The organism is Yoonia sediminilitoris (assembly GCF_003058085.1).
GTDB lineage: Bacteria > Pseudomonadota > Alphaproteobacteria > Rhodobacterales > Rhodobacteraceae > Yoonia > Yoonia sediminilitoris.
Genome location: NZ_QBUD01000010.1, coordinates 1 through 57671, shown reverse-complemented (window position 1 = coordinate 57671; position 57671 = coordinate 1). Strand labels below are relative to the sequence as shown.

The 57671-nt window shown below is 58.1% G+C and carries 48 protein-coding genes and 6 pseudogenes (1 of these 54 running past the window's edge); 26 read left to right on the top strand and 28 right to left on the bottom strand.

The features are described from left to right. From C8N45_RS16390 to C8N45_RS16350, 9 genes are all read right to left on the bottom strand, one after another. Nucleotides 1-1135, bottom strand: the beginning of a protein-coding gene (locus tag C8N45_RS16390; RefSeq protein ID WP_108387342.1) for a peptidoglycan-binding protein. The gene continues 2951 nt to the left of window position 1, outside the view; the window shows 1135 of its 4086 coding nt (coding positions 1-1135); the start codon lies at nt 1133-1135; its stop codon lies off the left edge, out of view. 18 nt (nt 1136-1153) lie between these two features. Then, complete coding sequence (locus tag C8N45_RS16385) at nt 1154-1570, bottom strand: hypothetical protein (protein ID WP_108387341.1); 417 nt, start codon at nt 1568-1570, stop codon at nt 1154-1156. A 26-nt stretch (nt 1571-1596) separates the two neighbouring features. After that, nucleotides 1597-2142 (bottom strand): DNA circularization N-terminal domain-containing protein, encoded by a 546-nt coding sequence (locus tag C8N45_RS16380; protein WP_108387340.1) that lies wholly within the window; start codon nt 2140-2142, stop codon nt 1597-1599. Between the two features lie 9 nt (nt 2143-2151). After that, nucleotides 2152-3441: a hypothetical protein gene (locus C8N45_RS16375; protein ID WP_108387339.1), complete on the bottom strand. Its 1290-nt coding sequence runs from the start codon at nt 3439-3441 to the stop codon at nt 2152-2154. Then, entirely contained in the window at nt 3438-3902 is a 465-nt protein-coding gene (locus C8N45_RS16370) for a hypothetical protein (protein WP_108387338.1), read from the bottom strand. Before C8N45_RS16370 ends, C8N45_RS16375 begins: the two co-directional genes overlap by 4 nt. An 8-nt stretch (nt 3903-3910) precedes the next feature. Beyond that, a complete protein-coding gene (locus C8N45_RS16365; RefSeq protein WP_108387337.1) occupies nt 3911-4453 on the bottom strand; it encodes a hypothetical protein in 543 nt (180 codons plus the stop codon). A gap of 12 nt (nt 4454-4465) precedes the next feature. Next, nucleotides 4466-6139, bottom strand: coding sequence for a phage tail sheath subtilisin-like domain-containing protein (locus tag C8N45_RS16360; RefSeq protein ID WP_108387336.1), 1674 nt, complete (start codon nt 6137-6139; stop codon nt 4466-4468). Between the two features lie 29 nt (nt 6140-6168). Then, entirely contained in the window at nt 6169-7185 is a 1017-nt protein-coding gene (locus C8N45_RS16355) for a hypothetical protein (RefSeq protein WP_108387335.1), read from the bottom strand. 256 nt (nt 7186-7441) lie between these two features. Continuing rightward, on the bottom strand, nt 7442-8671 hold the full coding sequence (locus C8N45_RS16350; RefSeq protein WP_133175996.1) for an RNA polymerase factor sigma-54: 1230 nt from the start codon (nt 8669-8671) through the stop codon (nt 7442-7444). 546 nt (nt 8672-9217) lie between these two features. Here C8N45_RS16350 and C8N45_RS16345 point away from each other — a divergent pair. From C8N45_RS16345 to arsB, 4 genes are read left to right on the top strand one after another with little or no spacing between them, the layout of a single operon-like run. Further along, on the top strand, nt 9218-10066 hold the full coding sequence (locus C8N45_RS16345) for an arsenate reductase/protein-tyrosine-phosphatase family protein (RefSeq protein WP_108387333.1): 849 nt from the start codon (nt 9218-9220) through the stop codon (nt 10064-10066). Continuing rightward, entirely contained in the window at nt 10063-11061 is a 999-nt protein-coding gene (locus C8N45_RS16340; RefSeq protein ID WP_108387332.1) for an ArsJ-associated glyceraldehyde-3-phosphate dehydrogenase, read from the top strand. The genes C8N45_RS16345 and C8N45_RS16340 overlap by 4 nt, the downstream gene beginning before the upstream one ends. After that, on the top strand, nt 11058-12335 hold the full coding sequence (arsJ, locus tag C8N45_RS16335) for an organoarsenical effux MFS transporter ArsJ (RefSeq protein ID WP_108387331.1): 1278 nt from the start codon (nt 11058-11060) through the stop codon (nt 12333-12335). The genes C8N45_RS16340 and arsJ overlap by 4 nt, the downstream gene beginning before the upstream one ends. Continuing rightward, a complete protein-coding gene (gene arsB / locus C8N45_RS16330) occupies nt 12332-13369 on the top strand; it encodes an ACR3 family arsenite efflux transporter (protein WP_108387330.1) in 1038 nt (345 codons plus the stop codon). Before arsJ ends, arsB begins: the two co-directional genes overlap by 4 nt. Before the next feature lie 68 nt (nt 13370-13437). Here the strand turns inward: arsB and C8N45_RS16325 are convergent, their stop codons facing one another. Next, on the bottom strand, nt 13438-13893 hold the full coding sequence (locus C8N45_RS16325) for a MarR family winged helix-turn-helix transcriptional regulator (protein WP_108387329.1): 456 nt from the start codon (nt 13891-13893) through the stop codon (nt 13438-13440). 107 nt (nt 13894-14000) lie between these two features. Between C8N45_RS16325 and hmgA the strand changes: the two genes are divergently transcribed. The 5 genes from hmgA to C8N45_RS16300 are packed head-to-tail and all read left to right on the top strand — an operon-like array spanning nt 14001 to nt 19347. Then, on the top strand, nt 14001-15335 hold the full coding sequence (hmgA, locus tag C8N45_RS16320) for a homogentisate 1,2-dioxygenase (RefSeq protein ID WP_245882713.1): 1335 nt from the start codon (nt 14001-14003) through the stop codon (nt 15333-15335). Between the two features lie 8 nt (nt 15336-15343). Beyond that, nucleotides 15344-16576, top strand: coding sequence for a fumarylacetoacetase (gene fahA, locus C8N45_RS16315; RefSeq protein ID WP_108387399.1), 1233 nt, complete (start codon nt 15344-15346; stop codon nt 16574-16576). Then, nucleotides 16573-17523, top strand: a complete 951-nt coding sequence (locus C8N45_RS16310) for an MBL fold metallo-hydrolase (RefSeq protein ID WP_108387327.1) — start codon at nt 16573-16575, stop codon at nt 17521-17523. The genes fahA and C8N45_RS16310 overlap by 4 nt, the downstream gene beginning before the upstream one ends. 31 nt (nt 17524-17554) lie before the next feature. Continuing rightward, nucleotides 17555-19162 (top strand): FAD-dependent oxidoreductase, encoded by a 1608-nt coding sequence (locus tag C8N45_RS16305; protein ID WP_108387326.1) that lies wholly within the window; start codon nt 17555-17557, stop codon nt 19160-19162. Next, nucleotides 19159-19347, top strand: a complete 189-nt coding sequence (locus tag C8N45_RS16300) for a DUF2783 domain-containing protein (RefSeq protein WP_108387325.1) — start codon at nt 19159-19161, stop codon at nt 19345-19347. Before C8N45_RS16305 ends, C8N45_RS16300 begins: the two co-directional genes overlap by 4 nt. A 17-nt stretch (nt 19348-19364) precedes the next feature. On the opposite strand, the gene C8N45_RS16295 is transcribed toward C8N45_RS16300, so the two are convergent. Next, nucleotides 19365-20597 carry a Tm-1-like ATP-binding domain-containing protein gene (locus tag C8N45_RS16295; protein ID WP_108387398.1) on the bottom strand — a complete coding sequence of 411 codons (1233 nt, stop codon included), beginning with the start codon at nt 20595-20597 and terminating at the stop codon, nt 19365-19367. A 258-nt stretch (nt 20598-20855) separates the two neighbouring features. Here C8N45_RS16295 and C8N45_RS16290 point away from each other — a divergent pair, with 258 nt between their 5' ends. After that, entirely contained in the window at nt 20856-21632 is a 777-nt protein-coding gene (locus C8N45_RS16290) for an IclR family transcriptional regulator (protein WP_108387324.1), read from the top strand. A 165-nt stretch (nt 21633-21797) separates the two neighbouring features. Continuing rightward, a complete protein-coding gene (locus tag C8N45_RS16285; RefSeq protein ID WP_108387323.1) occupies nt 21798-23153 on the top strand; it encodes an aminotransferase class III-fold pyridoxal phosphate-dependent enzyme in 1356 nt (451 codons plus the stop codon). Between the two features lie 683 nt (nt 23154-23836). On the opposite strand, the gene C8N45_RS16280 is transcribed toward C8N45_RS16285, so the two are convergent. Further along, on the bottom strand, nt 23837-24745 hold the full coding sequence (locus C8N45_RS16280) for an NAD-dependent epimerase/dehydratase family protein (protein WP_108387322.1): 909 nt from the start codon (nt 24743-24745) through the stop codon (nt 23837-23839). 1049 nt (nt 24746-25794) lie between these two features. Continuing rightward, nucleotides 25795-27786, bottom strand: coding sequence for a PA domain-containing protein (locus tag C8N45_RS16275; RefSeq protein ID WP_211095479.1), 1992 nt, complete (start codon nt 27784-27786; stop codon nt 25795-25797). 323 nt (nt 27787-28109) lie between these two features. Between C8N45_RS16275 and C8N45_RS16270 the strand changes: the two are divergent. Continuing rightward, a pseudogene (locus C8N45_RS16270) lies at nt 28110-28539 on the top strand (transposase); the annotation flags it as partial. 380 nt (nt 28540-28919) lie between these two features. On the opposite strand, the gene C8N45_RS16265 reads toward C8N45_RS16270, so the two are convergent. Together C8N45_RS16265 and C8N45_RS16255 are read right to left on the bottom strand one after the other, a co-directional pair. Continuing rightward, entirely contained in the window at nt 28920-29225 is a 306-nt protein-coding gene (locus tag C8N45_RS16265) for a DUF1330 domain-containing protein (RefSeq protein ID WP_108387321.1), read from the bottom strand. A 575-nt stretch (nt 29226-29800) separates the two neighbouring features. Beyond that, nucleotides 29801-32374 (bottom strand): ATP-binding protein, encoded by a 2574-nt coding sequence (locus C8N45_RS16255; RefSeq protein WP_108387319.1) that lies wholly within the window; start codon nt 32372-32374, stop codon nt 29801-29803. A gap of 168 nt (nt 32375-32542) precedes the next feature. On the opposite strand from C8N45_RS16255, the gene C8N45_RS16250 reads away from it, so the two are divergent. Continuing rightward, nucleotides 32543-32767, top strand: a complete 225-nt coding sequence (locus C8N45_RS16250) for a hypothetical protein (RefSeq protein WP_108387318.1) — start codon at nt 32543-32545, stop codon at nt 32765-32767. Nucleotides 32768-33084: 317 nt separating this feature from the next. On the opposite strand, the gene C8N45_RS16245 is transcribed toward C8N45_RS16250, so the two are convergent. Further along, a complete protein-coding gene (locus tag C8N45_RS16245; protein ID WP_108387317.1) occupies nt 33085-33969 on the bottom strand; it encodes an HAD-IIA family hydrolase in 885 nt (294 codons plus the stop codon). A 236-nt stretch (nt 33970-34205) separates the two neighbouring features. On the opposite strand from C8N45_RS16245, the gene C8N45_RS16240 reads away from it, so the two are divergent. The 7 genes from C8N45_RS16240 to C8N45_RS16210 all read left to right on the top strand — a co-directional run bounded on the left by C8N45_RS16240 (nt 34206) and on the right by C8N45_RS16210 (nt 41551). Continuing rightward, nucleotides 34206-34985 (top strand): DeoR/GlpR family DNA-binding transcription regulator, encoded by a 780-nt coding sequence (locus tag C8N45_RS16240; protein WP_108387316.1) that lies wholly within the window; start codon nt 34206-34208, stop codon nt 34983-34985. After that, nucleotides 34982-36001, top strand: coding sequence for an ABC transporter ATP-binding protein (locus tag C8N45_RS16235; protein WP_108387315.1), 1020 nt, complete (start codon nt 34982-34984; stop codon nt 35999-36001). Before C8N45_RS16240 ends, C8N45_RS16235 begins: the two co-directional genes overlap by 4 nt. 46 nt (nt 36002-36047) lie before the next feature. Then, entirely contained in the window at nt 36048-37316 is a 1269-nt protein-coding gene (locus C8N45_RS16230) for an ABC transporter substrate-binding protein (protein ID WP_108387314.1), read from the top strand. A gap of 63 nt (nt 37317-37379) precedes the next feature. Next, a complete protein-coding gene (locus C8N45_RS16225; protein ID WP_108387313.1) occupies nt 37380-38273 on the top strand; it encodes a carbohydrate ABC transporter permease in 894 nt (297 codons plus the stop codon). After that, entirely contained in the window at nt 38270-39079 is an 810-nt protein-coding gene (locus C8N45_RS16220; protein ID WP_108387312.1) for a carbohydrate ABC transporter permease, read from the top strand. The genes C8N45_RS16225 and C8N45_RS16220 overlap by 4 nt, the downstream gene beginning before the upstream one ends. Further along, nucleotides 39076-39867, top strand: coding sequence for a phosphodiesterase (locus tag C8N45_RS16215; RefSeq protein WP_108387311.1), 792 nt, complete (start codon nt 39076-39078; stop codon nt 39865-39867). Before C8N45_RS16220 ends, C8N45_RS16215 begins: the two co-directional genes overlap by 4 nt. A 28-nt stretch (nt 39868-39895) precedes the next feature. Next, nucleotides 39896-41551: a Na/Pi cotransporter family protein gene (locus tag C8N45_RS16210; RefSeq protein WP_108387310.1), complete on the top strand. Its 1656-nt coding sequence runs from the start codon at nt 39896-39898 to the stop codon at nt 41549-41551. Nucleotides 41552-41866: 315 nt separating this feature from the next. Here the strand turns inward: C8N45_RS16210 and C8N45_RS16205 are convergent, their stop codons facing one another. Then, entirely contained in the window at nt 41867-42604 is a 738-nt protein-coding gene (locus tag C8N45_RS16205; protein WP_108387309.1) for a dienelactone hydrolase family protein, read from the bottom strand. Nucleotides 42605-42889: 285 nt separating this feature from the next. Between C8N45_RS16205 and C8N45_RS16200 the strand changes: the two are divergent. Further along, nucleotides 42890-44272 (top strand): annotated as a pseudogene (locus C8N45_RS16200) (IS1182 family transposase). Nucleotides 44273-44284: 12 nt separating this feature from the next. Here C8N45_RS16200 and C8N45_RS23290 read toward each other — a convergent pair. From C8N45_RS23290 to C8N45_RS16165, 7 genes are read right to left on the bottom strand one after another with little or no spacing between them, the layout of a single operon-like run. Next, nucleotides 44285-44554 (bottom strand): hypothetical protein, encoded by a 270-nt coding sequence (locus tag C8N45_RS23290; RefSeq protein WP_168769503.1) that lies wholly within the window; start codon nt 44552-44554, stop codon nt 44285-44287. 38 nt (nt 44555-44592) lie between these two features. Next, nucleotides 44593-45315, bottom strand: coding sequence for a GntR family transcriptional regulator (locus C8N45_RS16190; protein ID WP_108387307.1), 723 nt, complete (start codon nt 45313-45315; stop codon nt 44593-44595). Continuing rightward, the gene (locus tag C8N45_RS16185; RefSeq protein ID WP_108387306.1) at nt 45312-46601 is read right to left on the bottom strand and encodes a TRAP transporter large permease; all 1290 of its coding nucleotides are present in this window, start codon (nt 46599-46601) and stop codon (nt 45312-45314) included. Before C8N45_RS16185 ends, C8N45_RS16190 begins: the two co-directional genes overlap by 4 nt. Then, nucleotides 46594-47115: a TRAP transporter small permease subunit gene (locus C8N45_RS16180; protein ID WP_108387305.1), complete on the bottom strand. Its 522-nt coding sequence runs from the start codon at nt 47113-47115 to the stop codon at nt 46594-46596. The genes C8N45_RS16185 and C8N45_RS16180 overlap by 8 nt, the downstream gene beginning before the upstream one ends. Nucleotides 47116-47170: 55 nt before the next feature. After that, nucleotides 47171-48151: a TRAP transporter substrate-binding protein gene (locus tag C8N45_RS16175; RefSeq protein ID WP_168769502.1), complete on the bottom strand. Its 981-nt coding sequence runs from the start codon at nt 48149-48151 to the stop codon at nt 47171-47173. 32 nt (nt 48152-48183) lie between these two features. After that, nucleotides 48184-49821: a hydantoinase B/oxoprolinase family protein gene (locus C8N45_RS16170; RefSeq protein WP_108387303.1), complete on the bottom strand. Its 1638-nt coding sequence runs from the start codon at nt 49819-49821 to the stop codon at nt 48184-48186. Continuing rightward, nucleotides 49818-51884, bottom strand: coding sequence for a hydantoinase/oxoprolinase family protein (locus C8N45_RS16165; RefSeq protein ID WP_108387302.1), 2067 nt, complete (start codon nt 51882-51884; stop codon nt 49818-49820). The genes C8N45_RS16170 and C8N45_RS16165 overlap by 4 nt, the downstream gene beginning before the upstream one ends. A gap of 120 nt (nt 51885-52004) precedes the next feature. Here C8N45_RS16165 and C8N45_RS24145 point away from each other — a divergent pair. After that, nucleotides 52005-52155: pseudogene (locus C8N45_RS24145) on the top strand (IS5/IS1182 family transposase); the annotation flags it as partial. Between the two features lie 428 nt (nt 52156-52583). Here the strand turns inward: C8N45_RS24145 and C8N45_RS24235 are convergent. Continuing rightward, a pseudogene (locus C8N45_RS24235) lies at nt 52584-52764 on the bottom strand (transposase); the annotation flags it as partial. Then, nucleotides 52764-52931: pseudogene (locus C8N45_RS16155) on the bottom strand (transposase); the annotation flags it as partial. The pseudogenes C8N45_RS24235 and C8N45_RS16155, both read right to left, overlap by 1 nt. A gap of 86 nt (nt 52932-53017) precedes the next feature. Between C8N45_RS16155 and C8N45_RS16150 the strand changes: the two are divergent. Continuing rightward, a pseudogene (locus tag C8N45_RS16150) lies at nt 53018-53395 on the top strand (integrase core domain-containing protein); the annotation flags it as partial. Between the two features lie 3 nt (nt 53396-53398). Here C8N45_RS16150 and C8N45_RS16145 read toward each other — a convergent pair. Further along, on the bottom strand, nt 53399-53758 hold the full coding sequence (locus C8N45_RS16145) for a hypothetical protein (RefSeq protein ID WP_181868952.1): 360 nt from the start codon (nt 53756-53758) through the stop codon (nt 53399-53401). 162 nt (nt 53759-53920) lie between these two features. On the opposite strand from C8N45_RS16145, the gene C8N45_RS16140 reads away from it, so the two are divergent. Beyond that, nucleotides 53921-55771: a Na/Pi cotransporter family protein gene (locus C8N45_RS16140; protein WP_108387301.1), complete on the top strand. Its 1851-nt coding sequence runs from the start codon at nt 53921-53923 to the stop codon at nt 55769-55771. Nucleotides 55772-55817: 46 nt separating this feature from the next. Continuing rightward, a complete protein-coding gene (locus tag C8N45_RS16135; protein WP_108387300.1) occupies nt 55818-56066 on the top strand; it encodes a hypothetical protein in 249 nt (82 codons plus the stop codon). A gap of 423 nt (nt 56067-56489) precedes the next feature. Here C8N45_RS16135 and C8N45_RS16130 read toward each other — a convergent pair whose 3' ends face one another. Further along, the gene (locus tag C8N45_RS16130) at nt 56490-56843 is read right to left on the bottom strand and encodes a Crp/Fnr family transcriptional regulator (RefSeq protein WP_108387299.1); all 354 of its coding nucleotides are present in this window, start codon (nt 56841-56843) and stop codon (nt 56490-56492) included. A gap of 76 nt (nt 56844-56919) precedes the next feature. Here C8N45_RS16130 and C8N45_RS16125 point away from each other — a divergent pair, with 76 nt between their 5' ends. Next, entirely contained in the window at nt 56920-57507 is a 588-nt protein-coding gene (locus tag C8N45_RS16125; RefSeq protein ID WP_108387298.1) for a hypothetical protein, read from the top strand. Nucleotides 57508-57671: the final 164 nt, after the last annotated feature.

Below are 57671 nucleotides of genomic sequence, written 5' to 3'. Positions count from 1 at the left end.
TTTGAAACGCGCGCACCGCAGCTTCGGTCAGCGGTCCGTGATTGCCATCGATCCTGCCCTGATAATGCCTGCGTTCCTGCAACATCTGCTGGTATTCACGAGTACCCCACGTGTCATGCAGGCTCAGGTTTGTGCCCGGTGTACGTGTCTGCCGCAATGTCTCCCATTCGGCCACGGCTGCGGCCGGATCGTTGGCAAAGCGCAGCACCGCAAAGACGCTGCGCGCACGGCGCTCGGACAGGGATTGGTTGTAGGGTGTCGGGCCAGCAAGGTCGGTGTGACCCACGGTCACCAGACGCAAATCGGCATTTTCTGCTGAATAATCAGCCACCTGCCGCAACACGCGCAGAAGACAGGGTTCGACAAAGGCACTGTCAAACCGAAAATGCACGATAAAGCGCAGCGCGAGTGCCGCATCATCGCGCAGGACGATCTCGACTTCGGTCGTTTCGCCAGCCCGCACATCGGCCGTAGCCGTGCCGCTTAGATCAGAGCCATCCGCCGCCGCGCCCGGCGCGGTGGCCAGCACAGTGAAACTGCCGACTGGAAAAGGGTTTTCAGTCCAGAGGTTGCCGTCACGATTGGTCAAGGCACGGTCGTTGATCGCGCCGCCATCCTGCGTCGTGCCATTGACAACCACGTCCACGACAGAGGCGTCGAAACCGGGATCGCCTTCCTTGATGACCCGCACGACAAGCACGCCCTCATCTTCGCTGACTGGCGGTTCGACCGGCGGTTCGGTCGGGGTCTCTGGCTCCGGTTCTGGGGCTTGGGTGTATTCGCGCAACCGCATACGGTAGGCATAGCAATCCGGCTGGCCCGCATGTTCGGCGATCTCGAACTGTTCGATCAGCACATCATCCAGATCGGTGGCGCTGACGATGTCGGCTGCAAAGGTCAGGGGTGCGGCGGCGCGAAACGCATCGCGCAGGCCGTTCAAAGCCTGGCGCGCATCTGTTCCGCTCTGAATGCCCGATAGTTCAATCGCTGCACCCGCACGGCCCAGCCGCTGAAAGAAATCGCCCTCCAGCCCGGCAATGTCGTGGCGCGTCAATACCTGATCCTCGTCCAGCTGGATCAACTGGACTTGCTGGAGTTCAAGCTCTCCGAGGATTGGGCGGATGGGCTGGGTCATGCGCCGGGCGGCCTTTCTCTATTCCTTGAGAGAGTTGAGATGCGCCACGATGGCGTCGATGAGCGCGATGATCTCGCCTTTGACCTCGTCAATAGAGGGCAGGCCGCTTACAACGTCGGCGATGTCTGTGATGGCGTCGAAATCATCCGCGTTGTCGGGCAGAAGCGACTTGGCAGATCCTACGAAATTCTTGATCTGATCCGTGAATTCCGCCGCTTCGCCCAAGCCCGGAATGGCACTCACATCAAGCTTTTCGACCTCGGCCTTGAGCTTGTTCATCAACTCGATCAACTTGTCGAGAAGGTTGTCGATCTGGTCTGGAATGATCGACCTGAGCGCGGTGATCGCGGGTTTGATCACAGCGACCTTTTCATCAAGGAAATCCTTGAATTCCTGTAGTACCTCCTTGAGGTCCTCGAACAGATTATCGGCCATTGTGCTTTCCTTTCTGGCGCGCGTCGTCAGTCGCCGCCGTTGCTTCGGTTAAGGTCTTGCAGCCGCGTCAGAAGTCCGCTGAGCGGTGCAACGAAACGCTCCAGTCCGGTGTCGAATTCCGGCAACAGATCAAGCCCGTCGACCAGATCATCAAGCAGGTCCGACGCCTCGTCCCCGATCACGTCGTCCAGCGCGCTGACTTCTTCGGGTTCCACCGGTTCCTGATATTCACGCAACACCAGCGCATAAGCATAGCGGTCGGGTTTGCCTGCGGTTTCGCGTGTCTTGAAATCGTCAATCAGCACCTGTTCGATCTCGGCATCGGCCACGATGTCGGCAACAAAGCTGAGCGGTTCGGCCGCGTCGAATTTTTCGGTCAGGCTGGACAGGAATTCCGTGGCCTCGGGGCCGCTCGCGACGCCGGCCACAAGGATCGCAGTAGCGTGGCGGCCCATGTTCTGAAAATAGGTGCCGTCCATCTGCGGCGCGCGGTGCGCGGCCAATGCGCGTGCATCGCGCAGTTTCAGTGTCTGAACCTGGGGGAGGGCGATATCGTCAAGCATCGGGCGCATCTGCTGTCCTCAAACGTCTATGCCATGGCGGCGGGCTTCGTCGCGCAGGACCTCGGCTAGTGCCTCGCCCAGTTCATCCCGGTCAAAGCGTGGCAGCGGGGCGGCGTTTGGAACTGGTGGCAGTTCGGTTAGCGGTTCGTCTGCGATGGCACCTTGCGCGCGGCTTGCAGCCTTCTGGCTTTCCAGCGGCAGGACTTCTGCAAAGGGCTGCGCGAAATCGGGTTGCGGCGGCAGTTCTGTGACGGGTGTATGGGCTGGCGGGCCGATTGCGTCGCTGAACATTGGGTCGCTGGTTGACGGTGCGGTCGCATCGGATGGGGCCGCGCGCTGGCTGGACGGATTTGCAGGCAGGGTAGGCTGCGCTGTGGCAGTTGGATGCGCCGCCGGATGAGCGAGGGCCGGGACCTGTGTTTGTCCGGTTCGCGCAGCACGGCCTGCTGCTGCGCTGTTCCTTTGAATAGGGGCAGGCGCCAATGCTGCGGCATCTTGCCGCGGTTGGCCCGTCGCAATTTCAAGTGATGAGGTGTCTATCTTGCTGGTTGGCTGCGCATGATTTGGCGCGGCTTGCTGCATGGCTGGTGCGGCGCCTGTGTGCTCTACGCGGTCGTCGGCCTTTGTGCGCGTTATGGCCGAATGAAGCAAATCGCGCGAGGCGGTTGGCCCCGCGAGCGGATGTGTTAGCGCATTGGAAAACGCGGGCGTGCCTGTGGTCCGGCTTTGCGCTGCGGGAAGCCGCGCACAAGCGCGTCTTGCCAGTGTTTCCGGCCATTTCGAGACGGGGACAGATTCAGGCACGGGAAGTGGGCGCGGGTGCGGTTTGCGCAAAGTGAATATGCGGGCCGGTTTCAACTGTTCGGGTGGTTCCACGTCAGCGCCGGACCAGAGCCGCAATTGGCCGGGCGTTGCGCGCACAGGCTTGACCAGCGCCACGTCACACTGTGTGGCAGATCCCGCGCGGGGCAGGGTGTGTGGCGTCAAATCTTGGGCTTTGCGCGGTCTTGAGGGCTTTTGCGCGCCGCTTGGGGCTTTCTTGCGCGCAGGCTTTGGTTTCGCTGGTTGGTCGTTTTGTGCCTTTGGAGCGGTGCTGATCCGATCAAGGCCCGTACCAAGCACTGGTCCTGTACGCAACTTTGCCTGCCCCGCGATCCAACCATAGTGCCTGCCGGGGCGCGCCCAGTCGTCAAGGACCTGTGCCTGCGCTTGCGCTTGGCGCAGATAGGCCGCGGCAATGCGCCGGGCGCCAGCACCGGCGGCCTTGCGCAGCCGCGATGGCGCGGCAGGTGCCAGCGGCCCGATCATCCCGCCTGCGCCTCGTGCGCGCCCATTTCCAGGTAAAGCAGGATCTGACCAATCGTCATGCCGCTGACCTCTTCGGGCGTCCAGCCGAATTCGCGCGCAAGAACAAAACACGCCTTGGCAAGGGGTGCCTGCACCATTTCTTCCAAGGCATCCTGCGGCAGGTCCACGCCGCTCAGACTATTGATCCGTTCGACCAGATGCCGCGCCAGACCGGCAGGCAGGCTTTGGACTTCCTCAAGCTTAAGCACAGGCGACACCAGCGCCTGCTGGATCATCAGTGCGGCGGACAGGTTTTCGTCCTCTTTCGCCGCACGGGCAATCAGTTGCAGGTCGCGCACAGTCAAAGGCCGCAATTCGACCTGTTGCGGGCTTTTTCCGCTCCCGCCCAAGAATTCGGGTGGGATGTCGTGCTGATGTCTGGCGGTGGCGCCAGCCAGCAGTTCTTCGCCGGTGAGCATCATGGCGGGCCTCACTCTGTCTCGGAAACAAAGACGGGACCTGCCGATACGCCGCTGTCATCGTCGAAATCGGCGATATCAACGCTTTTTGCGCGAAAGCTAACCTTTTCCATGACGATGTCATCTTCGGGCAGGGCAAAGCTCCAGCTTTGGAATTTCACCCCGTTCAGGGTCAGCCTGCCTTCGCCAGCCACGGCGGGGTCGTCAAGCTGCAACGTCATGTTGAATTCCGGCTGGAACGTGCGCTGGTTGTTGTCGACAAACGACTTGCGGCCCGTCAAAAGGCCCAGCAGTGCGCCGTTGATATAGGCGCGGTCGGCTTCACCGGCGATGTGGATATCGCCTTCGTGCAAGGATGTGACATGCCGGAACCCGATTTCGAAGAACTCGCGCAGATCGGTTTGCACGGTGAACCGCACGCCAGTGACGCGGCCGACTGCGGTCGCAATATCATAGCGGGATATGATCGATTCCGCGTCGCTGCCCGGCGGCGTATCAAGCGGCGCAAGGGTCAGCGTCGCATCGCCGCCGGTGAACACATTGGTATTTGCCATTTCTTCGTCTCCCTATTCGAGGAACATCGTGACTTTGATGAAATCTATGCTGAAGGTCGGGCGCAGCACGATTGTGACCCGGGCAATGCCCCGGCGTTCGTCGTCGCGCGTCGCCGTGACTTCCAGCTCGTAGCTGACCAGTTCTTCGTCCAGCACCATTTCGGCGAGGAAGCTGTTGATGGTCGAGCGCATGGCAGCCCGGACGCGTTCGTTGTTCAGCAGGCCGATATACGGGTTGGCCGCTGACCTGACGCCGAATTTGGCCTTGTCGACGATCCGTCGGGTGGTGATTTGGTGCCATGCGGTATTGGTAGAAGTCGTGATGCCCTTGACCGTCCGGAAACCCAGCCGGCTTTCAAGCGCGAGCACGCGGTTCTGCACAAGCTGCCGTAATTCCGCCTGCGAGAATTTCTCTTCCAGATCGGCCACGTTCAGCACCTTGTTGGTCAGACTGCGATTGACGGGCGCCCCTGAGATCATGCCGGCCACACAGGCGGCGGCATATCCGCCCGAAAGTGTCACGGGCTGACCGGTGACCACATCGGAAACCGTCACACCCGGTGCAACAAAGACGATGCGATCAGAGTTGAGCGCGTGATCGACAATGTCATTGAGCGACGCGCCCGGTGCGGACCCGATTACGCCGATCCGTTCGCGTTTGTTGGAATCGGAACTGGCCGATGCGACATGGGCGGTCAGGTCCGCACCAATTGTGCCGGAATTGTCCTGACCTGCCGCGACAATGATGAAAGCGGGTTCATTGTTCAGGGCTTCGAACCCGTCGGCATAGTTGCCCCCCGTCGCGCCATCGGTCCCCGTCGCGTTCGTTCCTGACCCGAAAGCTTCGAACGTGAAGGCATCAGCAAACTGCGTTGGCACTTCGCTGGCGTTCGCAAGCACGGTGCCCGCTACAAGGTCGGACCCGTCTGTGACAAGACTGACAAGATGCCCGCCACTGGCGGCGGTGAATTCCTCTTGCGCCGTCTCTGTCCGCAGCGTGACCTTTGCGCTGTTGGCCGCGGGGACGACATAAGTCACGGTGACAGTATCACCGACTGCTGGCGCTTCGCCTGCTGCGAAGGTCAGGGCGCCGGTGGCGGGGTCAATCTCGACCTGTCCGGCGGCAGGTGTGCCGGTGGCCCCATGAACAACGGTGGGGGTGGTCGGGGTCGATGCACCCGCAGCAAGGACAGATACGGTGTTTCGGACACTCTCGGCGATGGTTGTATGCGCCAGTTGCAGCGCCACAGCGCCTGTTCCGGCAATCTCTTCCCCGGTCACAACGGCGCTTTCAGAGGCCGCGGTGATGTTGATTTCAAGTGTGTTGGCCCATGATCCGGGGGTTGATGCGGTCAAGCGACAGCAATCGCCCGTTGCCGATGCAATCAGGAAATCGGCTGCGACCGTCGCGCCAGCAATCCGCACGGCCCAGACATCGCGCGCGCCGTGGTCATAGGCCAGATCAATCGCGCGGATAAGTGTCAATTCCTGACCTGCTGTCACGATGGCATCGGCTTCGCCGAACACCTCTCGGGCGGCAGCGGGCGAGCCGATGAGGACGGGCGTGTCGACCGGCCCCTTGTTGGCTGTGCCCACCATCCCGATCGCACTGATCGATACGACACCGGGGATGATCAGGCCTTCGGGGCGGACGGCAACCGACACGCCGGGTAGGATCTGTTCCATGGTTTTCTCCTAGTCTGTCCGGCTTTTGGTCAGCCGGACCTCGGGTGATCCGCGTCAACGCGGAGGTAAAGGACGGCCGGCGATGCAAACGCAGGCGCGTCGTGACGGATGGCAAGAAAATCGCGCCCGCTGCGCAATGTGACCGGGCGGGCAAAGCGGCGCTGATGCGGCACATACATGTCGGACACCGCGTCGCTGTCCCAGTCGCCCAGATCAAACGGCGGTCCGGGCGGGCCAAGCGCTGTCAGGAATGCGGCGACAGTTGGAAAGGTGACCTGCGCTTGGCTTTGAGCCGCATCGCCGTCGGCCACGGCGTCAATGAACGCATCAAGCGTTGGATGGATCACAGGTGCGCCGGGTGCGCCTGCAACGCCGCGTTCGATGGTGACGGCGCCGCCTGTGAAACCACCGGGCAGAAAGCCCATCGCACTGATCCCTTGCGCATGGACCCGCTGCGCGCCGCCGGTGGGCCGGACAATCAACGATGGCGCGCCTTCATCGTCCCAGCGGCGCATGTCATCGATGACAGTTTCGATCACGCCTTCGGGCGATCCTTCTTCTTCAAGGTCTGTGCGGAGCGGCACCCGCACGATGAAGCTTTGTGCGTCGTCCGAATCGTGGCTGCGGTATTCGTAAAGGAACGGCAAATCTGTCGTCTTGCGCCATGCGTTCAGCGCGCCGACATGCTCGGCAGGTGGGCTGTCGGCGACCGACAGGCGCAGGAAACCCGCGCTCCGCAAGCTGGCGCGCGCGCCCATGACGTTAGCCTGCACCGCCTCCATTCCCGCATCAACCGCATTGGGCGTCGTATCCCATAATTCGATGCGCGCCGTGCCATCCAGATAGACCCCACGCAGCGCAGACACCGGGCGGCCAAGCCGCACATCGGCACCCCGCCGGTCGCCCAACCCCAACCTGCGACCGTTCACAGCCACTAACTGGACGCTGTTATCAGGCACGGCCCCGCCGCCGCCCGGTACAAAGGCGGTCAGATGAACATTCAGGACTTCGCTGATCGCGTCATCCAATGGCAGCGGCGGTGGCATATCTGGTTTTCATCTCCTGAATTGGCGCGTTTGCGCATTGTTGTCGTGGTAAGCACGGCTTTGCCGACACCTGCCCCCTTAGATGCAAGTTTGATGCCAAAGTGGAGGAGCTCATAAGTGTATGAAAATGAATGGAAAAATTCAGGGCCCAGTCGCTGGGTGGGTCACAAAAGCCCCGGCCAAACTGGTGGCGCAGAGCATCGTAGGGCGAATCCTGTAGCCTTGTCAGTTACTTGGCGAATTTTCCCTGCCGGGTCTATTTCGACCCGCTCGCCTGACGGCGCTTGTGCGCAGGTGGAAAACCAAGGGCCGCGCGGTATTTGGCGACCGTGCGCCGCTGCGCACCGATGCCTTCTGCGGCCAGCGCTCTGGCCAGTTGCGCGTCGCTGATCGGTTGGTTGGGGTTTTCTGCCTTGATCAGGGCAGAAAGCCGAGACTCAAACCGGGCCACCGGGATGGCGGCCCCCTTTGCACCAATGCCACGCAGGCCCCGGCCCATAAGCGTGCGAAGCGAAAGAACGCTGCGCGGGGTCTGGACCGTCAAAGCCGCAGTGACCCGGCTGACGGTGCTTTCATGTTTGCCTGTTGCGGCGGCCAGTTGGGACAGTGTGACTGGCACAAGATGTGCAGCCCCATCGAGATAGCCCGCTTGGTACGCCACAATCTGGCGCGCGACCGTCAGTGCGGTTGCGTTGCGCCGTGCCACGGCCCGGTTCAGTTGTTCAGCATCGCGGCGCGATTGCGCATCCAACCCCGGCAGAATTTCGATTTCGGTCAGCGTTGCCGCATTCAGTGACACGTGCCAACCGTCCGGCGTGCCTGTTACCAGCAGATCAGGGGCTGCAGGCGGCGGCGGTGCAGCCGCCAACTGTAACCCCGGTTTGGGATCAAGCCCGCGCAGTGCGGCAAGCCGGGTGGAGATGTCTTTGCGCGTACACCCGCATTTGCGCGCGAGCGCATCCATTTCTCCGGCAGCGATCATATCAAGGTGATCAAGCAGGTCGCGCATCAACGGATCAAGAAGGCCCAGTTCGTCGGCCTGAAGGGCCAGGCATTCGGACAGACTTCGGGCGAAAACGCCGGTCGGTTCGAAGGATTGCATGTGTTTCAGGATTGCATCGACCTGTTGCGGCGCCTTTCCGATGCCCTGTGCAATTGTGTCGACCGATGCGCCCAACCAGCCCCATGGTTCCAGCGCCTCAAGCAGAGCGTAGGCAATGGACATTTCGTCATCCCGATCAAAGGCTAGCCTGATCTGCTGCGCGATATGTGCTGTCAAGTCGTCGGGTGCTGCGGGCACTTGGTCTGTTATTACACCGGCGACGGGTCGACGCAGTGAAATGCAGGGATTGGTTTTTTCGGCTTTGCGCAGCGCGTCGGACAGAGCGCGATTATCCAGCTTCAACAAACCGATCGCCTGCCGCAACTGCGGTGTCATGGCCAATCGCTGGCTCTGGCGGGGGCGCGGCGTCGGTGCAAGCGTCATCTGTTGCCTAATCGAAGCGTTTGCGTGACATAATATCAGCAAAAGAGCGGCGACGCCGCCCAGATTGCCAGTTTCGCCCCGCACAAGGGCCCGGTTTGCCAATAAGCTTGGGCAGGCTGATTAAGTCGTAGATTGCATTTATGTTGAAAAGCGAATGCATGAACGTCCCGCTGGGAGTACAGGCAAAACACAAATGAATGCCCCAAAGCATAGCCGGATGCGCAGGGCAGCGTGCGGTCTAGTAACGCTCACCCTTCTCAAAATAGCAGCCCTGTTTCCGACCTTGGCCCCGTAGTGGCTGACACCAAAGACAACCGCGGGTGGCTACGCGAAAAGCTCCCTGCTTTCAGGGCGCATGTCGGCCAACGTGGAGGGATACTTAGCGCGAATTTTTGTATTTTGGTGTGATGGCAGCCCGTCCGGACGACATCGTGGTTTCGTTCGATGGCGACGGCAGCCTGCGGAACAGAGCGTTTTGCCCGCTTCGCGACGGTTTTTACAAAAGCTTCACTTTTCACAAGATTAAATTTCACATATTCATGAAATATGGAAATAGAAATCCCCAATCGCCTTTCGACACTCGGTCATCCACACCGTTTGGCCCTTTTCCGGCTGCTGATGCGCCGCTATCCCGACCGCGTGCCCGCAACCGAACTGGCGCGGGCGCTTGGGCTTAAAGCAAACACGCTGTCGACTTACGTGAACGCGCTCATGCAGGCAGGTCTGGTCAGCCGGGAACGTGTTGGCACGTCTCTGCGCTACGCCATCGACATGGATATCGCCCGCGAGACAATCGACTACCTTATGCATGATTGTTGCCGGGGGCGACCAGAAATCTGCGCCCCGCATGGCGATCTGGCTGCTCGTGCCGACGGCCCGTTGACCGACCGCAAATACACTGTCTTGTTCATCTGCACCGGAAATTCCGCACGGTCGATCTTTGCGGAAACCATCCTGCGCGATATCGCCGGAGACCGTTTTGTGGCATACTCGGCTGGTACCCGTCCGCGCGCGGAACTGAACCCGTTCGCACGCGCGGCGCTGGAACATAAAGGGCATGATATCTCTGTTTTGCGCGCCAAGAATATCGCTGAATTTCAAGGGGCGGATGCCCCGGACTTCGATTTCGTCTTCACCGTGTGCAATCAGGCGGCCAATGAAGAATGCCCCTCTTGGAAGGGCCAGCCCGTCAGTGCGCATTGGGGGCTGCCTGATCCAGCCAAAGTCGAAGGGAATACCGCGCAAAAGCGCCGCGCGTTTCAACAGACTTACAGGGCGCTGCGCAACCGCATGATCGCCTTTACTGCCCTGCCGCTTGCTGCGCTTGACCCAATGTCCCTTCAAAAGGCTGTCGATGATATCGGCCAATCCAAACAAGAAAGTCCTTCCACATGACCGTTTATGCCCTCAATGGCCTTGGCCGCATCGGCAAGCTCGCTTTGAGACCTCTTTTGGATCAGGGGGCCGAGATCGCTTGGATCAACGATGCCGTTGGCGACCCTGAAATGCATGCGCATCTGCTGGAATTCGACACGGTGCACGGACGCTGGAAGGCGGATTTCGCGCATGATGCGGACAGCGTCACAATCGATGGCGTGCGCCTGCCTTTCATCGGGACCCGCGAAATTGCAAACCTCCCGCTGGGCGGAGTTGATGTGGTGATCGACTGCACCGGCGTCTTCAAGACAGAGGCTAAGATAGCGCCCTATTTTGCCGCCGGCGTGAAAAAGGTTGTCGTGTCGGCCCCTGTGAAAGATGGCGATGCGGCAAACATTGTTTATGGCGTAAATCACGACATTTATGCACCTGACCTGCATCGCATCGTGACTGCCGCTAGTTGCACGACCAACTGTCTGGCACCGGTTGTAAAGGTCATCCATGAGAACCTGCGGATCAAGCATGGCGCTATCACAACCATCCATGATGTGACAAACACACAAACAATCGTTGACCGCCCGGCCAAGGATTTGCGTCGAGCCCGGTCTGCATTGAACTCGCTGATCCCGACGACGACTGGCAGCGCGACCGCCATCACACTGATTTATCCTGAACTGAAGGGTCGGTTGAACGGTCACGCGGTGCGTGTCCCATTGCTAAATGCCTCTTTGACGGACTGCGTGTTCGAGGTGGAGCGTGAAACCACTGCCCAAGAAGTCAATGCGCTGTTCAAGACCGCGTCAGAAGGGCCACTGAACGGGATTTTGGGCTATGAAGAGCGCCCGCTCGTCTCGACTGATTACACCAATGACACGCGATCGAGCATTATTGATGCGCTGTCCACCATGGTCATCAACGGCACTCAGGTGAAGATTTACGCATGGTATGATAATGAAATGGGCTATGCGCACCGATTGGTGGATGTGGCCCTTATGGTCGGTGACAGCCTGTGACCGATACCTCTGCGCGGCCTGATGGGCTGTCGGCCTATATCGCTGTCACAGCGGCTTATTGGGCGTTCATGCTGACAGACGGCGCGCTGCGGATGCTGGTGCTGTTGCACTTCCACACGATCGGGTTTTCGCCTGTCCAGCTGGCCTATCTTTTCGTGCTTTACGAGGTCGCAGGCATGGTCACCAACCTGTGTGCTGGCTGGATTGCCGCGCGCTTTGGTCTGACCGCGACGCTCTATGCGGGGCTGGGGATACAGGTGCTTGCTCTGCTTGCGCTCACCCAGCTGGACCCTGACTGGGCGATCGGGGCGTCGGTCGCCTTTGTGATGATGGTTCAGGGCGCAAGCGGCGTCGCCAAGGATCTGGCCAAGATGTCATCAAAGTCTGCTGTGAAAATCCTTGCGCCCGCGCGTGGTGATGGGCTGTTTCGCTGGGTCGCCATACTGACAGGTTCCAAAAATGTAGTGAAGGGCCTGGGTTTTCTTCTGGGCGCGGCACTGCTGGCCGCGTTGGGATTTGCGACGGCAGTGCTGGGGATGGCTGCGATCCTTGCGGTGATCCTGCTGGCTGTCCTGATTGCGATGCCTGCTGGTCTGCCGAAAGGGCGCAAGGGAGCGAAATTTTCCGAAGTCTTTTCCAAGTCGGCTAACGTAAACCGATTAAGCGCCGCGCGGGTTTTTCTTTTCGGGGCAAGGGACGTCTGGTTTGTCGTTGGCATTCCGATTTACTTTTACGCGGTGTTGTCTGACGGCAGTGAAGCGGGCAATCGCGCGGCCTTTTTCCTGATCGGCACATTCATGTCTCTCTGGATCATTCTCTATGGCGCTATTCAGGCGTCGGCACCCCGCATCTTGCGGGCAGGAATGCGCAACGAGGCCGAATTGGTCAGTTCCGCAGGCGGTTGGGCCTGGGTCCTGGCGGCGGTTCCGGCTGTGCTAACGGTGGCAGCATGGGCCGCGTCTGGCCCCCAGATGTGGTTGACCATGACCCTGATTGCCGGATTGCTCTTATTTGGCGGACTTTTTGCCATCAATTCTGCATTGCATTCCTACCTGATCCTCGCCTTTACCAAAGCAGAGCGGGTCACGATGGATGTCGGTTTCTACTACATGGCGAACGCGGCGGGGCGACTTGCGGGAACGGTCTTGTCGGGCCTGACCTATCAGGTCGGGGGATTGACGCTCATGCTTGGCACTGCGACCGTGATGGTTGCTGCATCTGCCGTTGTGTCCGGCCGCCTGTCGCATGTTCAGCAAGAAAACGAGGCAAAATGAGCATTTTTGAGCGCTATCTGACGATCTGGATTGCCTTTGCCATGGCAGGGGGCATTGCCATCGGCAGCGCCGCGCCGGCCTTGGTTTCTGCAATCGCAGCGGCGGAAGTGGCCAGTGTAAATCTGGTGGTCGCGGCTTTGATCTGGGCAATGGTCTATCCGATGATGGTCGGCGTTGAACTGTCAAGCTTGCGCAATGTGGCCAAACAACCGAAGGGGCTGGCGATCACGCTGATCGTCAACTGGCTGATCAAACCGTTCTCCATGGCGGCGCTGGGCGTCCTGTTCTTCGAGGTGGTCTTTGCGGACCTGATCGCACCGGATGACGCCAAACAATATATCGCCGGTCTGATCCTGTTGGGGGCGGCACCTTGTACGGCGATGGTCTTTGTCTGGTCGCAGCTCACGCGCGGCGACGAAAGCTACACGCTGCTGCAAGTGTCGGTGAATGATGTGGTGATGGTCTTTGCCTTTGCACCGATTGTTGCCTTCCTGCTGGGTGTCACGGACATCGTTGTGCCTTGGGAGACACTTGTCCTCTCGGTCATCCTCTTTGTGGCGCTGCCGCTGGCGGCCGGGCTCTGGACCCGCAGGCAGCTTGGCAGCGTCGAACGGATTGCGGCGTTCCGCACGCATATCAAACCGTGGTCGATCATCGGGCTGATTGCGACCGTCGTGATCCTGTTTGCGTTGCAGGGACAGGTCATTCTGGATCGGCCTCAGGTCATCGCCCTGATTGCGGTACCAATTCTTTTGCAGTCCTACGGTATCTTTGCGCTGGCCTATGCGGCCGCCTATGCCCTCAAAGTGCCACACCGGATCGCGGCCCCTTGCGCCCTGATCGGGACATCAAATTTCTTTGAACTGGCCGTGGCCGTAGCCATCGGTCTGTTTGGCTTGAACTCGGGGGCGGCGCTGGCAACCGTTGTCGGCGTTCTTGTCGAGGTACCGGTGATGCTGTCGTTGGTGGCCTTCGCAAACCGCACGCGTTCGCGCTTTGCGCCTGACCCGCGCGCGAAACCTGAGAGTCGATAGCCGAAACCGCATGATGCGGGTTGATCACTGCCAGTGCACGGGTTGCCGCGCAATGGATGCCCAGATAGTTACATAAGAGACTGATCGGGCGGCGCAAGATCAAGTTTTGACAGCCGCTGCAGACAGTCCAGAAGGATGAGCTTTTCGCCGGGCGAAAACTGTGACAGCAATTGCGCGTTGTGGCGCTCTGCGATGCTATAAAGATCATTGAACGCCCGTTGGCCTGCCGGAAGAAGGCTGAGTAACTCGCTGCGGCGGTCGTTGGAAACCTGTTCGCGCCTGACATAGCGCTTTTCCTCTAATTCTTTGATTGCACGGCTTATTTTTGTTTTGTGCATTTTCGACATGCGGGCAATATCGGTGGCTGTCATCGCTCCAAAATGACCCAAGTGAAACAAGGCACGCCATTCCGTCCGCCGCATGTTGTAGCGACCGCGGTAGATCGACGAGAAATCAAGGCTGGTCTGCTCGGCCGCTTGGTTCAGCAGGTACGGAACGAAATCGGCAAGGCTGAATTCACCCATGGAAACCCTATGATCAGAGGCTTGTTAGTTACAAATGTGACTTTATATTGCGACCTAGCTTCGTACAAGGAGGATGTTCGATGAATGAGCACGCTCAGGCAAAAGGAATGGCCACGCCGCGCGCGCAGTCGGCGGCGGTGCCGCAGTATATGCCGGGGTTCGGGAACGACTTCGAAACCGAGGCTTTGCCCGACGCATTGCCCCAAGGCATGAACAGCCCGCAAAAGGTGAATTACGGCCTTTACGGTGAGCAGCTTTCAGGCACCGCCTTTACCGCACCCAGTCACCAGAACGAACGCACATGGTGCTACCGCATCCGCCCGAGCGTCCGCCATCAGGGGCGCTTTGAGCGGATCGAATTGCCCTACTGGAAATCTGCGCCGCATATGCCGCAGGATGTGACGTCCTTGGGTCAGTACCGCTGGGACCCGGTGCCGCAAGGCGATGCCCCACTGACCTGGCTGACGGGCATGCGCACGATGACCACCGCAGGGGACGTCAATACGCAGTCGGGAATGGCCAGTCACATCTATCTTGTCACAGAATCGATGGTTGATGCCTATTTCTACTCTGCAGATGGCGAGATGCTGGTTGTGCCACAGGAAGGCCGCCTGCGTTTTTCAACCGAGCTTGGTATCATCGATGTCGCCCCGCAAGAGATCGCATTGATCCCGCGTGGTCTGGTCTACCGTGTCGAGGTGTTGGAAGGTCCGTGCCGCGGTTTCGTCTGCGAGAATTACGGCCAGAAGTTCGAACTGCCGGGCAGGGGCCCGATCGGTGCCAATTGCATGGCCAACCGGCGCGATTTCAAGACACCGGTTGCAGCTTTCGAGGACCGCGAGGTGCCATCGACCATCACGGTGAAATGGTGCGGGCAATTCCACCAGAGCGACATCGGTCAAAGCCCGCTTGATGTTGTGGCGTGGCATGGCAACTACGCGCCATGCAAGTATGACCTGCGCAATTACTGTCCCGTTGGGTCCATTCTTTTCGATCATCCTGATCCGTCGATCTACACGGTGCTGACCGCGCCGTCGGGCGTGGAAGGGACAGCAAACATCGATTTCGTCCTGTTCCGCGACCGCTGGAATGTGGCCGAAGATACGTTCCGTCCGCCATGGTACCACAAAAATGTCATGTCCGAATTGATGGGGAACATCCACGGCCAGTATGACGCCAAACCGCAAGGCTTTGTGCCCGGCGGGATGAGCCTGCATAACTGCATGTTGCCACACGGTCCGGATCGCAACGCTTTTGAGGGCGCATCGAACGCGGAACTGGGGCCACAAAAGCTGGAAAACACGATGTCCTTCATGTTCGAAACCCGTTTTCCCCAGCATCTGACGGAATTTGCCGCAAAAGAGGCACCCTTGCAGGACGACTACGTTGATTGCTGGGACGGGCTGGAAAAGAAGTTCGACGGAACGCCGGGCAAGAAATGAACAAAGCAATGAGCAGTTGGGTGGCAGGGGCGAATGCCGCCGACACTGATTTCAGTTTGAATAACCTGCCTTACGGTGTTTTCTCGACGCATGGTCAGGCGCCCCGGTGCGGCGTGGCCATCGGCGATATGATCCTTGATGTCGCGCAGGCCGAAATGGCGGGCCTGACCGGCACGCAGGATCTGTTGCAACAGGCCGTGTGGAATCCACTGATGAAGGCCGGGCCAAAGGTCTGGGCTGCGTTTCGTGCCCGCCTGATTGGCCTGTTGAAAGAGGGATCCGCGCATGTGGAGGACCTGACCCCGATGCTGGTGCCGATGTCGGACGCCGCAATGCACATGCCGTTTCGCGTGGCCGAATACACTGATTTTTACGCGGGCAAGCAGCACGCGCAAAATGTCGGCACGATGTTTCGCGGTCCTGAAAATGCGCTGCCGCCCAACTGGCTGCATATCCCTATCGGTTATAATGGACGTGCCTCGACCGTGGTGGTTTCCGGCACGGATATTCGCAGGCCAGTCGGGCAAACAAAGGCCAAAGATGCAGCAAACCCTGTGTTCGGACCTTCTCAGCGGCTGGATATCGAGCTTGAGATAGGGGCCATTGTCGGCACGCCATCCGACATGGGCCAGCCCGTCACGGTGGCCCAAGCGCGCGAGATGATCTTTGGTTATGTCTTGCTGAACGACTGGTCGGCGCGGGATTTGCAGGCTTGGGAATATCAGCCGCTTGGTCCCTTCCAAGCCAAGGCCTTTGCCACCTCCATAAGCCCCTGGATCGTGACCGCCGCGGCACTCGCCCCTTTTGCCGCGCCTGCGCCCGACCGAGAGGTGCCACTGCTGCCCTATCTGGTCGAGGATACGCCGGGGCTTTACGATATTGATCTGTTCGTTCACATGAACGGGCATCAGATCAGCCACACCAACATGCAAGAGCTTTACTATTCGTCCGCGCAGCAACTTGCGCACCACGCGTCGTCTGGCTGTGCCATGCGCAGCGGCGATCTGCTGGGGTCCGGGACAATCTCGGGGCCGAAGCCGGATAATTATGGTTCTTTGCTGGAAATGACATGGGGTGGGCAAAATCCGATTACCCTTGGTGATCAGACCCGTCGCTTCATCGAAGACGGCGATAGGTTGACACTGACAGGCCACGCGCAGGGTGATGGTTACAGGGTCGGCTTTGGCGCCTGCACAGGCACCATTCTGCCAGCCCCCGATTTTTACAAGGAGACGACATGAGCAAGGCATTTGCATCCGCAGGCGATATGGCGGAAAAGACGATCAGTTTCACAGAAGTGGGCGAGGGGCTTTGGGCCTTTACCGCCGAGGGTGACCCCAATTCAGGCGTGATCATCGGAGACAATTCGGTGATGATCGTTGAGGCGCAGGCGACGCCACGGTTGGCCGAAAAGGTCATTGAAAAGGTCCGCACTGTTACCGACAAACCAATCAGCCATCTGGTGCTGACCCATTACCACGCGGTGCGTGTGCTGGGTGCGTCGGCCTATGGTGCCCCTGAAATCATCATGTCCGACGTAGCCCGTGCCATGGTCGCCGAGCGCGGCCAAGAGGACTGGGACAGCGAATTCGACCGCTTCCCACGACTTTTTCAGGGGCATGAAAGCATCCCCGGTTTGACCTGGCCAACAACCACATTCAGCGATCGCATGTCGGTCTATCTGGGCAACCGTCGTGTCGATCTGATGAAGCTTGGCCGCGCGCATACCGCAGGTGATATCGTTGTGCATGTGCCAGATTCCAACGTGATGTTCACTGGTGATATCGTGGAATACCACTCTGCCTGCTACTGCGGTGATGGGCATTACGGGGACTGGCCGCAAACGCTGGAGAATATTCGTGCCTTTGATCTTGAAGCCATTGCGCCGGGTCGTGGCGATGCCTTGGTCGGGCGTGACATGGTGAATGCAGCGCTGGACAGTACAGCCGATTTCGTGAACTCGACCTATGATGCGGTGCGCCGTGTCGCGGTCAAGGGCGGCACTCTGCAAGAGGCGATGGCCCATGTGCGCGAGGTCTGCGATCCGAAATTCGGTGATTTTGCGATCTACGAACATTGCCTGCCGTTCAATGTGGCCCGCGCCTACGACGAAGCGCAGGGCATTGATACGCCGCGCATCTGGACGGCCCAACGCGACAAAGACATGTGGGCCGCCCTGCAAAAGTAACCGTTCCAGCCCCCGGTGAGGAGACGTTCAAATGCTTGATGACCGTTATGCCGTTGTCCACAAGCTCTATCCCTACGAGCGCAGCGCGGATCAGGATGCGGGGGTAGAGGCCCATCATCCGGTCGTGATCATCGGCGGCGGGCCTGTCGGTATGGCAACCGCACTTGATTTGGGCCTTCAGGGGATCGCAACGCTGGTGCTGGACGACCACGAAGGTGTCGGCGAGGGCAGTCGTGCGATCTGCTTTGCCAAACGCACGCTGGAAATCTGCGACCGGTTGGGGTGCGGTGATCCGATGGTCGATAAGGGCGTTGTCTGGAACCTTGGCAAGGTGTTCCACGGCACGGACCGCGTGTTCGACTTCAACCTGCTGCCCGAAGGTGGCCATCGCCGCCCGGCCTTCATCAACCTCCAACAGCCTTATTTCGAAAAGTTTCTGGTGGACCGAATCCGCGCTGCGCAGGCGGACGGCGCGCCCATCGAGATCCGCGGCAAAAATCGGGTTGAAGAATTGGACGTACGCGACGATGGGGCAAGTTTGAACATCGCGACCCCTGATGGCAGCTATGCGATCACCGCCGACTGGGTGCTGGCCTGTGACGGTGCAGGCTCGCCCACGCGTAAGGCACTTGATCTGGGGTTCGAGGGTAAGGTGTTTCAGGACAGTTTCCTGATCGCCGATGTGCGCATGACCGCCGATTTCCCGACCGAACGCTGGTTCTGGTTCGAACCGCCCTTCCGCGGCGCGGGCGACAGTGCGTTGCTGCATAAACAACCCGACGATATCTGGCGCATCGACTTCCAGATCGGGTGGGACGTTGATCGCAAGACCGAGTTGCAAGAGGATCGCATCCGCGCCCGGATCGACGCGATGCTGGGCGAGGGCGTGAATTACGAACTTGTCTGGACCTCGATCTATACTTTCCAATGCCGCCGCATGTCGTCCTTCCGGCAAGGTCGCGTGCTTTTTGTTGGCGACAGTGCGCATCAGGTATCGCCCTTCGGCGCGCGCGGTTGCAATGGCGGTGTCCAGGATGCCGACAATATCGCGTGGAAGTTGGCTGCAGTGCTGAAGGGTGACGCCCCTGAGACGCTGATCGACAGTTACGATGTTGAACGCGGTGCGGCAGCGGATGAGAATATCCGCAATTCCACACGCTCGACGGACTTTATCACCCCCAAATCCGAACAGAGCCGGATTTTCCGCAACGCCGTGCTGCAACTGTCGCGTCAGCATGATTTCGCACGGCCTTTTGTGAATTCCGGGCGGCTGTCGCAACCTTGCATCTATGATGGGTCTGGTCTGAACACGCCGGATTCGCTGCCTGATGGACCTGACGGCACCAGGCCCGGCGCACCCGCACCAGATGCGCCTTGGGCGGACGGTTTCCTGCTGAACCGTTTGGGCAACGGTTTTGCATTGCTGGTCATCCGCTGCGACGCGCCCGCTATCAATGATCTGCCCGTCGTGCAGATCGATGCCCCTGGGCCAGAGCTTGCCGCGCGCTATCTGGGCGATGCGGTGTCCGCGATATATCTTATCCGTCCGGATCAGCATGTCGCTGCCCGCTGGAGTACTGCCACCAGCGAACAGATCGCCGCGGCGCACATGCGCGCGCAAGGAAAGGAATGCGCATGAGCGCCCTGATCACGACCCGTAATGTCGATCGGCCCGATGATGCCTATGATCTTTTGCTGACGGCGCATGAAGGGCTGAGCAAAGAAGAAAGCGATGCGTTGAATGCACGTCTGATCCTGACGCTGATAAATCATATCGGCGATCTGGACGTTCTGCGCGAGGCGCTTGAGGTGGCCCGCGCCTGAGCGCCGAAGGGTTGTCGCTAACCGCGAATGTGCCCTTGCGCACGCCAGGAGTCGAATATTTCCAGCGCCTTGTCGCAAAAGGCTTCATCATTGATGTGGCAATCAAGCTGATGCAAATCGGCGTTGTCGGGACATGTCGCGGCCATCTCATCGCAAAAAGCCTTTAGACCTGCAGTATCGTGAAGCGGCTCTCCGGGGCGGTCCCATGCGCCACAACCACCTTTGGGCAGTAGAAAAGCCGTCGGGCCCTGCGCTTTTGCCAGTTGTTCGCAATGGGCGCGGGCCACCTTGCGCCGCCCGTCCGCATCCAGAACAAAAGAGGTGATAAGGCGATTGTGGGCATGGCTTTCCAGCCCGTCAAAGCGCGGGTCGGTCTCTTGCCAACCGATCACATCAACCAGATCGTAACAGCCCGGCGCCACGATCTGTGGCACGCGAGCCTTGCCCGCCCCGGTCAGGCGCGTGCCGCCCGCGCTGACCATCGAGCCGAAGACATGGTTGCCTAGCTCCTGCGTGCAAAAGTCGAAAACACAGGCAAATGCACCTTCCTGGGCAAGGTTCTCGAACGCCCGCCCGCCCATGCCGGTGGCGTGAAAAACGGCAACCTCGTAGCCGCGCCTTTCCAGCTCCGGCTTCAGCGTCACCATGTAGCGCAGCACGGACTTGCCAAGGCTGGTCATGCCGATCAGAGGCGTGCCTTTTTGCGGCGGACGCGCCGCGCGCGCAGCACCCAGCACTGCTCCGGCGGCCTGCGCCAATGATGCACGACAGACCGCGTTCAGCCCATAAAGCCCGCCCGCCCAAAGGATCATCTGTATATCTGCGGGCAGGCGTTCCGGCGGCAGCAAAGGTGAAAACGCGATGGTCGAGACAATATATTTCGGGACGCCAAGAGGCATGGCTGCCAACATATCAAGGGCCAGATCAGTCCCCATGGACCCGCCAAGCACGATGGCTGCATCGATGCGTCCCTGGGCATAAAGCTTTGCAACCATCGCCGCAGCCCCGCGCCCCATGATCTGTATCGCGTGGTTTTCGTCACCGCTGTCGATGGCCTGCTGGATGCTGCTGCTGCCCGCGGCGGCGACATCATGCTTGCTGATATCAACCGGCTCTGGCGGATCACCCAGAACGCTGACGTCCATGGTCAGGACGTGGCCGCCCTGTTGCTGGATGCAAGATGTCAGAAAGCCAAGCTCAACTGACTTTGTGTCGTAGGTTCCCGTGACAAGGATTGTCTTGTCGGTCATTGCGATCTCCTCGATGGTTGATCCAAGCGGTCTTGCGGTCGACAGACTCGCAGACTGCATGCAGTGACCAAGAGACGGCCCGTCGCGTCGGGCAATGCCCGTAGCGCATCGATTTGTGATTGTTCAAACATGGCGTGTCTTTGATTGGTTTGGATGATGAACCGGTGGTTTGAATTACATTGATTTTCCGATGCTGCCGTGTCAAGCCATGGAAAAACAGCTGCGAAGTATCCCCACAAACCAAAGGAGAGGGCGCGTATGGGAACGACAGCGAAAGCGCTAGCATTGCTTGAACTCTTTTCGGTCGACCGCCCCGAAATCGGACTGAGCGATTTTTATCGCCTTGCCGGTCGCGACAAGGCGACGGTTCACAGATATCTGACCGAGCTTGAGCAGACCGGTTTTGTCGAACAGGATATGCAATCCCGTCTTTATCGTCTGGGCCCCGCCGTTTTGCGACTGGCCGCGATCCGCGAAACCTGTTTTCCGCTTCACAGTGCGGTTGAACCGCTGGTGCGTGCGGCGGCCTTGTCACTGGGTGAATTGGTTCATTTTTCGCTGTTGCAGGGGCGGTCACTGGCCACAATCGCCCATCACGACCCGCATCGGCACGGGACCGCCGTGGTATTTGACCATGGCGCCATTTTGCCACTGCACGGTACGGCATCGGGTATCAGTCTGCTGGCGTTCGGTCCTGCGGCGCTATGGAAAGGCATCGGGGCGACCCCGCTACCGTCATTCACCGGCCGGACCCCACGGGATGAAAAGGCGCTGCATCGCCTGAGCGAAGATGCGCGGCAGCTCGGGTTTGCTGTGGCAGATCGCACCTTTGACCCAGATGTCGTGTCCGTCGCCATGCCGGTATTTGGTTCGAACGGGACCGCCAGTGGCGCTGTGGCTGTCGCCGCACCGGCGGGACGTATGGATGATGCCCTGCGTGCGCGTGCCATTGCGACCCTGCATGACCTTGCGCCGATCCTGAGCCAGTCGCTTGGTGGCCGCATGGCAGAAAACATGGGGGTGGCATGTGCCTGAGGCCCTTACTCTTGCGGCGTAGGACTGCGCTTTTGTCGATGACCAACGACGAAATATTCGGGGCGCGCAAGCGGCGGGGCTGATCCCCGTGCATTTCGACGTCAGCGGCCGGAGCCAAAGCCATGCACGCGTGATGGACGCGCAGAGGATGAGATGGAGCGATCAATGAAAGACAACAATTTCCTGAAGGAAAACAACGCCAAGCATTTCTGGCAACCCATGTCGCACCCGGCTGACAGCCTTGCCAACCTTCCCACCATCATCACCGAGGCGCACGGGGTACGCATCACGGATATTGACGGTCACGAAACGGTAGATGCCGTCGGCGGACTATGGAACGTAAATTTGGGTTTTTCCTGCCAACCGGTCAAGGATGCCATCGCTGCACAGCTGCACCGCCTGCCGTTTTATTCCACCTTTCGCGGCACGACCAATGATGCGGCGGTCGAACTGTCGTGGATGTTGCGCAATTTCTTTGGGCCAGATGGGATGGCGCGTTGCTTTTATACCTCTGGAGGCTCTGACTCGGTCGAAGTCGCGTTGCGACTGGCACGTCAGTACCACAAAATTCGGGGCGAGGGTGGGCGTACCAAGTATTTGAGCCTGAAAAAGGGCTATCATGGCACACATACGTTGGGTGCTTCGGTCAACGGCAATGCCAATTTCCGAACCCAGTACGAACCGCTGATGCCCGGCTGTTTTCACATTCCGGCTCCCTATGCCTACCGCAACCCTTTCAACGAAAGTGATCCGGAAAAGCTGGTGCAGCTTTGCCTTGCTGCCCTTGAGGACGAGATCGGGTTTCAGGGGGCCGATACCATCGCGGCTTTTATCATGGAGCCGATACTGGGCGCAGGCGGAGTCATTGTACCGCATGAAAGCTTCATGCCCGGTGTGCGGTCGATATGTGACAAATACAGGATTCTACTGATCGCGGATGAGGTGGTTTGCGGCTTTGGGCGGACAGGCGACTGGTCGGGGTCGCGCCACTGGGGCGTAAAGCCCGATATGATGTGCATCGCCAAAGCGATCACCAACGGCTATTTCCCTTTCGGCGCTGTGATGATCGGTGAGGCGCTTGCCGAAACTTTTGAAGACGATACCTCTGGGCGCGGGGCGATTGGATCTGGCTATACCTATTCCGGCCATCCGGTTGGTGCCGCTGCTGCGATTGCGTGTCTGAAAGAAACCGAACGTCTGTCGGTCAAGGACAACGCCGCTGCACGCGGAACGCAGCTTTTTGAGGGGTTGTTGGAGCTTGCACGCCACCATACCCTGATCGGTGATGTGCGCGGTGGGCACGGGCTGATGTGTGCGCTTGAATTGGTGTCGGATCGTGGCAACAAGACCCCGATCGGCAAGCAGACAAGTGCCTTGGTGTCAAAAACAGCCTACGAAAACGGGGTCATGATCCGGGTGTCGGGCAACAACATCATCTTGTCGCCGTCGCTGATCATTGAAGAGTCTGATATCGACAAGATACTGTCGTCTCTTGATGCCGGGCTTTCTGCTGCTGCCTGACACGACAGGGTTTCCCGAAAAAGTTGTGTTTCAGGCTTGTCCTCGGAATGCGTTAAACATCGTGCCTGACGACGGGGTCAGTGACGGGTAGTGGGCCGCCAAAAGCGCACTACCCTGACGGCTGCCGCCAGCAAATCCGCTTCGCCGCGCGGGCGATCGATCAATTGCATGGCCACAGGCAACCCGTCCTTGTTCAAACCGACATTGCGGGCCATGGGCCCTTGCACACTTTCGATGATGAAGGCCGCCGTATCTGGCCCGCCAACAGCCAGTCCGGGGCTGGGCCGGACCCGTGGGACGTCAAGAAAGGCAAGGCTAACGCTTGACCGAGCAGGTTTCGTAACAGCCCGCTATGAAGTCCCACATTGTTTGGCCTAGGCATACTAGACCACGGCGAGCGGGGCGTGGAAGTCGCTTGTTTCGACCACTTCGTTCATCACGTCGGGCGAGGCGATGCGCCATGCATCCCAAATCGGTATGGGCAATGCGCCGATGGTAAGGTCGGCGTCAGCGCAAAAGATGAGAGGGCGGGGGGGAGAAGTCCTGCAAAAAACATGCGCGCCGAGGACGTAACAGATTGGATCGAACTGGCGCTGACAGCGTCCTATTGCGACTAGGCCGTCGGACCAGTCTTTCGCGGCAACCGCAAAACGAAGTGGCCCGTTGAGGTGGGCTGGCCGAAGTCAGTTTCCTGTTCGGAAGTGGTCGACCATCGCTGCCACGCCATCCTCATAGGACGTCGATGTGAATTCAGGAAAGCGCTGCCGAAACTTGGCGTCTGACATGATATAGTCGGTCTTGTATTGATAGCTCATCTCTTGGATTTCCCGGATCAGAGGCTTGAAGAGCGATAGTCCACGCAGAACGATGTCTGGGATGTGTGTTGTTTTCAGGGATGTGCCGAGTTCCCGGTTGAAGAGCGCGGCCATGTCCGACACTTTCACGGCGGGTCCGACGGGTAGGTGGAATTCCTCTCCGTATGCCGCGTCGAACAACGCCAGATCCACTAGCGCGCGTCCCATGTCGTCGGTGTAGGCATAGGTATGCACCGGACCTTTGGGCATGGCGACTTGCGGGGATTTCCCCTTCAGCATGTTTTCGAGAAATCTGATGTAGAAGGGCGAGTTGACAGCCCCCGGCCCATAGAAGTCCGCCGCCCGTCCAACCGTTGCGCGCACGCGCCCCGCCTGATGCGCCTGCGTGACGATTTCGACGGCGGTTTTGCGCGCCCGACCCTTGCGCGATGGCGGGATGCGGGATGTCGTTTCCGCGAACGGAACAGGCAAGGGTGCGGGTCCGTAAAGATAGACATTGTCGAAATAGACGATTTTCGTGCCGGTTTTCTCGCAGGCTGTGACCAATGCCTTGGAAATCGCCGGAAAGCCGGTTGTCCAGAGGTCGGAATTGTAGGGCAGTCCGACGCAGTCATAGACAACCTCGGCCCCGTCAAGAACCCGAACCAGCGCCTCGGGATCCATAGCATCGGCGTCTGCCCGCGTCAGCGCCCTGCCGTTGAGCCCTTTGGCCTCGATTGCCTTGAGGGTCGCGCGGCCAATGGCGCCGCCCCCTCCCAACACGGCGTGGTACCCCATATCAGTTTCCTTTCTTGAAGAATGCCATACCGATCATGGTGAACCCGGTGGCGAAAAGCCACAAATGAATCGCGAGCGTCGAGACGAAGATGCTTGCTTCCATGCCGAAGAGCTTGATCACCGGAGAGGCAAGGATCCGTCGAATGGCGTGAGGTCCGAAAGTTAATCAAAGTACTCTGCTGTTGTCCCAAAGTCAGCGGGCAAAATCTCCGCGCCGATATTGGCTTCTGGATACGTCTCCTTCGCCCGGAAACGCACAAGCTTTTTCTGGAGGATTGAGCCGTGGTTGGGAGACGGACCATGCGTGGGCTTCATTGTTGAGCGGGTGTCGACCATTGACTGAAGCTGCCTGAGACGCTGGATTGCAGGATTTTGTTCCGCTGGCAATTTCAGCTCGGTAAATTCAGCGCGTTCAATACCAACAAGCGCCTTGGGAGTTCGCTGAGACAGCGATGCCGCTTTTGATGTACGTGGTTTTCGCGCTGAGGCATGCTATCGATTTGACCTTCTGGACATTGAAAAGAAAAGTATCCGCCCAAGCCTTGATTCGACCAATGCGTGCAACCATTCAGGCGGGGAACCTATTCAGGTTGCGGTAGTTGAATGGATTTTTTTTGTATGCCAGACAGGTGCGATGTGATGGGACTTGACCACAATGGTCATGAAATGGGCGCAGCCTTGGGTTCTTTCAACACTTTGAAAACGCCAAACCTTGGGACGTAAGATCTTTGCCAAGCTTCACCAAAACTGACCGCCTTCACCACAGCAAATCTGCAACTGGGAGTTGGTAAAACATGGTGGTCGGTGGGTTCGAGACATAAAAACCGAGAGTTGCAACACTTGGAAAATTGCAAGTACGCGGCTGACATAGGCGTTGTGCGGCTAGGATGGAGGCATAGTCACTTTGCTCGACCACCAAGTTTTGCCCACTCCCTGCGTCCGTGCTTGATATTTGGTGGCCGCACGCTCCGAGGCGCACGGTTTGCAAAGTAAAAAACCGGGGCACGTATGCCCCGGCTTGGTTGCCTTCAAACCGTCAGTCCGGTCCTTCAGCCTCCTGTACTGTCAGTTGCCGGATCGCAGTAAAAGACGTCCTGTTCGCCATCGCCAATTTCGACGCGGGTCACGCAGCTGAAGCTGAAAACCCAAAGCCCCGTATTCCGATCAGACGCCAGGATGATCTGGTCCCCATTGGGGCGTTCATCCACATGCACACCCCAGAAGTTGGAACCTTCCTCGGCGATAAAGCGGCCGACTTCATGCACGTTTTGCGAATAGCTGCCCTCGCCGTTGCTGTTGTCGTGGTAATGGCCGGGGCGATATTCGATCGCGCGCATGCCCAGCGAATACCACGATACAAACATCCGCGGACCCTGATTGAACATTGGCACGAGGTCCTGTGTGCGGGGGTCGGCTTCGATGTTGTGCATCGTCAGGTCGCCCACTGGCGGTGCACCTGCTGCGGGCGGCTCTACCGCTTCGGCAGGGGCATAGTAACCCAATTCATGCAATTGCGGCACGGTCATCGTGTCCGGATTCGCCATACCCCGGCTTGGGACCGTGATTTCGGCACCGGTGTTGTTGATCACATGAAAATAGCCCCAGCCATCAAACACGGACGATGCGGCAGCGAAGCCACCGGGATTGGCCTTGATGATCTCACCTGTGCTGTAACCTATGAACACACCGGGAATGGTTGGTTCAGGGCTGGCACCACTGCCCGCCATGTTGATCAACGCATCCCCACCAGCCGCATTGTTGGCAATGATGAAACCGGCATACCCCTGTGCCTGCGCCGATTCGGCCTTATCCTGGAAAAAGCATGCACCGCGCTGGATCAGCGCAACTTGCCCGGCGGATGTAGCTGCGGGCACTTCTGCGGCCGTACAACCCTCGCCACCTGTCCAGACCACCGTTCCGGCCAGCGCGTCAGACCCCGGACCGAACAGGGATTGCCCTGCGGCATAATCGACACCTGAATAGTTGATCCCAAAACTGCTGTCCGAGAAATCCTCGTCTCCGCCAAAAATATAATCGCCGTTGCCGCCGAACACCGCCGCATGGGCGTTACCTTCGTAGGGTTCACCAACAATGGGTTCAGGATCTGGGTAAGTGCTGTCGCCAAGGAACACGGGGTTCGCAGGATCGGTCAGATCAAGCGTGACAAACCCGCCATCCCAGTAGGACACAACAGCAGTGGGCACGCCGTCGATGAAATCAACCCAGACATCATGGTTGAAAATCCCTGCCGAAGAACCGGTTTCAAACTGCCCGTCTAAAAAGGCACCAACAGCGAACCAATCCAGAGCGCCCGTCGTGACCAGCAGATTGGGCGATTGGGGTTTTGAGATATCGACAATGAATGTGTCAAAGAAATCAAAGGTATTGGCAGTGCCGATCAGGTAGGACTTGCCTTCCCAATCCCATGAGAATGTATTGTGGACGCCGCCAAACTCCAGAAAGTTCTTGCGCAGTGCGATTGGTTTTGTGGGGTCCGTCACATCATAGAGACTGATTCCGCCCTGTCCCTTTTGTGACGCCGGGCCAGACCCGCGCCATTCGCCCTTTTTGTCCAGAGGCGTGTTACCGGCATTTGCCACGCCGGGGATCGCATCGCCGCAAGGTTCTTGCGTTGTGATCAATACATCGGTGTCGCCCACCCTGTGTACCTTCACATCGTTGATGCGCGTGTTCGGAGCCGATTTGATTTCCGCTATAGTTGCGCCTTCGGAGACGCCGCCGTCAAAATTGGCGATGGCCGCTTCGATATCGACGATGAACACGCCGGCGTCCGTGCAACCCGGTTCCTGAAAGGTCCCGACATAGGCATATCCATTGTGCGACCAGACGTCTGTATAAAGCCCGTCCTGGACACCGACCAGCAGATCGCGACCAATCACCTCAAACCCGTAGTTGGTATTTGCAGGTACGTGCCCTTCGGTGTCGCTTTCATGCGCAAGCCCCGGTAGCACAAATGTAAGAAGCGCGACGGCCGAGACCGCTGCAACGCTCCTGCTAAAAGGATTTATAATGTATTTCAATGATTTAGTCCCCTACTCAAAAGGGTCTGCGGATCATGTTGCCTCCTGCCGACGCAAAGCGAAGAACAGTCCGCTGCCAGCAGACCAAACTAGCGTACTCATCGCACGCAACGATGGGCTGAGTTAACACAGACCTCACGCCCAATCACGGAATCGTCATCTTTTAACCGTAGGCCGAATTGAACGTCATTTGCAAGAAAACACGGTCAGGGTTGAGCCATCAGCCCAAAACTCATCTGTCTGACGTCAGCGCTTATGGGTCCAAATAGGGTTATTTGCCAAGAGAGGGTTTGTAGCTCATCGTAACCATCAAGGAGTGGACGATGAGAAAGACACCGAAGAGCCCTGGCGAGAAGATCGTTAAAGACATCAAGCGCGCCACGCGCAAGCATTATTCATCTGAAGAGAAGATCCGGATCGTGCTGGATGGTCTGCGTGGCGATGACAGCATTGTCGAGCTGTGCTGTCGTGAAGGCATATCGCAGGGCATCTACTACAAGTGGTCCAAAGACTTCATGGAAGCCGGGAAGAAACGGTTAGCGGGCGACACAGTTCGGGCGGCGAACGCTGATGAGGTCAAGGAACTGCGCCGGGAGGCAAAGGATATCAAAGAGGTGGTTGCGGAACAGACGCTCGAATTGCGACTTCTCAAAAAAGCATGACAGGCGATGGGGGCGACCACGAATGAGGTACCCGGCATCGGAGAAGCTGGAGATCATCCGCACCGTTGAAGGATCGCATTTGCCGGTCACATAGACACTCGACATTCTGGGCTTTGCATTCGTGACACCTGGGCGATGGTTGCAATCCACAGGACGTTGATGGCGATGTGATCGGTATCGCGTACTCGGCGCGGGACCTATAAATAGGTCAGGACTTCAACGGCAGGTTTTGCCAACAACGGACGTTCGCCAAAATCGAGGTAATGACCGGGTTGTGGGACTTTTCTGCCTGATGCTGGCGCAGCGAAGACCACCTTTATTGCTCGACCGCACCACGGAGTTGCGCGCGGAGGCGCAGCACGATTTCCCGAAACCGGACATTCAAATCGTGCAAATGGGCCGAAACCCAATCCGGACGTTCGATGCGCTCCCATTCTATGTCTCACATGCGGACTAAACCGCCATTTGGAGTTATTGAGAAATCGGGGTTGTCTCCATGGCTACCAGAGTACTGGCCGCTGATCGAAAGCGGATTTCGCGTGCCGGAGCATACTCGGGACTTTCATACCATGCCTTGAGTGCCGCCATGTCAGGAAACTCGACGATCACCAATCGATCAGGAGCCCAAGTGCCGCTTGTTTCCAGCACTTCCAGCGCTGCGCCCCGGGCAAGGAAACGTCCTCCGAACTTTTCCAAAGTCGGAACAACCGCGCGTTTATATTCCTCGAACAGTTCGGGTTCGGTGATCGTCTCATTGACTATAAGTAGAGCGGGCATAGCAAAATATTTTCAACTCCCTGACACGGAAGATATAGCTGCCGCGTTACCGAATGAATACATTTAAACGACCAATCGGGACTCTAAACCTTCAGTCAGCCCGAATTATGCGAACGACAGCTTCCAACGAGCGAATGTCGGCGCACTGTGCCAAGCAGAAGAAAACGCCAGATCATCTCGATTCTTGCAATGTCTGTTTTCGGCATTGGGTCGCAGATCGCCCCGCCGCGTCGCCGCAAGTCGGCTATAAACCCTTCACCGAACTTGGTGTCCGGCGCAGCATTCGACGCATCGGGCGGTTTGCGGACATTCGTTGCAAGCATAAACTATTGGTATTCTGGTCGTCGAAGCTGAAAACAGGGCCCGCACGGCACCCAGTGCTTTTCCTTACGGCTACTCTTGGTCAAAACGCTTGCGAACGGTCTGCATGGAGAGCGAGCGTTCGCGGTAGGTGTTGCTGAATTCGGGGTTGCACATCAACGTGTCTTTCCCGCTGCGGATGGTTCTCTCTCGCAACGGAAACTCCGAGGATCAAAACGATGCAACAAAAATGCGGTCGGATAAAATAGTTCTGGTCAAAACCAGCCCTGCTTGCGGGCCAGCGCGGCGGCTTCTCCGCGCGAAGCGACGTCAAGCTTGCCGAGGATGGCAGAGACATGGTGATCGACTGTCTTTGATGAAACGAAGAGCTTGTCCGCAATTTCGGCATTCGACATGCCGTCACCGAGCAGGGCAAGAACCTGCATTTGCCTTTGCGTCAGGCCGGCAGGGTTCGCCCGTGTCGTTGCCCGTGGCCGGGCCGGCGCGTCAATGTCCAGTCCGCGTTCGCGTGCTCGGACAAGAACAGTCTCACGGACCCGGTTTGCTTTCAGCCGGTCGAGGATCGAGAGGGCACGCGTGACGGCCGCTGCATCACCTTCGGCCAGAGCGAGGGCTTCGCGGTAGGGGTCACCAAGCTGCTGCCAGCGCTCTGCCGCCGCCGTCCAATTGCCAGAAAGAGATTCGCGATAAACTTCGTGCAGGTCGGGTACTTCGTCAGGCAGGCGGGCCGCGTCGATCCGGCGCTGCCAGTCCAGGACCTCCTCTTTAAGCATCGGGGAAATCTTCAACGCCAGCGCATCTTCCATCGCAGCCTGCGCGCGATCCTGGTCCTCCAGTTTCAGCCATGCCCTTTCAGCATGAAAGCAGGCCACATCGCAGATGTGGCGGCCGTCTTCTTCTCCCATAAGGGCGTCGATCATTGCGAGATGTTCGGATCCGTCGCTCTCCCCCCGCCGCATCGAAATCCGCGATGCGGTCAACCGGAGCATGATCGCGGGGGACGATTGCTCGAGAGGTTGGGCGATGATTTCACGCGCCATAGCGAATGCTTCGTCCCACCGGCCGAGGCGGTCAAGAGTATGTACGCGAAACCCTTGGTAGAACGCTGATTGTTCGATCGTGTCCGTCTCGTAGCCGGTGGCGATCGCCTCGTCAAAGAACTCCAGCGCGTCAGCAAAGCGCAATCCGTACCAGTTGACTACCCCGCCGTTGGCGATGCAGCGCACGAGGTTGATCGGACTGCGCGCGGCCTTGGCCGCTTCGATACTTTCGGCATAAAGCGCGTTCATTTGCGAACTATCGAAGAGCGTGGCCAGAGACTGCGTGCTGAGCGCGTGGCTAACGATGTCGGTGCGTCCTAGCCGGCGCGCCATGTCCAGCGCACGTTGCGCCACCGGCAGGCTTGCCTCCATCTCGTAATCCGACATCGCGATCTGCGCGCGGCTGGCTAGCGCCATGGCCAGTTCTTCGGTGTCTGGTCCTTCCTGCAAGTCGATGGCTTCGTTACCGAGAGTGCGCGCCTGAACCTTCTGGCCGGCAGCCCATTTCACGCGGGACAAACGTTGCAGGATGCGACCGCGGAGCGCGTTGTCGGGGCCTCTGATGGAAAGCGCGCGCTCGAAATATCCCATGGCGTCCTGTATCCGACTGACAAGACGGCAGGCCTCGCCGGCATCGAAGAGCAGTTCGGCAAATGTGGTGGCATCACCCGGATCGGCGCGCTCGACCGCAATAGACAGGTAATCGGCGGCCTGTAGGTTGGCGCCAGCGGCCATGGCCTCGCGACCCGCCATCGGCGCAAGGCGCGAAATCTGCGCGCTATCGCCGGCGGCACGGGCATGGTGCATTTGCCGGGCATTCGGCACGCGTCCGTCCGCCTGCATATACTCAAGCAAAACCTTGTTGAGACGACGCCGTCGCGTGGGCCGCAAGGCCGTTTCGACCGCAAGTCGCGCGATTTCGTGCCGATACGTAACATATGTGCCATCATCCTGGATCAATCCGCTGTCGATAGCAGGATCGAATGCCTCCTCGCGCTCTTCTGCAACAGCCAGGGCATAGTCACGTTCGGCGCGTCTTGGAAAGATCGATACGGCCTCAAGAACATTGCGTGTATCAGGCGGCAGTCGGCCGAGCCGGTTGAGCACCGTGTCCTGTACGCTGCGCAAGGCGTCGTCACCGCCCCCCTGCAAGAGTTCGGTCACATAAAACGGATTGCCACCGGTAATCCGGTACACCTCGTCCGCAGGTTGTCCGCTGCCTGCTGCAAGGTGGCTGACAGCCTCGGCGGAAAGTGGCTCCAACACAATCCGGGTCGCGTCCTTGGGGGCGACGCCGCCCATCGCACGGCGCAGCTGTGGGCGGCCCTCAGTCTCGTCATCCCGCGCGGTGACGACCATCAGTATCCTGCGCGTCCGCAGGCGCCTCGCGGCGAAGCGCACGAAATCCAGCGTCGCCTCGTCTGCCCAATGCAGATCCTCGATCAGCAGGATTGGTGTTTCCTCCGAACGTTCGATGCAGGCAAGCAAGTTCAGGAAAACGGATAGCCTGTCACCCTCGGTCCTCCACAGTGTATCGAGATCAACCCCAGCATCGAGAGCGAGGTCCCGGAGCGGACCCAAAGGTTCAGGGATTGAAAGGTCCTCGCACGCGCCGCGAAGCGCACGTGCGTCTGTCATCTGATCCTCGAACGCGCGTAAAAGGGTCGTCTTGCCGGCGCCCGCCTCGCCAGTGACGAAAACGGTGTGACCCGCACCCTGACCTGCGGCTTTTGCCAGCGCATCGAGTTGCGCGAGCGCCAGGTCGCGTTCGAGGATAGGCGTACCCAAATCTTCATCTCCCTACAATTGGCCGCGCCGGACGTCGACCTCGGCCGACGATGCCTCAAAAATAGGGAATGCCAAAGTAGAAAAATGGGGAACCTTCCCGACGCGCGCGCACCCCCCGTTGGTTAGTTTGATCTTCAGACAAGCAAGCGAACGACAAGGAGCCGCTACATGACCGACATGCCCGAAACCCACACCGCCAGTTCCTTCACGTGGAGCGTTCCGCGCGCGACCCTCTTGGCCGTGCTGGAAGTGGCGAAAATGCCTCGAATGGCCGCCGTCGCATATCTCCAAGGGCCCAAATTCACAGACCCACGTCCTCTGGCTGAGCGCATTCAACAGGCCGAGACCCTTCGCGAGGAAGCCCGCCGCAAAGTGGATCGGTTGATGATGTGAAATCGCCTTCCGGAAAGATCCCGCGCTGGTTTCTAAGGCAGTCGACTTGAAGGCCGGCCGGTCTGGCGCGGCCCGCATGTCCTTCAACAGACTTTCGAGTTAACTGAGCCAAAGCCGAATGTCTGGTTGCGGGATAAAGCCGCCATTCGCTGGCACAGCATCAAGGGCTGCTTTGGGCTTTTTGCGTATTCAGGGGATACCGCGTTCAAGATGAACATGGGGACTTTTCTGTGCCGAAATAACGCGCGTGGACGATCAAAGGCACCTCACCCCAGCCCGAGAAGGACACCCCACAACATCCTCATATCCGAAGACATCTAGATTCTACTGAGCCGCCAATCGGCAAAAAGACGCGCCTGTTTCGAGAACGGCTCCGTGTCGTAGCCCGCGAACAGGCCGTCCTGAGTGACAAGCACGGTCCGCCAGCCACGGGCGGCGGCGCCGAGGATATCGGTGTGAAGCGTATCACCGCACATCGCGATGCGGTCCGGCATCAGGGACGGCAGCGACGCCTCGATCAAGTCATACACCTCTGGGAACGGCTTTCCGAAAAACTGGACACGGTCGGGGAACAGGTCGGCAATCTGATGGCCGAAATGTCCGGGCTCGACAGAGAACCCGTCGTCACGGGGGGCGGCCAGATCGGCGTTTCCAATCAGTAGATTGCGCGGGCGGCGCTGCATGGATGACATTAGCAAATTTTGCCGCGCCGTCGTCCAGTCCGCCGTCGATAGAAACAGGAACTGGTCGACCGCGTCGTAATCGTCTGAATTGTCTTTCAGGCGCGTCACCTGCGCGGGCAGATCGGTTAGCGGGTCGGTGTCCGCCGCGATTACGCCCCAATGCCCCGCGCCCAGATGTTGAAGGGCGGCCTCGCGACTGGTGATGATTTCTTCGTCTTTTACGCGCAATCCCAGACGCTTGAACTTGGCAATTGCACCGCTGCGGTCATAGCTGGCGGCATTGGTCAGAATCCGGATCGCGCAGCCACGTTCGCGCAATTGGTCCAGCCGCATGTCCGCGCCGGGGATCATCGTTTCACCCACGTTCAAAACGCCGAACGCGTCGAAGACGAAGGCATTGACCTGATCGGCGATGTCCAGCAGGGACTGGATTTCAACACATCCGTCCCGCGGTGTGACTTGCGGAAACCGCGCACGGACTTCCTGATAGCGATCAAAAATCGACTGCGTTGTCAGCATGTATCCTCACTTCGGTTTCTGATCGTTTATTTTGTGCCACCTTAAAGAAAAACCACGAAAGAGAAAGTAAAAACAACAAAACAACAAATCTTGCAGGGTGGTCATCCGTATTTTACTGTATTTTCGGGCTGAACGGCATGTTCCAAGCAGCATCCAGGGAAGGGGGGCGAATAAAAATGTTGTTTTGTTGTTATTCGCCGACTAACGTAACGGCAGACTCGAGACCCGGGGGTAGGATGTCATCAAAAAAGCAAAGACGACGCGAGGCGATCTCGGCTCTGGTGCTGGAGCAGGGCGCGGTGACTGTCGGGTCTCTGGCCGAGCGGTTCAATGTATCCATGCAAACGATCCGCCGTGATGTGGATGCCCTTTGCGAGGGCGACATGTTGCACCGTGTTCATGGTCGCATCGAGTTGAGCGAAGAATTTCTGAATACGCCATTTGACCAGCGGGCGGGCACGAACCTGATGGGCAAACGCGCCATCGGCGAGGCGGCCGCAGAGCTGATCCCCGATGGCGCGACCCTGTTCATTTCCATTGGTTCGACCCCTCTCAGCGTAGCGCAGGCGTTGCGACGTCGCAAAGGACTGACCGTGATCACCAACAATCTGAGTGCTGCGATGGCGCTGAGCGAGGAGGTCTCAAACCGGATCATTCTGCCCGGCGGTGAGGTGCGTTTGCCGGACCGTGATATTCTTGGCAACGACGTCTTGGATTTTTTTGGACGGTTCAGGGCCGATTTCGCGGTATTCGGGGCTGCGGGAATTGCAGAAGACGGCGGGTTGCTGGAATTTCACACGACCGAGGTGCGTGCGATGCAAAAGATCTGCGAGAACGCGCAACAGTCCATTCTGGTGATCGATGGCTCCAAATTCGGGCGTCAGGCTCCGGCATTGGGCGGCAATATTGCCGACATTGACCAGATCATCATCGACCGACGACCGGGCGATCGTTTCGCGCCGCTGCTGACCAACATCAAAGATCGACTGCTTGTGGCTGAAGGACAACCAAGATGACAACATCACCGTTTGTGAAACTCGACGGCGTGGCAAAGCGTTGGAACGGCCAGTTGGGCGTTGAAGGCATAACGCTGGATATACCAGAGGGCAGCTTTACCGCGCTTTTAGGCCCCTCGGGGTGCGGGAAATCCACGACACTGCGACTGTTGGCGGGGTTGGAGTTGCCAGACGAAGGCAAGATCCTGATAGATGGCAAGGACGTGACGACAAGCGCGGCTTCCGACCGGAACTTGTCGATGGTGTTCCAGTCCTACGCGCTTTTCCCGCATCTGTCCGTGGCCGAAAATGTCATGTTCGGGCTGAAGGTTCGGCGTGTTCCGAAGAAAGAGCGGCTCGAAAAACTGCATCGCGCGCTCGAGATCACTGGACTGCTGGGTCTTGAGGATCGCAAACCCGGAGAGTTGTCTGGCGGCCAGCGTCAGCGCGTTGCTCTGGCCCGCGCCATCGTGGCGGGGCAGCGGCTGTGCCTAATGGATGAACCACTTTCCAACCTCGATGCAAAATTGCGCAACGCCGTGCGCAAGGACATCAAGAAACTGCAACGCGATTTGGGTATCACGGTCGTCTACGTCACCCACGACCAGACCGAAGCGATGAGTATGGCCGATACGGTCGTGTTGATGAAGGACGGGCATATCCAACAAGTCGGATCACCCGAGGACCTGTACAGCAGGCCCAACAATACCTTCGTGGCCGAATTTGTCGGCGCGCCCCCGATGGCATTGCTCCAGTCGTCTGTTTTGGACGGATTTGGCGAGGATAAGACCATCGGTATCAGGGCCGAGAACATCCAGATCGTGTCAAAAGGGGACGGGCGCATGCGCTGCACCGTCACCGAAAGCGAATTTCTGGGGGCCGAGACGCTGATCGGGTTGGATCACGCGGGCGCAGTGGGGCTGTGCGTTCTCAAACCCGGTCTTTCGCTGATGGCCGAAGGCAGCGAGATCGACATCACTTTTCACGACGAAAATCTGCACGTCTTCGACGCTGCGGGCCAAAGGATGGCAGGGTGAAACCACTTGCCGACACGACAAAGAACCAAAACCAAGGGAGAGAGACATGAAACTATTTTCGAAAACAGGATTGGGGCTGGCGACTGCTATGGCAGTCGGTTTCACCGCACCTGCAAGCGCTGAGACCGAACTGACGATGTACTACCCGATTGCTGTTGGCGGTGCATTGACCGAAGTGGTCGATGGGATCGTCGCAGACTTTGAAGCCGCAAACCCGGACATCAAGGTGAACGCGATTTATTCGGGCAACTACGATGATACCCGCGTGCGCGCTTTGTCCGCGCTTGCATCCGGTGAGCCTGCACAGCTTGCGGTGATGTTTTCAATCGACGCCTATGACCTTATAGAACAGGACTTGATCGTTCCCTTCGAAGAGGTCGCGACATCCGACGCCGACAAGGAATGGCTGGGCAGCTTCTATCCTGCGCTCATGGCCAACGGCCTGATCGAAGGCCAGACATGGGGCATCCCGTTCCAGCGTTCGACCATCGTGGCCTATTACAACAAGGACATGTTCCGCGCCGCCGGTCTTGATCCAGAATCCCCGCCAACAACATGGGACGAGATGATCGACATGGGCAAGGCGCTCACCAACGGCGATACATACGGCCTGATGATCCCGTCAACCGGCTACCCATATTGGATGTTCCAGGCGCTTGCGATCCAGAACGGAAAAGAGGTGATGTCCGGTGATGGTCTAACCACCTACTTCGATGATCCGACTGTTGTAGAGACACTGGAGTTCTGGAAATCGCTGTCGACAGAGCATGGCATCATGCCGACGGGCACCGTCGAATGGGGGACATTGCGTCAGGCGTTCCTTGAAGGTCAAACCGCGATGATGTGGCATTCGACCGGCAACCTGACGGCGGTGAAAAATGGCGCCAGCTTTGACTTCGGCGTGGCCGAGCTTCCGGGCAATGTGCGTCTTGGCTCACCCACCGGTGGCGGTAACTTCTACCTGTTCAAGGACACGACGGACGAAGAACGTGCCGCCGCGCTGAAGCTGATGCAGTTCATGACATCCCCAGAGCAGGCGGCCGAATGGTCCATCGGCACAGGCTACATGGGCGTGTCGCCCGCAGCCTACGAGACCGAAGCACTTCAGGCTTACACGGCTGAATTTCCGCCCGCCCTTGTGGCGCGCAACCAACTGGAAAACGCTGTCGCTGAATTCTCGACGTTCGAGACAGCCCGCGTGCGCGATGGCCTGAACAATGCGATCCAATCCGCATTGACCGGTGCCAAAGAACCGGCTGAGGCCTTGGCCGAGGCGCAAGCCGCCGCCGTGCGCCTGCTGAGCGATTACCAGTAACGCACCATCGGGGCCGGCACACTTTGTGCTGGCCCTACCTTTCCCACGCACCGGAGACACGCCATGTCAGCCCATGCCAACCTCGAACGCCGCAGACAGGCCATTTATGGCTGGCTTTTGCTGTCGCCAGCGGCGATTCTGCTGACGCTGTTTGCGTTCTATCCGTCGATCGCGACCCTGTGGTCGAGCCTGTTTTCCCGCGGCACCCGCCGCAACCCCACCGAATTCGTCGGCACAGAAAACTACGCCGAGCTTTTTGCCGATCCGACATTCTGGATCGTGGTCAAAAACAACCTTCTGTATGCGGGCATCACAATCCCCGTGTCGATTTTTATCGCGCTGTCGATGGCGCTTTGGGCGAATAGTAAGATCCGCGCGCGTGGTTTTGTGCGCACCGCCTATTTCACGCCAACCGTTTTGCCCATGATCGCCGCAGCGAACCTTTGGCTGTTCTTCTACACCCCCGGTCTTGGCGTATTGGACCAGATCGGCAGCCTGTTCGGCCTGCCGTCCGTCAACTGGTTGGGCCAACCCGAAACAGCACTTTGGGCCATCATCATCGTGACAATCTGGAAAGAGGCGGGGTTCTTCATGATCTTCTACCTCGCCGCGTTGCAGACGATCCCCGAGGACCTCAAAGAGGCCGCCGACATCGAAGGCACCAGCCGTTGGACCTATACCCGCCGTATCGTGTTGCCGCTGTTGATGCCGACGACACTGTTCATCGCCGTGAACGCGATGATCAACTCGGTCAAGCTGATCGACCATTTGTTTATCCTGACCAAAGGCGGGCCGTCCGATGCGTCCAAGCTGATCCTGTATTATATCTATGAGATGGCATTCGCCTTCTTTGACGCCCCAAGTGCGGCGGCCATGACGATGATGGTGATCGCGGTATTGGGGATCGTAGCGGCCGTGCAGTTCCTCTACCTTGATAAAAGGACGCATTACCAATGAAGAGCCTGACTAAATTCATGGACAGCTTCGGCGCGATCCTTTTGGCGATCATCTGGATTTCGCCCCTGCTGTTTGCCTTCTGGGCCGCGACGCATTCCACGTCGGATGCCGTAAACCTGAACCTGTTCTCGCCCTGGACGCTCGAGAATTTCCGCGTCGCCTGGGCAGGTGCCCCGTGGCTGAAGTACTTCATCAACACCTTCATGTTGGTGACGGTGATCCTGATCGGGCAGTTCGTGCTGACGACCTTGGCGGGCTTTGCGTTTGCGCAGTTGCAGTTCCCCGGCAAGGACTACGTGTTCATTCTGGTACTGATGCAGCTGTTCATTCTGCCCGAAGTCTTGATCGTGGAAAACTACGCCATGATCTCGCGCCTTGGCCTATTCGATACGATCCTTGGCGTCGGCATGCCTTATATGGCCAGTGCGTTCGGCATTTTCCTGATGCGGCAGGCGTTCAAGAGCGTCCCGATTGAATTGCACGAAGCCGCGCGGATCGAGGGCTGCGGTTTGCTGGGCATCTTGTGGCGGGTCTATGTGCCGCTCGCGAAGCCGACGTATCTGGCCTATGCGCTGGTGTCTGTGTCGACCCACTGGAACAACTTCCTGTGGCCGCTAATCGTCACCAACTCGCCCGAGACACGGCCACTTACGGTGGGTTTGTCGATCTTTGGCGCGCCCGAAAATGGTGTTGATATCAGCATCATTTCCGCCGCAACGCTAATGTCCGTCGCCCCCTTGCTGATCGCCTTCCTGATTTTCCAACGCCAATTCGTGCAAGCATTCTTGCGTGCAGGGATCAAATGACGACGATCCTACAAATCTCCGACACCCATATCGTGCCCGAGGGCGCGTTGGTGTCCGGGCGGCTGGATACGTCTGACGCCTTGGCGCGGCTGGTGGCACGGATCACCGGTATCCGCGACCAGATCCGGCCGATTGACGCACTATTGGTCAGTGGCGATTTAAGCGATGACGGCAGCGTGAAAAGCTACGAACGGTTCAAATCGCTGATCGCGCCCTTGGGGCTGCCGACCTATGTCATTACCGGCAACCACGACGCACGAGAACCGATGCGAAACGCCTTTGCCAAGGACCTTCCGGCCAACGGCCCGTTGAACTGGACCCGCCGTGTCGGTGACATCCAACTGATCGGGCTTGATACCCTAGTCGAAGGGCAGGGGGCGGGAACGCTACCGGCCGACAGTCTGGATTTCTTGCAAAATGCGTTGTCCCAAGCAGGGGATGTGCCTGTGCTTTTGGCGTTGCATCATCCTCCCTTTCCCTGCGGCATTGGCTTCATGGACAAGATCGGACTGACCAATAGGGCGGCCCTGCGTGATGTCCTGAACCGCTTTGAAGGCACGCTGCGCATTGTCTGTGGCCACATCCACAGTATGATCATCAGCGATGTCGCGGGCCACATCGCCATTTCGGCGCCGTCGCCTGCCAGCACCTTTGCCTATGACCTTCGCGTGGATGCGCCGGTTGGGTACACGACACAAGAGGATGGCTGCCTGTTGCACCGTTGGGACGAAGGGTTTCAATCGATCAGGATCGGACCTGTAGCCGGATCGGGGCCCTTTCCGTTCTGATCGTTGCACCTAAAAGAAAGCAAATCCGGTGAATGAACCGCATGCAATCCAAATCCTGATTCACATCGCAGGCGCTGCGGCCCTGTTGATTTGGGCCGTGCGCCTTGTGCGTACGGGGGTCGAGCGCGGTTTCGCAGCGCCCATGCGCATCTGGTTGCGCCATTCAGCCAAGAACCGGTTGCTTGCGGCAGGGACCGGCATGGGGGCTGCTGTCTTGTTGCAAAGTTCCACGGCAGTGGCCGTTCTGGTGTCCAACTTCGTGTCCACGGGCGGGCTGGCGACGGCGGCGGGGCTGGCGATTTTATTGGGGGCCGATGTCGGTTCAGCTGTAGTGACGCAGCTTTTGATGGTCCGCCAACCGCTGCTGATCCCGCTGCTGCTGGTTATCGGGATCACGGTTTTTCTGCGCGGCGAAGGCAGCAAGACACGACAGATCGGCCGGATCATGATCGGACTTGCGCTGATTTTCGTGTCGCTGGACATGATACGTGGCGCGACCGAACCGATGATATCGAACCCCGGCACGCAGGCCGTCATGGCCTATTTGGGGCGCGATCTGCTGACCGCTTTCATCATCGGGGCGGCGTTCGCATGGGGCGTCCATTCGAGTGTCGCGGCGGTGTTGCTGTTCGTTACACTCGCCGGACAGTCGATCCTTCCGGTTCCTGCTGCCGCCGCTATGGTTCTCGGAGCCAATCTGGGCGGAGGTTTCATCGCGTTCGTCCTCACCTATTCCGCACCGCTTGCGTCGCGAAGGATGGTCATGGCGAACCTGATCTTGCGGGGCGGCGGAGCCGCGCTGACAGTTTTCGTGATTGCGGCGGTGCCGGACTTGTTGGCCCAACTTGGCGCGACGCCTGCCCGGCAAGCCATCAATCTGCACCTTGCCTTCAATGTGGCGTTGGCTGTTGTCGCGCTTCCTTTTGTCGGGCCTATCACGTCCGTGCTGTCCTATTTCATGGCTGAAAAATCCGATCCAAACGGCGCGCTGGATGTCGCCAGCGCACTTGACCCTGCCTTGCTGGATCGACCGCAGCGCGCGATTGATTGTGCGGCGCGCGAACTGCTCACGATGGGCCAGAAGATTGAACAGATGTTGATCACGGTCGAACCTCTTTACGACCAGTGGAACGCGGCCACTGCCAGCATGATCGTGGATCAGGACAAAGCCATCAAGCAGACACATCTAGACGTCAAACTATACCTTGCTCGCCTTGGGCAAAAGGGAATGGACGAGAATCTGAGTCGACGTTCAATGGAGCTTGCCTCGATTTCATCCAGCCTCGACTCCGCGTCCGATGCGATCACCCGGATCATGCTTGATCTCGCCAAACGTCTGGATATGCAAAAACTGCAATTCTCGCCGAAGGGCCGCGAGGAAATCCGTGATTTCACGGACCGTGTCCAAAGCAATGTCCAGCTTGCCCTGAATGTGATGATGAACCAGAATCCTGCAGAGGCGCGAGAGTTGGTCGCAGCCAAGGAAAACGTGCGCAAAGTCGAGCAGAAATTGCAGCGCAGCCATATCGGACGCCTGCGCGAGGGGCTTGTCGAAAGCATCGAGACCAGCAACATCCACCAAGAAACGTTGCGCGCGCTGAAGCAAATCAACACAGCTTTCTCGATGGTGGGCCATCCCATCCTCCTGAAATCAGGTGATCTGTTAAAGAGCCGTCTCACCTAGCGCAAATATACAAGCCTGATCAAAGGTGATCGTATTTCAAGAACTTGGCGGTGTTGTTGTCAGTGAGTATAAGGGCAGCAACAGAGCTTCTAACCCTCAATGTCGGCTCTGCGCGGCATTCTGGTCCTTAATTTCGTACGCAGCAATTGACACTTTGGGCTCTAAGCAGCCATTCGCTGCACAATGTCTGAATGACTGCTCTGCGGACAAAGCTGTCATTTAGGAACACTGCAAGTGGGCTAAACGTGCGGAGATGATGACGCATAAAGGTGCACCCCAAATAACTAAGAAGGGTGCACCAAATTTCTAATTTGACTAGCCTGAAACGCGCTCGCGCAGGAAATTCGAAAAGGCTTCCCAGCTAGCAGCGTCGGCACGCTCTTGATAGCGATTTGAGCCAAAAACCGTGAACGCATGTGGTGCGCCTGAGTAGACTTCGAGCGCGTATGTTGTGCCAGCCTCCTCCAGCTCAGTTACGAATGTGGCGACGTCTTGCATTGTAATCGACGTATCAGCGCCACCGTGAAGCACGAGTACAGGCGGCTCATCTCCACTCCATGACTGACCTTCCGGCGTCGCCAGACCCCCATGGAAGGTCGCATAGCCGCTTGCCGCGTCCGACATGTCGCTCCGTGCCATTTCAAGAGCTACGGCGCCCCCAAAGCAGTAACCTGTGACAACCAGTTCATCGGTGCTGGACCGCGATTGTGCTTGCTCTAAACCAGCCTGAACCAAGGTCTTCATCCGATCACGATCCTTATACAGGGCGCCGGTTGCAGCAATGCGGTGGTCCATTGTTTCAGTGGGTGTTTCGTTGCCAAACATATCCACTGCGAAGGCATCATACCCCATTTCCGCCAGCATATCTGCGCGCTGACGCTCGTAGTCGGTCATGCCGTCCCAGTCGTGGATAATCAAAACAAGACCCTTGGGGTCCTCGGCTTGGGCCCAGTATCCGGTAAAAGCCTCTCCATTAACTGAGTAGGACACGTCCTCCGCAAGCGCTGGTGCCGCGGCCATCGTTGATGCTACGAGAAGAGATGTAAATCGCATGTTTTTCTCCAAGTTGTGTGTCTGTCTGGACCAAGCTATTTCTTGGCAATCTGAACAATGTTAGTTCGCGGGGCTTATCGGACAACCCTAATGACGGTCGGCGTCTGTCGTTGCAAGTTTGGGATCGCCTTCCAGACACCGGCTAAAAGATGTGTTTCTGCGCATTGCATTCCTTTGAGCGAAGCATAGCAATTGCCACTTTGGGCTCATTGTGTTGAAAAACTCTTTCTTGATTGCGGTGTGTTTCGCTGATTCAATTCTTTTAGTGAGTGGGAGGGTTTTGCGATGCTGGGACCGAAGCAGGACGCGCAGGCGGCGTTGTTCTACGAGTTCTCGCTGGAAGGCCACGTTCCGCAGGATCACCTGCTGCGGTCGATTGATCAGTTTGTTGATCTAAGCAGCATCCGGACTCACCTTGCGGACTTCTACAGCCACACTGGTCGTCCATCCATTGATCCTGAATTGATGATCCGGATGCTGCTTGTGGGCTATTGCTCTGGCATCCGGTCCGAACGCCGCTTGTGCGAAGAGGTTCATCTGAACCTGGCCTATCGCTGGTTCTGCCGCCTCGATCTGAGTGACCGCATCCCGGATCATTCGACCTTTTCCAAGAACCGCCACGGTAGATTCCGTGAAAGCGATCTACTGCGCCATGTGCTCGAGACGACCGTTGCGCGCTGCATGAAAGAAGGGCTGGTGGGTGGCCAAGGATTTGCCGTCGATGCCAGCTTGATCAGTGCCGATGTCCAGAAACAGAACTCCAGTAACCCTGAAGATTGGGCAACCCGTGTGGCCGACGTCGATGACGCACCACGCGCGGTTCAGGAATACCTCGACACGCTGGACGACGAGGCCTTTGGTGCGGCCACCACGACCAAGCCCAAGTTTGCTGCTCATACTGATCCGGCCAGCCAATGGACTGCAGCGCGCAAAGGCCCAGCTATCTTTGCGTATTCCACCAATTACCTGATCGATACAGATCACGGTATCATCGTTGACGTGGATGCCAGCCGTTCGAACAGGACCGCTGAAGTTGGAGCCATGCGCAAGATGATTGACCGGACTGAAGAGCGGTTTGGCTTGAAGCCAGATTGGATCGCCGTTGATACGGCCTACGGGTCGTCCGACAACCCTGTTTAGCTGACCACCAAGCGAAAGATCCTGCCGTTCATCCCCGTCTTCGATAAGGGCGAGCACACGGACGGCACGTTCTCCAGATCAGACTTCACATGGGATGATGAGGACGACCGCTATATTTGTCCTGGAGGCAAAGAGATGAAGCACACGCGGCGTACCTATTCCGATCCTGCCCGGAATGAGCCAAGTTGGCGGTCCCGCAAATATCGGGCCTTGAAGGTCGATTGCATTGCTTGCCCATTAAAAGCCAAGTGCTGTCCGAACACAGAAGCTCGGACAATCCACCGCGAGAAATACGAGATCGTCTGAGAATTTGCCCGTCAATGTACCGCATCAGACTTCAATCAGATCGCCTCGGACCGACGAAAGAAAGTCGAGATGCTCTTCGCCCACCTCAAACGCATCCTTGGCTTGGCCAGGCTCCGATTACGTGGCCCATACGGCGTCCAAGATTAATTTACCCTCGCAGCAACCGCCCAAAACCTCCGGAAACTCGCCAAGCTCAAACCGATGGGACCAGCCGAAGCGTGAAAGGCAGGCTGGCTACGAACAGCCAAAAGAAATCAACGTAGTAACCAGCATCAATGGGCCAAAACCAACGAGTTTTTCAACACAATCGGCTCGAATTTGCCGTTCGCTGCGCGATGCATTGAGGTCTGTTGAGCGGGACAGAACAGTCATTTGTTTTTCGAACTTCGCTGACGCAGCATCGCTTTGCGTTTGCGGCATATTAGTCGTTGCATTGCAGCTCACGTCGCCAAAGCGGTCATTTACAGTTTTGGCTTCGCTCGGAACTGACGCGAACTCTTGCAACGACCAGTCTCACTGCTTCAACGTTAGTCTCTGACTGATTACAAGTTGTCGACCTGTACATCTGTCTGCAACTGGAACCGTTCGGGATCGAAGGTGGCGACCGAGATTTCCATCAGGAACCCACCGCGATCATAAATTTGCGCGACAATCCGCAGTGCTGGCGCGCCGGGTTCAAGGTCAATAACCTTTGCAATCGCTGCGGGGCAAGCGATGGCTTGCGCTGCTTGGCTGACCCGCCCTACGACAAGATCGAACCGCTCTTCGATGATGCGGAAAACGGATGGCTCTCGCTCTTTCAAAATATGCTCTATCGCGGCGTAGCGGGCTGGGACGTAGACTTGTGTGCTGTTGAACGGCGTGCTCTGGTTTGGCAAGGTGCGGGTGCCACTGATTTCAAGCCAGTGATCGGTTTCGCTGTGATATCCTTGCAGCTCCGAAATGGCATTGGTCGCGACCGTGCGTGTGCCTGACAACATCAAGTCGGTATCGCGCCCGAGGCTCAGCAATTCATGCAAACCTGTCGTGCTCATGTTGAACTGTGCTTTGGGCTGGTCAGCGATCACGGTCGTGCCTGCGCGTTTCTTGCGCTGCAAGATGCCGACCCGTTCAAGCTCGGAAAAGGCCAGCCGAAGCGTCGAGCGGCTGACGCCAAGGTCTGCGGCATATTCAGCCTCGGGGGGCAACTTTTCACCCACGGGCAGCTTACCCGTCTGGATTTGCGTCAGGATATCATCCGCCAACTTTTGATGCAGCGCCGTCATTGCAGCGTCCTTGGTAGCCAGAGTGCGAGATCGGGAAAGACCGCCAGCAGCATTGCAAAGAACAGCAGGATGCCAAAGAACGGCAACGCCGCGACCGCAATTTTCCCGATGCTTTCGCCAGTTTGGGATTGGATTACGAACAGGTTGAACCCGATGGGCGGTGTGATCTGACTGATCTCGACCGCTACGACCACGAAGATGCCGAACCAGATGGGATCGAAGCCTGCTGCCGTGATCAGGGGCAGCGTAATCGGGAGGGTCATGACGATGATGGATGTGCCGTCCAGAAACATGCCGAGCAGTGCATAGAAAACCAAAAGTACCGCGACCAGCGCCATTGGTGATAAGCCGAACCCGGCGATTTGCGCGGCGATGGCCTTGGGGATGCCAAGGAAGCCGAAGGCGGAATTGAGGAGTGCGGCCCCGACCACGATCAGGCCAATCATTGCTGATGTGCGCACCGCGCGCCGTCCTGCGGACAGCATTGAAGCTATGCTGAACCGGCCCATCATCACGGATATCAGCACCGCGCCCAAAACGCCGAGTGCCGCCAATTCGCTGACGCTCGCAAAGCCCAAGTAAAGGGCGGCCATGATTGTGACGATCAGCGCGGCGATTGGTCCGATATCGCGCAGGCCACGCCAAAGTTCGGCCCGTGTGGCGGGTTCGGCCATGGGTTGCGTGCCGGTCAGACTTTGGTGGGCCGCGATATAGACCATATAAAGCGCGGCCAATGTCAGCCCCGGAATGACACCAGCGATGAAAAGCTCGACAATGGATTGTTCAGCCACCACACCGTAGATGATCATGATGATCGACGGTGGGATGAGAAAGCCCAAAGTACCTGCACCCGCCAATGATCCCATCGCTAGCTGGCGGTCATAGCCGCGTGCTTTCAGTTCCGGCAGGCTGACGTTGCCCACGATGGCGGTGGTTGCTGCTGATGAACCTGACACGGCAGCAAATAGGGTTGAACCGGCGACATTGACGTGCAGCAAGCCCCCCGGTAAGCGGCGGACCCAAGGGGATAGGCCCGAAAACAAGGATCGGCCAAGGCCGGCGCTGACCAGAACTTCGCTCATCAGGATAAACAGCGGGAGGGACAAAAGCGGTGTTGGGATCAGCGATCCCCAAATCACCCCGCCAGAAAAGACATCCATGGGTATGTTGGGCTTGAAGATCGCCAACAGCAGGTAGCCTGTGGCGAACAGCGACAAGCCGATCCAGACGGACCCGGCCAGAAGGGCGACGAACAAAAGACTGGCGACGATTGCGATTTCAAACATCGACATGTTCCTTGTCAGCATTGCGCCATTCATAGGTCTCATCGCGGGCGCGTCGGATCATGCGGGCCAAAAGGTCCAGCCAAAGTTGCGCACCGCCCCAAAGCACAAGCGCCTGCGGTATCCACAAGGGCGTCTTGGACACGGAGGTCGCCAAAATATTGCGGTCGTAAGACCCGGACGTTTTCACCCACATCGCCCAGACAATCGCGGCAACGATCAAAAGGGCCACGCCGTTGGCCAGCACGTCCAGCCATTTGGTCATGCGCGCAGGCATCAGTTCGGTGACCAGCGTGATGCGCACATGCACCGCCGTGCGGATCGCCGGACCCGAGGCCAGCGCGAAGATCGCCGCCATGGCATAGGTGGAATATTCCCATGTGAACGAAAAACTTTGCGCTTGCGCACGGGCGACGACCTCGGTCAGCATCAAGATGCAGTAGCCGAAAATCAGCAACACGGCGCTAAGCTCCGCAAAGCGCGACAGGCGGTCTATGAGGTTTAATAAAACGGTCATGATCTAGGTTGAGCGGGACAGGGGCGGATAGCGCTCCGCCCCTGCCACAACTAGCTTATTTTCCAGCTTTTTCTGCGTAAGCTTCGACAACTTCCTGCGCATCGGGCACGTTTTCAAAGAAGTCTGCCCACATAGCCTGACCCGCTTCGGCCATCTTCGCGGTCAAGCTGGCGTCGGCTGTAGAAACCGTCATGCCGTTGTCCACCAGAACCGCTGTCTTTGTCTCATCCTCGGCGGCTGAGGCCGCCCAGAACTCTGCTTCCATGCTGTCGGCAAGGCCTTGGATCGTTTCGCGTTCTGCGTCGCTGAGGGCGTTCCACGCATCTAGGTTCACTGTCACCGCATCGGGCGACATGGACCAGTTGAGAGGATTGAAATGGTCGGTGAACTGATAAAGTTTCGAATTGGCGCCGGTGGACGTTGATGTTGCAGCGCCATCTACAGTGCCCGCCGCGACGGCTGGTGCAAGTTCTTCAAACGGTAATTCAACTGGTGCCGCGCCCATCTTTTCAAGGAATGTGAAAGAGGTTGCATTGAACGCGCGGATGCGTTGGCCTGACATGTCATCGGCACTGACAATCGCGTTCTTGGTGTAAACGCCGGGCGAAGGCCAGGGCACATAATACAGAACCTTTTGATTGCGACGCTCAAAAATCTCATCATAGGTGGGGCCCGCGACTTCAAGCCATATCGTCATCTCGTCTTGACCTTGGATCAGATACGGCAGGGTGTCGACGCCCAAAAACGGTTCTTCGCCCGCTTGCAGGAACAGCAGCATATCCGCCATTTGTACGATGCCGGTTTCGACCGCTGCAAGCTTTTCGGTGATTTTTACCCCAGTTTCGCCGGACAGGTGCACGGTGATATCAACCGAGCCGTCAGTTGCTTCACGCACCGCGTCTGCGAAGGCCATCGCGCTTTCGGCGTGAAAGTTGTTCGCGCCCCAAGCGGTGGACAGATCCCATTTGGTTTCTGCCATCGCAGCAGAGCCAACCAAGGTCAGCGCGGTCGTCATGCCGAGGATTTTTCTCATCATTGTCATTGTCGTTATCTCCAGTTGGTGAAGTTTTATTGATTGCCTTTGTACAGCTTTCGGGCGGCGTCGTTTGATACCAGCCCGTCGGATACATCCTGTTGCAGGGTGTCTCTGTCACGCTTTGCGGGGTCGCCGAAGCCTCCTCCGCCGGGTGTTTGCAGGATCACGCGTTCCCCTGCCGGAATTTTATACATGCCCTTGTCGGTCACTTGCGTCCCGTCGCTGATCGCGACTTTGCCGTTTGCACCGCGCAGGCCACCTTGGCGTCCTTCGGGGCCGCTGGTCAGCCGTTCGAAAGCGGCCGCCGACATGAACATATCCTCGCCAATCCGCGAGCCGATCTCGATCCGTTGCCCGAGCCCACCGCGATGACGCCCGGCACCGCCGCTGTCGCGGATGAATTCTTTGGCGTGATAAATCACGGGCGCGGCGACCTCTGCCGCTTCGACCGGCACGGAGCCCACACCAGATGGGAAAGCCGTTGTCGAAAGCCCGTCAGTCCCGGGCCGTGCGCCCATGCCGCCAAGGGCGACATTCAGCGATGAAAACGGCGTCTTGCCCGCGCCAGACAGCGACAAGGTCCAAAGGGCACCGGCACTTTCGGCGAGGACATCCCCGGGAAGTGCCTGTTCAAGACAGCCCAGCATCAGATCAGGCAGCGCTTGGCCGATGACGTGGCGGGCGGAGACGGGACTTGGCCGTTCGGCACTGACCACAAGACCTGGGTCTGCGGTGATTGTGATCGCGGAAAGCGAGGCGTGGTTGTTGGGGATGTCCGGCGTCAGTAGCGCGCGAATGCCGAAGGATGCATAGGCGGCGCTGTAGTTCAGCGGGCAGTTGATCCCACGGGCGACCGCCGGGCTGGACCCGGACAGGTCCACCGCGATGGTGCCATCGGCAATGGTCATGCGCGCCTTCAGCGTGATTGGGGCGTCGTAGCCGTCAAGTTGCATCATGCTGACGTAGATACCCTCGGGCGCGCGCGCGAGGGCCTGTTTCGTCCCCGATGCCGAGCTTTCAAAGATAAAGTCGGCAATCGCGACAAGGTCGGGCAAGGCGTACTCGCCCATCAGATTAAGCAAGCGTGCAACGCCTGTATCATTGCACGATAGCAGCGACAGAATATCGCCGCGCGCTTCATGGGGGACGCGGGAATTGGCGGTGACGATTGCCAGCAGGTCTTCGTTCAGCTCCGTGCCTCGGCGCAGATGCAGAACCGGGAAGGTCACACCTTCTTCATAGACAGACGCGCCCTCTGCCGACCAGCCGCGCCCACCGATATCAACGATGTGACTGGTCGAGGCGAGGTAGCCGATGATCTGACCATTCAAGAATGCCGGGGTCACAACTACGAAATCAAAGACATGGCCTGCGCCCAGCCAAGGATCGTTAGTCACCAATGCATCGCCGGGCTTGAGCGTTTCGGCAGGCACTCGCTCCAGCATCGCGCGCACGGAAGCCGCCATCGTATTCACATGCCCCGGTGTTCCGGTGACGGCTTGGGCCAGCATGACGCCGTTGGCGTCAAAAACACCGGCAGACAGATCGCCCGCCTCACGCACGATCGCCCCAAAGGCCGCGCGCATCAGCGCATTGGCCTGTTCTTCGCAGACAGAAATCAGGCGGTTCCAAAGCACGTTGCGCGCGACGATATCAAGAGTATCGGTCATGCAGCACCCCGTTCCAGAATAAGGTGGCCCTCGCCCGAGGTCTGCACAGACCAGCCGGGGCGCACCAGCGTTGTCGTCTGATCTTCGGTGATCACGGTGGGGCCTTGCATGACCTGCGGCGCAAGGTCGGTGCGCTCTCGCACCTGGTAGGTGATCTGCGATTGGGCTGCCAAGTCGAACACTTGTCGTTCTTGCGACGCATCCGCCTTGGCGGCAGGAGTAAAGGCGTGCCGGTCCAGCTTGCGCGTCTCGCGCGCTGTGACGCTGACAGAGACCAGATCGAGGGGGATGTCTTTCAGCGTGAAACCCACCAGCGACTTGTAGCGCTTTATGAATTCAGCCTCGATCCGCGCCACGTCAATCTTGAAGCCATCATCGGCCGGATATTCCAGAACAATGTCCAAGCCTTGCCCCTGATAGCGCATTTCGATCTTGGCGGTCGTGGTCACGCGGTCGGCGGGTACGGCCTCTTCCACGATGGCGCGCACATGGGCGACTTGCTCTGACACACGGTGCGTCAAGGCTGTGGCGTCTATGGTGTGCAATGGTTCCATCACGGATATGGCGCTTTCAAATGCAACGGGTGAGCGTAGGAAGCCAACAGCCGACCCGACCCCTGCATTTTGGGGTACGATAATGCGTGAGATGCCCAGTTTTTCCGCGATCCGCGCGGCGTGCAGCGCGCCGCCACCGCCGGTAACCAGCAGATCAAACGCCGTGATATCAAGACCCAACTCGACGCCGTGGACGCGGGCTGCATTGGCCATTGTCTCGTCAGCAATTTCGATGATGCCCGCCGCCGCTGTTTCAACATCCGCAAGGCCCATCTGCGTCTGCACATGCTTGCTGATGGCCGCAGGCGCTTTGTCAGGTGCCAGTGAAATCATACCGCCGGCGAAGCCTTCGGCGGCAATGTTGCCGACGCTCAAATGCGCGTCGGTGATTGTCGCTGCGGTGCCGCCACGTCCATATGCTGCAGGGCCGGGGTCGGAGCCGGCGCTGTGCGGACCGATCTTGAGTCGCCCCAGCGTGTCGACCGCAGCGATTGAACCACCGCCTGCACCGATTTCGACCAGTTCGACCGTGGGGACGCGAACCGGCAGGCCGCTGCCTTTGACGTCGCGCCACGCGCGAGCGACTTCGAACCGGCGCGTGGTCTGCGGATTGCCTTCACGGATGAAACAAATCTTGGCCGTTGTGCCACCGATATCCAGCGACAGCGTGCATTTGGACCCGACCTCATGTGCCACATGAGCAGCGAGGGCGACACCGCCCGCTGGCCCGCTTTCCACCAGCCGAATGGGAAACCGCATTGCCTGTTCAAGGGTTGTCAGGCCGCCGCCGGACAGCATCATCAGGAACGATCCATCAAAGCCCAACCTGTTCAACTCGGCCTTCAGCGCGCCAAGATAGCGCTGCATCAGCGGGCGCACATAGGCATTGGCGCAGACAGTTGAAAAGCGTTCGTATTCGCGGATTTCGCAAGCGACGTCAGCGCTTTGGCAGATCGTTACGTCCTCGCCGAGTGTCTGGCGCAGACGGTTGGCCACATAGATTTCATGGGCGGGGTTCCGGTAGGCGTGCAGAAAACCGATGGCGACGGCCTCGACCTTTTTGGCCTTGATATGCGCGGCAAGCGCGTCAATCTCTTCGTCTTGCGGGGCTTTGAGAACTGAACCGTCAGCCAGAATACGTTCTTCCAGCCCAAGCCGCAGGGGGCGGGCAACAAGCGAGGTCGGCATTTCGATGTCGAGGTCATATTGCGCAAACCGCTTTTCGTAGCGCATGTCCAGTACATCGCGAAACCCGGCGGTGGTGACAAAGGCCGTTTTGGCACCGCGACGTTCAATCAACGCATTGGTCGCGAGGGTCGTTCCGTGGATCACGGCAGAGATATCGGCGTATGACTTGCCAAGTTTCGACAACAACCGGTCCATCCCATCAAGAGCACCTTGATCGGGGGCATACGAGGTCGTCAGCACTTTGACAGAGGACAGACCGGCCTCAGTCTCTGCGACGACGTCTGTGAAAGTGCCCCCAATATCTATCGAGAATCTCAACATCCGCAATTAAGTACGTACTTATTGAATAATGTCAACATATTGCCACGGTTTCCCTGCTCTAGGGTCAAGAGCGCACGGTCTCATCTGCGTTGGGAAACGTCAGAGCCCGCTTTGTGATAGGCCGTTGATGCCAGCCTGATTGAGGCCGAGACAAACAAGACTCTGCGCCAAAGGACGAATGGGACCCGGCGCGGGTCGATGTGGACGCAGACCCCGGGCTGATCGCGTGTATCGCGGCACATCGAACGAGGCGGCCTTTGGTGCTGCCAGTGAAGGGGAGGATCTGGCGCTTCAGTGCCAGCCAGACCAGATTGTCGGATGACCCGTAGGCGATGTCAGCGGCGATCCAATCAGGCTTCACGCCAAACCGGTCTTCGGTGCGGTCGAGCATCATTCGCATCGCCCCCACCTCTGCGGTCTTGTTCGACCGACTGGCGTCCACATCCATGATGATGCCGTGCTCGGTGTCGATGAGGTAGTTGTCGGAATAGGCAAAGAACGCAGGGCCCTTGCGCGCTGCTGTCCGTTGGCTGGCAGGGTCGGCATGCACGGTGAACTTGGGCATGGCCGTTGTGGCCGCGCCAAAAGACTCATCATCCAACGTGTTGAGATACTCGCGCACTGCGCGGGGCGCATCATTCGGATCAATCTCGCGGGCCGCCCAGTCCTTAGGATTGCTCGAGTTCTGCTTCTGAACAACGGCACAGATCAAACTGGCGTCGACCGCGAAGCCCTGACCACCAACCAAGCCTTCCTTCATGCAGCGAGCAAGCGTCGTCTCGAATACATGGCGCAGCAGATCGCTTTCGCGGAATCGACCATGACGGTTCTTGGAAAAGGTCGAGTGATCCGGGACGCGGTCCATCAAATTGAGGCGGCAATGCCTTGAGAGATGCCTTCGCGACGGCAAAGCTCCGCGATACTGTCTTCGCCACGCAGCCCATCCAGCACAATCCGGATCTTCTCTTCAGACGAATAATGCTTACGCGTTGCACGCTTGATGTCTTTGACGATCTTCTCGCCAGGGCTCTTCGTTGTCTTTCTCATCGTCCACTCCTCGGTGGTTACGATGAGCAACAAACACTCTCTTAGCAAATGACGCTATTTGGACCCATAGGCGCTGACGTCAGACAGTACGGGCTCTAAAGATTTACGAAAAACACACCCAGGCCAACGCAATCGATTTCGTCGATCACATTATCGAAAAGTTCCCTTTCCGCATCCGTGAGATACGTACAGTTAACGGCCATGCGTTACGGGCGAAGTTCCATTGGCACATCGAAGATCTGGGGATCCGCCATGCCTATATTAAACGCGGCACGCCACAGCTTAACAGCAAAGTGGAACGATCGCACCGCTATGACGGGCAGGAGTTCTACCAACTGCTTAGCTACAAAGGCGATGTCGATCTGGAAGCCAAACTGGACGAGTGGGAGCGCTTCTACAACTTCCACAGACCGCCTGGCGCACACAAAGGGAAGACGCCTTACGAAGCACTCAGAGAAAAGCTAGAATCAAGAAATCTGATGTCTCGCGAGCAACCCCACCTCGAAAAGCGAGATGGCCTTCGATCCGACAGCGGGCCCAACATTATTTGCGACATCATTGACGCCAATGTTCATTGCCATGTATCCGCCGATCATCGCGGCTGCGACTAGCAGTGTTCCGTCGATGCCACCATCAGTCCGGACGATGGTGAACAGCATGATGTCAACGACAAAGAGCAAAGCGGTCCCAAAACGAACCAGCTCATCGCGGTTTCGCTGGGCAGCATTTTCGATTTTCTCGGTTTTCGACGTAGCACGGTCCCACTGGTCGGTGCCAACATTCATGAACCGACCATCACCGAACAACAGAAAGGCTCTATGAGCCATGTCAATGACAGCACATATGCGCATGGGTATGTTTCGAAATTACAACATCTAGCAGGGAATGCGCCCAGTGGCGGGAAAAACGGATCAGATAGGATCAGCTGAGTATCGCCAGCCCATGTCAGGACCAAGAGTCTGGGTGACTCTTCAGGCAGGTTCGCCAGAATGACGCGTTATTATCTTCCGATCGTCATCGTTGCGTTGCTGTTGGCCTTCTGGTTCAGTTCTGACGCGCAGGAAATCGCGGCCGGCGTAGCGATCTTTCTTTTTGGCATGCTGATGCTGGAGGATGGGTTCAAGCTATTTAGTGGCGGCGCTTTGGAACGGATATTAGAGCGGGCGACAGGCTCGACACGCCGTGCGATCTTTTTTGGGATAATTTCCACCACTTTTTTGCAATCGAGTTCGCTGGTCTCAGTCATTACCATCTCATTTCTGAGCGCCGGACTGATCTCGCTAATTGGCGGCGTGGGGATCATTTTTGGTGCGAATATCGGAACGACGACAGGGGCATGGTTGGTCGCAGGGCTTGGACTAAAGATCAACATTGCAGCCTACGCCATGCCGATGATCGCACTCAGCATCATTCTGGTGTTCCAGAAGTCAAAGCAACTGCGGGGCATCGGCTATGCATTGGCAGGGCTTGGTTTTCTGTTTCTCGGTATCCACCACATGAAAGAAGGGTTCGACGCCTTCAAGGACCAGATTGACCTGACGCGCTTTGCGCTCACGGGATTGCTAGGTCTATTCGTCTATTCCCTGATCGGGACCACCGCGACCGTTATCATGCAGTCGAGCCATGCCACCATGGTCCTGATCCTTACTGCATTGGCCGCCGGTCAGATCAGCTATGAGAACGCGTTGGCGTTGGCCATCGGCGCGAACATCGGCACAACGATTACCGCAATCATCAGCGCGTTTGGTGCGAATTTTCAGGGCAAGCGATTGGCGCTGGCACATCTCATTTTCAACATGGCTACAGCGACTGTTGCGCTCGTCTTTATCGCACCGCTGCGGGATTCAGTTGACTGGATCAGTGATGCCGTGGGGATCGCCCCGGGCGACTACGCAATGAAGCTCGCGGTGTTCCATACGATCTTCAACGTTCTCGGCGTGGCGCTGATGCTGCCGTTCCTGACCCGGCTCATCACTTTCCTTGAGCGCCGGATCATAGAACCTGTTCCAGATGTCAGTCGCCCACGTTACCTGAATGAGTCGGTCGATGAATTCCCGCAAACCCTTGAGGTCGCGCTGCGCAAGGAGGTGCTTCATCTCTACGAGAATGCGATCGAACTGATCCTTCACGGGCTCAATCTGCACCGCGATCAGGTATTTTCAACAAACGATGTTGCAGCCTTGGTTCGGAAAAGCCGTAGTCCTTTCGAACTTGATATAGATGTGGGTTATGAACGTCATGTGAAGACGCTCTATGCGGCCATCGTGGAATTTGTAACACGTGCTGGGGACAAGCGGCTTGATCCAGAGATCGCGGACCGTGTTTATGCCATGCGCGATGTTGCAAGCGGCATTGTGCAAGCGGTTAAATCAGTCAAGCACCTGCGCAAGAATATCTTGCGCTACTCGGTCCGACCCCAAGGTGTCGTGACGGAGCTCTATGACGGTTTGCGCACCGAAATCGCCCGGATCGTGATAGAGATCCGTAAACTTGGTATGGCCGCGCCTGATGATCGCAGTGCGCTTGGGCTAGATCAGGAGCGCGCCCGGATCGAAGAGGACGCGCGCTCGACATCCAAACGCATTGACACGCTCATCCGCAATGGAGAACTGAGCGCGGTCGCCGCGACATCCTTTATGAATGATTCCGGATACGCCTACGACGCCATGCGCGACCTGATCAAAGTTGCGCGCAGCTACTATATTGAACGCGACAGCGCGATGGCTGAAGTGGAAAGCCTGCTGTCGCTCGACGAGGAAGAACTCGACGAAGCGATGGTTGAACTACGGAACCGGGCAGGCTCTCATGTGTCCGAGAAGACTGTTACGAGACAGTCATGAAACACGTCCAGAGTGATGCCGCCAAGACAGGATTGGAGTAGCGAAGATGGGTCTGAAAAAGCTTGCTACGAAAGTGAAGGACTACAACGCGCGTCTCAATAGTGGAAAGGCAAGCAAGATCAAGCCTAGCCATGTAGAGGCGGTCTTGCAGAAGTTGCGTGCGAAGTCGTCAGAACTGGAAGTTGAAATTGCCGCTGCGACATCAGCGGATAAAAAGGCTCGGCTTGAGGGGAAGCTTGGAATCGCGAAGACCCATATCCAGCGCGCGGAATGGTTGCTAGAGGAGTTGACCTAAGCGGCCCGAAAGCTGCGCGCCAAGGTTTTCAACCAGAAACGATCGCAGTAAGCTGTCCCCAGCGCAATGGCATATCTAAAAAGTCACCAAGTGCTGTCATCTGACTTTGAGCGATTGTCGCCTCTCTGTCCTTGGCGGCATTTTTTCAAGGCGTTCTGGCCCCTTGGATTGAAGACTACCGCATATCGCCGCAGCGGACTTTGGTTCAAGCTGCAGCGAATGACTACTCTGAGCCCATCACTACCTAAATGCAGCTTAGTCATGAACATCAACTAATGCCGCCGTCGAGTTAGCTCCCGATAGAGCGCAGGTGGCGATACGCCGATCTGATCTGCCACATTGATCCACTCACCCTTAGGCGGCGCGCCGTTCAGATCAAGCCAGGCATCCAACCTGTCTGAAACCCGCCGCAGGCGCAGTATTTCAATCCGCGCGCTGCGCTTGAACAGCCTTAGCATGCATTTCTACCAGACTCATTGAGGCATCGGGCCACTGGCGTAGAGCGGCTACAAATTTGGCTCGCGACAAAACCGCGACATAAGCATCAGAACGCGCAACTGCATCGCAGTGGTACGTTTCTGCGAACAGCGAGGCTTCGGCTAACGCTGCACCTGGACCCGCGACTTGCAAGGTCAAAAGCCCACCATCCTTGAGCGGGCGTTCCAGCGCAACGGAACCTGCGCTGATCAGAAACATCGACCGAACCGGATCGCCCTGTCGAAACAGGACATCCCCCTTTGCAAAATCCCTCACCAGGGCATCCTCGAATATCTGCATCTACTCCGACATGATAGAAATCATACGGGGAATTCCTGTCATGCGATAGGGTCGTGCAAAATAGAAAGGACAAAACATGCGGCTTGGTATCGGTATCGCTGTTCTCGCGGTGGTCAGCACAGGGGCTATCGCGGTTGCTCAAATGGATCATTCGGGACATGGCAGTGACATGGATCGCGACTTGCACGGCCAAATGGCTGCGACAGATGCGAGCGTGTTGCGAGAGCCGGGGCAAGGGGCCTTTGCCGCGCTGTCCGAAGTCGTGCGGGTTCTGGAGGCTGACCCCGAGACGGACTGGTCACGTGTCGATCTTGCCGGTCTGAGGTTACATCTGGTCGATATGGACAGGCTCGACACGCATGCTGTTGTGTCGGACGAAGAGCTGCCCAACGGTATCGTGGCAACGGCCACGGGTGATGCCGAAACTGTCGCCACGTTGCGGCGGATGGTTCCGGCGCACGCTGCACACCTCGCGCGCGATGATCGCTGGGCAGTGACGGCGTCCGAAACGGCTGAGAGCGTGGTGTTGCAAGTGACGAGCGAAGATCCGGCTGTCGTTGCCCGCATTCATGGCCTGGGTTTTTTCGGTCTGATGGCAAGTCAGGATCACCACAGGGCGCATCACCTGATGATGGCGCGGGGCGAGGAAGCCCACCGGCACTGATCCTTCGCGACTTGATGTAGCTACCTGATTACCTGCAATTCAACATGTACCCCATTTAGACCAATTTCTATGGTACTGATCCGCGCCATTTTGATCGTGTTTGTGACGTTGTCCGCATCGTTCTCCGGGGCGTTGGATGCTGGACATTTGACGACAACCGAACA

Coding starts and splice junctions, on each gene's coding strand:
- C8N45_RS16385 (WP_108387341.1), bottom strand. CDS start 1,570: ATGGCCGATAATCTGTTCGAGGACCTCAAGGAGGTACTACAGGAATTC.
- C8N45_RS16380 (WP_108387340.1), bottom strand. CDS start 2,142: ATGCGCCCGATGCTTGACGATATCGCCCTCCCCCAGGTTCAGACACTG.
- C8N45_RS16375 (WP_108387339.1), bottom strand. CDS start 3,441: ATGATCGGGCCGCTGGCACCTGCCGCGCCATCGCGGCTGCGCAAGGCC.
- C8N45_RS16370 (WP_108387338.1), bottom strand. CDS start 3,902: ATGATGCTCACCGGCGAAGAACTGCTGGCTGGCGCCACCGCCAGACAT.
- C8N45_RS16365 (WP_108387337.1), bottom strand. CDS start 4,453: ATGGCAAATACCAATGTGTTCACCGGCGGCGATGCGACGCTGACCCTT.
- C8N45_RS16360 (WP_108387336.1), bottom strand. CDS start 6,139: ATGGAACAGATCCTACCCGGCGTGTCGGTTGCCGTCCGCCCCGAAGGC.
- C8N45_RS16355 (WP_108387335.1), bottom strand. CDS start 7,185: ATGCCACCGCCGCTGCCATTGGATGACGCGATCAGCGAAGTCCTGAAT.
- C8N45_RS16350 (WP_133175996.1), bottom strand. CDS start 8,671: ATGACGCTTGCACCGACGCCGCGCCCCCGCCAGAGCCAGCGATTGGCC.
- C8N45_RS16345 (WP_108387333.1), top strand. CDS start 9,218: ATGGAAATAGAAATCCCCAATCGCCTTTCGACACTCGGTCATCCACAC.
- C8N45_RS16340 (WP_108387332.1), top strand. CDS start 10,063: ATGACCGTTTATGCCCTCAATGGCCTTGGCCGCATCGGCAAGCTCGCT.
- arsB (WP_108387330.1), top strand. CDS start 12,332: ATGAGCATTTTTGAGCGCTATCTGACGATCTGGATTGCCTTTGCCATG.
- C8N45_RS16325 (WP_108387329.1), bottom strand. CDS start 13,893: ATGGGTGAATTCAGCCTTGCCGATTTCGTTCCGTACCTGCTGAACCAA.
- hmgA (WP_245882713.1), top strand. CDS start 14,001: ATGGCCACGCCGCGCGCGCAGTCGGCGGCGGTGCCGCAGTATATGCCG.
- fahA (WP_108387399.1), top strand. CDS start 15,344: ATGAGCAGTTGGGTGGCAGGGGCGAATGCCGCCGACACTGATTTCAGT.
- C8N45_RS16310 (WP_108387327.1), top strand. CDS start 16,573: ATGAGCAAGGCATTTGCATCCGCAGGCGATATGGCGGAAAAGACGATC.
- C8N45_RS16305 (WP_108387326.1), top strand. CDS start 17,555: ATGCTTGATGACCGTTATGCCGTTGTCCACAAGCTCTATCCCTACGAG.
- C8N45_RS16300 (WP_108387325.1), top strand. CDS start 19,159: ATGAGCGCCCTGATCACGACCCGTAATGTCGATCGGCCCGATGATGCC.
- C8N45_RS16295 (WP_108387398.1), bottom strand. CDS start 20,597: ATGACCGACAAGACAATCCTTGTCACGGGAACCTACGACACAAAGTCA.
- C8N45_RS16290 (WP_108387324.1), top strand. CDS start 20,856: ATGGGAACGACAGCGAAAGCGCTAGCATTGCTTGAACTCTTTTCGGTC.
- C8N45_RS16285 (WP_108387323.1), top strand. CDS start 21,798: ATGAAAGACAACAATTTCCTGAAGGAAAACAACGCCAAGCATTTCTGG.
- C8N45_RS16280 (WP_108387322.1), bottom strand. CDS start 24,745: ATGGGGTACCACGCCGTGTTGGGAGGGGGCGGCGCCATTGGCCGCGCG.
- C8N45_RS16265 (WP_108387321.1), bottom strand. CDS start 29,225: ATGCCCGCTCTACTTATAGTCAATGAGACGATCACCGAACCCGAACTG.
- C8N45_RS16250 (WP_108387318.1), top strand. CDS start 32,543: ATGACCGACATGCCCGAAACCCACACCGCCAGTTCCTTCACGTGGAGC.
- C8N45_RS16245 (WP_108387317.1), bottom strand. CDS start 33,969: ATGCTGACAACGCAGTCGATTTTTGATCGCTATCAGGAAGTCCGTGCG.
- C8N45_RS16240 (WP_108387316.1), top strand. CDS start 34,206: ATGTCATCAAAAAAGCAAAGACGACGCGAGGCGATCTCGGCTCTGGTG.
- C8N45_RS16235 (WP_108387315.1), top strand. CDS start 34,982: ATGACAACATCACCGTTTGTGAAACTCGACGGCGTGGCAAAGCGTTGG.
- C8N45_RS16230 (WP_108387314.1), top strand. CDS start 36,048: ATGAAACTATTTTCGAAAACAGGATTGGGGCTGGCGACTGCTATGGCA.
- C8N45_RS16225 (WP_108387313.1), top strand. CDS start 37,380: ATGTCAGCCCATGCCAACCTCGAACGCCGCAGACAGGCCATTTATGGC.
- C8N45_RS16220 (WP_108387312.1), top strand. CDS start 38,270: ATGAAGAGCCTGACTAAATTCATGGACAGCTTCGGCGCGATCCTTTTG.
- C8N45_RS16215 (WP_108387311.1), top strand. CDS start 39,076: ATGACGACGATCCTACAAATCTCCGACACCCATATCGTGCCCGAGGGC.
- C8N45_RS16205 (WP_108387309.1), bottom strand. CDS start 42,604: ATGCGATTTACATCTCTTCTCGTAGCATCAACGATGGCCGCGGCACCA.
- C8N45_RS16190 (WP_108387307.1), bottom strand. CDS start 45,315: ATGACGGCGCTGCATCAAAAGTTGGCGGATGATATCCTGACGCAAATC.
- C8N45_RS16185 (WP_108387306.1), bottom strand. CDS start 46,601: ATGTTTGAAATCGCAATCGTCGCCAGTCTTTTGTTCGTCGCCCTTCTG.
- C8N45_RS16180 (WP_108387305.1), bottom strand. CDS start 47,115: ATGACCGTTTTATTAAACCTCATAGACCGCCTGTCGCGCTTTGCGGAG.
- C8N45_RS16175 (WP_168769502.1), bottom strand. CDS start 48,151: ATGATGAGAAAAATCCTCGGCATGACGACCGCGCTGACCTTGGTTGGC.
- C8N45_RS16170 (WP_108387303.1), bottom strand. CDS start 49,821: ATGACCGATACTCTTGATATCGTCGCGCGCAACGTGCTTTGGAACCGC.
- C8N45_RS16165 (WP_108387302.1), bottom strand. CDS start 51,884: ATGTTGAGATTCTCGATAGATATTGGGGGCACTTTCACAGACGTCGTC.
- C8N45_RS16145 (WP_181868952.1), bottom strand. CDS start 53,758: ATGGCTCATAGAGCCTTTCTGTTGTTCGGTGATGGTCGGTTCATGAAT.
- C8N45_RS16140 (WP_108387301.1), top strand. CDS start 53,921: ATGACGCGTTATTATCTTCCGATCGTCATCGTTGCGTTGCTGTTGGCC.
- C8N45_RS16135 (WP_108387300.1), top strand. CDS start 55,818: ATGGGTCTGAAAAAGCTTGCTACGAAAGTGAAGGACTACAACGCGCGT.
- C8N45_RS16130 (WP_108387299.1), bottom strand. CDS start 56,843: ATGCAGATATTCGAGGATGCCCTGGTGAGGGATTTTGCAAAGGGGGAT.
- C8N45_RS16125 (WP_108387298.1), top strand. CDS start 56,920: ATGCGGCTTGGTATCGGTATCGCTGTTCTCGCGGTGGTCAGCACAGGG.